This is a genomic window from Solibacillus daqui (assembly GCF_028747805.1).
GTDB classification, from domain to species: domain Bacteria; phylum Bacillota; class Bacilli; order Bacillales_A; family Planococcaceae; genus Solibacillus; species Solibacillus daqui.
On record NZ_CP114887.1, the window covers coordinates 348,187 to 405,857 of the forward strand.

General features: G+C 38.9%; 55 protein-coding genes and 1 pseudogene (2 of these 56 only partly in view). 38 read left to right on the top strand and 18 right to left on the bottom strand.

The window, feature by feature from the left end; translation table 11 throughout:
• On the bottom strand, positions 1-795 hold the beginning of the coding sequence (locus tag O7776_RS01680) for an ABC transporter ATP-binding protein (RefSeq protein ID WP_274308931.1). It extends 909 nt beyond the left edge of the window; the window shows 795 of its 1,704 coding nt (coding positions 1-795); its start codon is at positions 793-795; its stop codon lies beyond the left edge, outside the window.
• Positions 796-1,014: 219 nt separating this feature from the next.
• Here O7776_RS01680 and O7776_RS01685 point away from each other — a divergent pair, with 219 nt between their 5' ends.
• From O7776_RS01685 to O7776_RS01735, 11 genes are all read left to right on the top strand, one after another.
• Entirely contained in the window at positions 1,015-2,397 is a 1,383-nt protein-coding gene (locus O7776_RS01685; protein ID WP_274308932.1) for a sensor histidine kinase, read from the top strand.
• Positions 2,394-3,074, top strand: coding sequence for a response regulator transcription factor (locus O7776_RS01690; protein WP_274308933.1), 681 nt, complete (start codon positions 2,394-2,396; stop codon positions 3,072-3,074). Before O7776_RS01685 ends, O7776_RS01690 begins: the two co-directional genes overlap by 4 nt.
• A 162-nt stretch (positions 3,075-3,236) precedes the next feature.
• Complete coding sequence (locus O7776_RS01695; RefSeq protein ID WP_274308934.1) at positions 3,237-3,800, top strand: YdhK family protein; 564 nt, start codon at positions 3,237-3,239, stop codon at positions 3,798-3,800.
• Positions 3,801-4,107: 307 nt separating this feature from the next.
• Complete coding sequence (locus tag O7776_RS01700) at positions 4,108-5,013, top strand: HNH endonuclease (protein ID WP_274308935.1); 906 nt, start codon at positions 4,108-4,110, stop codon at positions 5,011-5,013.
• A 151-nt stretch (positions 5,014-5,164) separates the two neighbouring features.
• Positions 5,165-6,148 (top strand): DUF4822 domain-containing protein, encoded by a 984-nt coding sequence (locus O7776_RS01705; protein ID WP_274308936.1) that lies wholly within the window; start codon positions 5,165-5,167, stop codon positions 6,146-6,148.
• A 122-nt stretch (positions 6,149-6,270) separates the two neighbouring features.
• Positions 6,271-7,722 carry a sensor histidine kinase gene (locus O7776_RS01710; protein WP_274308937.1) on the top strand — a complete coding sequence of 484 codons (1,452 nt, stop codon included), beginning with the start codon at positions 6,271-6,273 and terminating at the stop codon, positions 7,720-7,722.
• 15 nt (positions 7,723-7,737) lie between these two features.
• On the top strand, positions 7,738-8,433 hold the full coding sequence (locus O7776_RS01715; protein ID WP_274308938.1) for a response regulator transcription factor: 696 nt from the start codon (positions 7,738-7,740) through the stop codon (positions 8,431-8,433).
• A 103-nt stretch (positions 8,434-8,536) separates the two neighbouring features.
• On the top strand, positions 8,537-8,983 hold the full coding sequence (locus O7776_RS01720) for an ankyrin repeat domain-containing protein (RefSeq protein WP_274308939.1): 447 nt from the start codon (positions 8,537-8,539) through the stop codon (positions 8,981-8,983).
• A gap of 415 nt (positions 8,984-9,398) precedes the next feature.
• On the top strand, positions 9,399-9,959 hold the full coding sequence (locus O7776_RS01725) for a helix-turn-helix domain-containing protein (protein WP_274308940.1): 561 nt from the start codon (positions 9,399-9,401) through the stop codon (positions 9,957-9,959).
• Positions 9,960-9,993: 34 nt separating this feature from the next.
• A complete protein-coding gene (gene eutH, locus O7776_RS01730) occupies positions 9,994-11,073 on the top strand; it encodes an ethanolamine utilization protein EutH (RefSeq protein ID WP_274308941.1) in 1,080 nt (359 codons plus the stop codon).
• A gap of 25 nt (positions 11,074-11,098) precedes the next feature.
• Positions 11,099-12,877: an aminopeptidase P family protein gene (locus O7776_RS01735; RefSeq protein ID WP_274308942.1), complete on the top strand. Its 1,779-nt coding sequence runs from the start codon at positions 11,099-11,101 to the stop codon at positions 12,875-12,877.
• A 383-nt stretch (positions 12,878-13,260) separates the two neighbouring features.
• Here the strand turns inward: O7776_RS01735 and O7776_RS01740 are convergent, their stop codons facing one another.
• From O7776_RS01740 to O7776_RS01765, 6 genes and pseudogenes are all read right to left on the bottom strand, one after another.
• Positions 13,261-14,031 carry a putative protein N(5)-glutamine methyltransferase gene (locus O7776_RS01740; protein ID WP_274308943.1) on the bottom strand — a complete coding sequence of 257 codons (771 nt, stop codon included), beginning with the start codon at positions 14,029-14,031 and terminating at the stop codon, positions 13,261-13,263.
• 289 nt (positions 14,032-14,320) lie between these two features.
• A pseudogene (locus O7776_RS01745) lies at positions 14,321-14,545 on the bottom strand (DNA cytosine methyltransferase); the annotation flags it as partial.
• A 69-nt stretch (positions 14,546-14,614) separates the two neighbouring features.
• Positions 14,615-17,488: a DEAD/DEAH box helicase gene (locus O7776_RS01750; RefSeq protein ID WP_274308944.1), complete on the bottom strand. Its 2,874-nt coding sequence runs from the start codon at positions 17,486-17,488 to the stop codon at positions 14,615-14,617.
• Between the two features lie 22 nt (positions 17,489-17,510).
• A complete protein-coding gene (locus O7776_RS01755) occupies positions 17,511-17,900 on the bottom strand; it encodes a (deoxy)nucleoside triphosphate pyrophosphohydrolase (RefSeq protein WP_274308945.1) in 390 nt (129 codons plus the stop codon).
• Positions 17,901-18,024: 124 nt separating this feature from the next.
• Complete coding sequence (locus O7776_RS01760; protein WP_274308946.1) at positions 18,025-19,737, bottom strand: replicative DNA helicase; 1,713 nt, start codon at positions 19,735-19,737, stop codon at positions 18,025-18,027.
• Entirely contained in the window at positions 19,737-20,501 is a 765-nt protein-coding gene (locus tag O7776_RS01765) for a conserved phage C-terminal domain-containing protein (RefSeq protein ID WP_274308947.1), read from the bottom strand. The genes O7776_RS01760 and O7776_RS01765 overlap by 1 nt, the downstream gene beginning before the upstream one ends.
• 611 nt (positions 20,502-21,112) lie before the next feature.
• Here O7776_RS01765 and O7776_RS01770 point away from each other — a divergent pair.
• From O7776_RS01770 to O7776_RS01845, 16 genes are all read left to right on the top strand, one after another.
• On the top strand, positions 21,113-21,592 hold the full coding sequence (locus tag O7776_RS01770; protein WP_274308948.1) for a flavin reductase family protein: 480 nt from the start codon (positions 21,113-21,115) through the stop codon (positions 21,590-21,592).
• A 19-nt stretch (positions 21,593-21,611) separates the two neighbouring features.
• On the top strand, positions 21,612-23,090 hold the full coding sequence (locus O7776_RS01775) for a 4-hydroxyphenylacetate 3-hydroxylase family protein (RefSeq protein WP_274308949.1): 1,479 nt from the start codon (positions 21,612-21,614) through the stop codon (positions 23,088-23,090).
• Positions 23,091-23,105: 15 nt separating this feature from the next.
• On the top strand, positions 23,106-23,855 hold the full coding sequence (locus O7776_RS01780) for an IclR family transcriptional regulator (protein WP_274308950.1): 750 nt from the start codon (positions 23,106-23,108) through the stop codon (positions 23,853-23,855).
• A gap of 86 nt (positions 23,856-23,941) precedes the next feature.
• Positions 23,942-24,499, top strand: coding sequence for a 3-hydroxyanthranilate 3,4-dioxygenase (locus O7776_RS01785; protein ID WP_274308951.1), 558 nt, complete (start codon positions 23,942-23,944; stop codon positions 24,497-24,499).
• On the top strand, positions 24,496-25,500 hold the full coding sequence (locus tag O7776_RS01790) for an amidohydrolase family protein (RefSeq protein WP_274310429.1): 1,005 nt from the start codon (positions 24,496-24,498) through the stop codon (positions 25,498-25,500). The genes O7776_RS01785 and O7776_RS01790 overlap by 4 nt, the downstream gene beginning before the upstream one ends.
• Complete coding sequence (locus O7776_RS01795) at positions 25,500-25,961, top strand: RidA family protein (RefSeq protein ID WP_274308952.1); 462 nt, start codon at positions 25,500-25,502, stop codon at positions 25,959-25,961. Before O7776_RS01790 ends, O7776_RS01795 begins: the two co-directional genes overlap by 1 nt.
• 110 nt (positions 25,962-26,071) lie before the next feature.
• Positions 26,072-27,532 carry an aldehyde dehydrogenase gene (locus O7776_RS01800; RefSeq protein ID WP_274308953.1) on the top strand — a complete coding sequence of 487 codons (1,461 nt, stop codon included), beginning with the start codon at positions 26,072-26,074 and terminating at the stop codon, positions 27,530-27,532.
• A 16-nt stretch (positions 27,533-27,548) separates the two neighbouring features.
• Entirely contained in the window at positions 27,549-28,328 is a 780-nt protein-coding gene (locus tag O7776_RS01805) for a 2-keto-4-pentenoate hydratase (protein ID WP_274308954.1), read from the top strand.
• Between the two features lie 11 nt (positions 28,329-28,339).
• Positions 28,340-29,230 carry an acetaldehyde dehydrogenase (acetylating) gene (locus O7776_RS01810; RefSeq protein WP_274308955.1) on the top strand — a complete coding sequence of 297 codons (891 nt, stop codon included), beginning with the start codon at positions 28,340-28,342 and terminating at the stop codon, positions 29,228-29,230.
• Entirely contained in the window at positions 29,227-30,240 is a 1,014-nt protein-coding gene (gene dmpG / locus O7776_RS01815) for a 4-hydroxy-2-oxovalerate aldolase (protein WP_274308956.1), read from the top strand. Before O7776_RS01810 ends, dmpG begins: the two co-directional genes overlap by 4 nt.
• Positions 30,237-31,010, top strand: coding sequence for a 2-keto-4-pentenoate hydratase (locus O7776_RS01820; RefSeq protein ID WP_274308957.1), 774 nt, complete (start codon positions 30,237-30,239; stop codon positions 31,008-31,010). Before dmpG ends, O7776_RS01820 begins: the two co-directional genes overlap by 4 nt.
• A 13-nt stretch (positions 31,011-31,023) precedes the next feature.
• On the top strand, positions 31,024-31,224 hold the full coding sequence (locus O7776_RS01825; RefSeq protein WP_241367428.1) for a 4-oxalocrotonate tautomerase: 201 nt from the start codon (positions 31,024-31,026) through the stop codon (positions 31,222-31,224).
• A 15-nt stretch (positions 31,225-31,239) separates the two neighbouring features.
• On the top strand, positions 31,240-32,256 hold the full coding sequence (locus tag O7776_RS01830) for a TRAP transporter substrate-binding protein (protein WP_274308958.1): 1,017 nt from the start codon (positions 31,240-31,242) through the stop codon (positions 32,254-32,256).
• A gap of 39 nt (positions 32,257-32,295) precedes the next feature.
• A complete protein-coding gene (locus O7776_RS01835; protein ID WP_274308959.1) occupies positions 32,296-32,805 on the top strand; it encodes a TRAP transporter small permease in 510 nt (169 codons plus the stop codon).
• Complete coding sequence (locus tag O7776_RS01840) at positions 32,802-34,082, top strand: TRAP transporter large permease (RefSeq protein ID WP_274308960.1); 1,281 nt, start codon at positions 32,802-32,804, stop codon at positions 34,080-34,082. The genes O7776_RS01835 and O7776_RS01840 overlap by 4 nt, the downstream gene beginning before the upstream one ends.
• Before the next feature lies 1 nt (position 34,083).
• Positions 34,084-35,283: an MFS transporter gene (locus O7776_RS01845; protein ID WP_274308961.1), complete on the top strand. Its 1,200-nt coding sequence runs from the start codon at positions 34,084-34,086 to the stop codon at positions 35,281-35,283.
• 131 nt (positions 35,284-35,414) lie between these two features.
• On the opposite strand, the gene O7776_RS01850 is transcribed toward O7776_RS01845, so the two are convergent.
• Entirely contained in the window at positions 35,415-35,741 is a 327-nt protein-coding gene (locus O7776_RS01850) for a DUF779 domain-containing protein (protein ID WP_274308962.1), read from the bottom strand.
• Positions 35,742-35,814: 73 nt separating this feature from the next.
• The gene (gene exaC / locus O7776_RS01855; protein ID WP_274308963.1) at positions 35,815-37,335 is read right to left on the bottom strand and encodes an acetaldehyde dehydrogenase ExaC; all 1,521 of its coding nucleotides are present in this window, start codon (positions 37,333-37,335) and stop codon (positions 35,815-35,817) included.
• 418 nt (positions 37,336-37,753) lie between these two features.
• Between exaC and O7776_RS01860 the strand changes: the two genes are divergently transcribed.
• The 3 genes from O7776_RS01860 (at position 37,754) to O7776_RS01870 (ending at position 40,735) form a co-directional block, all read left to right on the top strand.
• Entirely contained in the window at positions 37,754-38,764 is a 1,011-nt protein-coding gene (locus O7776_RS01860) for an AbrB family transcriptional regulator (protein ID WP_274308964.1), read from the top strand.
• A gap of 126 nt (positions 38,765-38,890) precedes the next feature.
• Complete coding sequence (gene cyoE, locus O7776_RS01865; protein WP_274308965.1) at positions 38,891-39,787, top strand: heme o synthase; 897 nt, start codon at positions 38,891-38,893, stop codon at positions 39,785-39,787.
• Between the two features lie 516 nt (positions 39,788-40,303).
• Complete coding sequence (locus tag O7776_RS01870) at positions 40,304-40,735, top strand: ester cyclase (protein WP_274308966.1); 432 nt, start codon at positions 40,304-40,306, stop codon at positions 40,733-40,735.
• A gap of 238 nt (positions 40,736-40,973) precedes the next feature.
• On the opposite strand, the gene O7776_RS01875 is transcribed toward O7776_RS01870, so the two are convergent.
• Genes O7776_RS01875 through O7776_RS01885 form a run of 3 tightly spaced genes read right to left on the bottom strand, consistent with a single transcriptional unit; the run spans position 40,974 to position 44,197 of the window.
• On the bottom strand, positions 40,974-42,356 hold the full coding sequence (locus tag O7776_RS01875; protein ID WP_274308967.1) for a dipeptidase: 1,383 nt from the start codon (positions 42,354-42,356) through the stop codon (positions 40,974-40,976).
• A gap of 49 nt (positions 42,357-42,405) precedes the next feature.
• Positions 42,406-43,134, bottom strand: coding sequence for a hypothetical protein (locus O7776_RS01880; RefSeq protein ID WP_274308968.1), 729 nt, complete (start codon positions 43,132-43,134; stop codon positions 42,406-42,408).
• A gap of 40 nt (positions 43,135-43,174) precedes the next feature.
• On the bottom strand, positions 43,175-44,197 hold the full coding sequence (locus tag O7776_RS01885; RefSeq protein WP_274308969.1) for an APC family permease: 1,023 nt from the start codon (positions 44,195-44,197) through the stop codon (positions 43,175-43,177).
• Between the two features lie 535 nt (positions 44,198-44,732).
• Here O7776_RS01885 and O7776_RS01890 point away from each other — a divergent pair.
• From O7776_RS01890 to O7776_RS01900, 3 genes are all read left to right on the top strand, one after another.
• Positions 44,733-45,287 carry a glycerol-3-phosphate acyltransferase gene (locus O7776_RS01890; protein ID WP_274308970.1) on the top strand — a complete coding sequence of 185 codons (555 nt, stop codon included), beginning with the start codon at positions 44,733-44,735 and terminating at the stop codon, positions 45,285-45,287.
• Positions 45,274-46,791, top strand: a complete 1,518-nt coding sequence (locus tag O7776_RS01895; RefSeq protein WP_274308971.1) for an aminotransferase class V-fold PLP-dependent enzyme — start codon at positions 45,274-45,276, stop codon at positions 46,789-46,791. Before O7776_RS01890 ends, O7776_RS01895 begins: the two co-directional genes overlap by 14 nt.
• 208 nt (positions 46,792-46,999) lie before the next feature.
• The gene (locus O7776_RS01900) at positions 47,000-47,548 is read left to right on the top strand and encodes an RNA polymerase sigma factor (RefSeq protein ID WP_274308972.1); all 549 of its coding nucleotides are present in this window, start codon (positions 47,000-47,002) and stop codon (positions 47,546-47,548) included.
• A gap of 1,024 nt (positions 47,549-48,572) precedes the next feature.
• Here the strand turns inward: O7776_RS01900 and O7776_RS01905 are convergent.
• The 5 genes from O7776_RS01905 to O7776_RS01925 form a co-directional block, all read right to left on the bottom strand.
• Positions 48,573-48,998, bottom strand: a complete 426-nt coding sequence (locus tag O7776_RS01905) for a MarR family winged helix-turn-helix transcriptional regulator (RefSeq protein ID WP_274308973.1) — start codon at positions 48,996-48,998, stop codon at positions 48,573-48,575.
• 26 nt (positions 48,999-49,024) lie between these two features.
• Entirely contained in the window at positions 49,025-49,426 is a 402-nt protein-coding gene (spx, locus tag O7776_RS01910; RefSeq protein ID WP_241367445.1) for a transcriptional regulator Spx, read from the bottom strand.
• 386 nt (positions 49,427-49,812) lie between these two features.
• On the bottom strand, positions 49,813-51,393 hold the full coding sequence (locus tag O7776_RS01915; protein WP_274308974.1) for an ABC-F family ATP-binding cassette domain-containing protein: 1,581 nt from the start codon (positions 51,391-51,393) through the stop codon (positions 49,813-49,815).
• Between the two features lie 57 nt (positions 51,394-51,450).
• Positions 51,451-51,636, bottom strand: a complete 186-nt coding sequence (locus O7776_RS01920; RefSeq protein ID WP_241367447.1) for an SE1832 family protein — start codon at positions 51,634-51,636, stop codon at positions 51,451-51,453.
• A 70-nt stretch (positions 51,637-51,706) separates the two neighbouring features.
• A complete protein-coding gene (locus O7776_RS01925; RefSeq protein WP_274308975.1) occupies positions 51,707-52,747 on the bottom strand; it encodes a PseG/SpsG family protein in 1,041 nt (346 codons plus the stop codon).
• 92 nt (positions 52,748-52,839) lie between these two features.
• Here O7776_RS01925 and O7776_RS01930 point away from each other — a divergent pair, with 92 nt between their 5' ends.
• A complete protein-coding gene (locus tag O7776_RS01930; protein WP_274308976.1) occupies positions 52,840-53,649 on the top strand; it encodes an NAD(P)H-binding protein in 810 nt (269 codons plus the stop codon).
• Between the two features lie 385 nt (positions 53,650-54,034).
• Positions 54,035-54,589, top strand: coding sequence for an NADPH-dependent FMN reductase (locus tag O7776_RS01935; RefSeq protein WP_241367450.1), 555 nt, complete (start codon positions 54,035-54,037; stop codon positions 54,587-54,589).
• 151 nt (positions 54,590-54,740) lie between these two features.
• Here the strand turns inward: O7776_RS01935 and O7776_RS01940 are convergent, their stop codons facing one another.
• Complete coding sequence (locus tag O7776_RS01940; RefSeq protein ID WP_241367451.1) at positions 54,741-55,112, bottom strand: winged helix-turn-helix transcriptional regulator; 372 nt, start codon at positions 55,110-55,112, stop codon at positions 54,741-54,743.
• A gap of 200 nt (positions 55,113-55,312) precedes the next feature.
• Here O7776_RS01940 and O7776_RS01945 point away from each other — a divergent pair, with 200 nt between their 5' ends.
• The 3 genes from O7776_RS01945 to O7776_RS01955 all read left to right on the top strand — a co-directional run.
• Positions 55,313-56,533, top strand: coding sequence for an MFS transporter (locus tag O7776_RS01945; protein WP_274308977.1), 1,221 nt, complete (start codon positions 55,313-55,315; stop codon positions 56,531-56,533).
• Between the two features lie 40 nt (positions 56,534-56,573).
• A complete protein-coding gene (locus O7776_RS01950; RefSeq protein ID WP_274308978.1) occupies positions 56,574-57,416 on the top strand; it encodes an aldo/keto reductase in 843 nt (280 codons plus the stop codon).
• A gap of 173 nt (positions 57,417-57,589) precedes the next feature.
• A protein-coding gene (locus tag O7776_RS01955; RefSeq protein ID WP_274308979.1) for a VOC family protein crosses the window boundary here: on the top strand, positions 57,590-57,671 show its 5' end (the start). The gene runs 605 nt beyond the window's last position; the window shows 82 of its 687 coding nt (coding positions 1-82); the start codon lies at positions 57,590-57,592; the stop codon falls past the right edge of the window.

The following is a 57,671-nucleotide window of genomic DNA, read 5'->3' on the forward strand; positions in this document are numbered from 1 at the left end:
CGTATATGAGAGCCAAGCCCCGACAACTAACACAACTAATGTTAGGAGGCGCGTTAAAATGTAAATGCTTGAGTGTGTACCCGCCATGACCTTATATGCATAGATTTTTGCTTTGCGGAATAAAGCATTTTGTTCCTTGAAGCGCTTCTTCTCAAATTCCTCATTCGTAAAGGATTTAACAACGCGAATTCCTGAAAAGCTGTCCTCCACGCGGCCGTTGACATTGGCAATTTCACTATACATCACCGTCCAGCCCTTTTTCATGCGCTGATTACTTAAATACATTACAGCAATTAAAAATGGAACAAATACTAAAATAAGCGTCGCCATTGTTGCGTTAATGTTATACATAATCGAAAATGCTCCGATAAAGGTCATAATCGCAATAAAGAAATCCTCAGGACCATGGTGCGCAAATTCGCCGATATCAAATAAATCATTCGTAATACGGCTCATTAAATGGCCAGTTTTCATATTATCGAAAAACGTATAAGGCTGACGCTGCACATGATTGAACAGCTGCTGACGCATATCGGTTTCGATATTAACGCCAAGCTTATGCCCTAAATAGTTGACGATAAAGTTCATGACCGTGCTTAAAAGGTACGTGAAGAGTAGTAATGCACTAATTTTGGTAATCATGCCCCAATCATTCGTCGGCAGTAAATCATCGATAAATCGTTGTACCGCAACTGGGAACAGTAGCTCTAAAATGGCGACGAATACCGCACTTGAAAAGTCGATGATAAATAAGCGTTTGTGTGGCTTATAGTATGTAAAAAATCTTTTTAGCATAGGTTGTCCTTTCTGTTAAGCAATGTTAACGGGGTGTCATTATTAGTGAAAATGATTCTTAATATGGATTATAGCATTTTTTCGAGGGGCGAAGGAATAGGGAGCGAAACCCTAGCTTCCGTGCATAACACACAGAGCGGACATTTTGGATGGATAGCTGCATAGTTTTTTCATAATTTTACTCTATACTAGAGGTTGAAGAGAGGTGTATGATCTCCGATGAAGCGAATTTCAACAAAATTAGCCGTCTATTTTTTTCTAACGGTGTTCGTCATGCAATTATTGTTAATGTATTATCTCCATCACAGTATGATTACATCAAAGGTAAATGAAGAATATGAACGACTTTTAGCCAATGGCTCTAATCATCGCGATGTTCTTGTTGAGAATTATTCAGAGTCCACGGTGCATCATATTGTTTTGATGGAAATGGATAGTAACCGACAAGTGATCATTACCGATCGTGATGGTAAGGTCATAAAAAGCTCAGAAAACGATGCTCAAAAATTAAGCAATTTTATGCCCGTCTTACCAACAACATTTTTAAAACAGGATACCTTACTCGTTTCAGATTGGAAGAATGCCCCTTACATCATTAGTGTGCATCCGTTTCACATACAAACGAATGACGAAAAGGGCTATGTTGTAATGCTTCAAAGCACACGCCCAATCGAACAATTAGTAAATCAACTCAATTTTCATTTTGGTATTGCCGGTATCACTAGCGTACTCGTTTTACTGATTGCCTACTTCGTGTTATCCAAAATTTTAACGCGACCATTAATTCGGATGAAAGAAGCTACAGAAAAGATAAACGCTGGAGACTTTCAAGTAGAGCTACCAAAATTGAAACAGGATGAGCTTGGTGAACTATCACAAGCAATCCAAATGTTAGCTCGTGATTTAGAGCGACTAAAAAAAGAAAGAAATGAATTTCTTGCTGCTATTGCACATGAATTAAGCACCCCGTTAACCTATTTAATTGGTTATACAAAAGTCGCGATGAGACCTGAAATCCGAGAAGATGAAAGAAATCAATATTTACGTATTCTAGTTGAGGAGTCTGAGCGTATGAAGGAGCTCGTAAAAAATTTAGTAGATTTAGCGAAAATGGATGAAAACTCATTTACCATTTCAAAAGAAAATTTTGGAGCAAAGGCATACTTTCAACAGTTAATAAACCTTGTCCATCCTTCGTTTACATTAAAGGATTTAGAATTAACATTCATTTGTAATAAGGATGTTCAAATCTACGCAGACCCTTTGCGATTAGAGCAAATTATTTTAAATTTACTAGACAATGCGAAGAAATATTCACCTTCGTACACACAGGTTACATTGTCTGTTTCAACAGAGCACAATAAAACGATTATTTCTATTACTGATCAAGGCATCGGAATTCCTCCGGTTGAAATCGGCTATATTTTTGAAAAATTATATCGTGTAGAGAAATCGCGTTCTCGCTCACTCGGTGGATCAGGAATTGGACTAGCCGTAGTAAAAGAATTAGTCGAGGCACATGGAGGTACAATCGATGTGAAAAGTACTTTAGGAAAAGGAAGTACCTTCACAATCACCCTAAAAGGCGAGGTGGCGGAATGACGAAAACAATTTTATTAGTAGATGATGAACAGCGAATGCTCGATTTAATTGAACTGTTCCTCATGCCAGCTGGATTTAGATGTATAAAAAATATCAATGGACAGGATGCGATTCACACTTTACAAAAGGAAAATATCGACCTTGTCATTCTTGATGTGATGATGCCACTAATGGATGGTTGGGAACTGTGCACAAAAATACGGATGTTTTCAAATGTGCCCATCATGATGCTGACAGCGAGGTCTGAAAAGCTAGACTTGGTGAAGGGGTTAAATACAGGGGCTGATGATTATATAACAAAGCCCTTCGATGAGCAGGAACTAATAGCAAGAGTGAATGCTTTGTTAAGACGGAGTAATCATGAACATACACCACAAAATATAGTTGTACATGGGAACTTTGAATTAAATAAAGAAACGTTTTCGCTTCATTATGAGGCTTGCACGATTCGGCTAACATTGAAGGAATTTCTAATCATTGAAGCGCTTTTATCGCGTCCGCAAAAAACATTTACACGCGAGGAACTAATGACGATTGCGTGGGAGTTCGATGCGTTCATTGATCAGCGCACGGTCGATTCACATATAAGAAATCTACGCGAAAAATTAAGGACAGCCGGTTTTCCAATCGAGCAAATCATTAAAACTGTGTGGGGAATTGGTTATAAATGGGTATAGATGGTACCGTACCCTAGTAGCGAATTGGATGAACAAAAATTCATCACCTTGTTATTTCTTCTAAATGGATTCCCAAACTAATAATAATGATGTCTGCACAGTATTTGCAAAATTAATGGTTACAATAAAAATAGCCATTATAAGATTACGAGGAGGACATTTATGAAGAAGAAACTAACGCTGGGATTCTTGACCATTGCTTTATCATTTACATTAGCCGCATGTGCCGAAGAAAAGAAAGAGCAGGGTACAGATAATACAGACAATGAACATGCAACTATGGACCATTCAACGATGAATCATTCAAGTGATGGGGAACTACCTGAAGGCTTAGCAGAAGCTACGAACCCAACTTTCCCTGTCGGCACTACTGCGATGATGCATGCAGATCATATGGATGGTATGAATGGGGTTAAAGCTACTGTGGTGGGCGCTTATGATACAACGGTTTATGCAGTTACGTACACGTCTACAACTACTGGAGAACTTGTAAAAAATCATAAATGGGTCATTCACGAAGAGCTTGAAAATCCAGGTGCAGCCTCTCTTGAACCAGGCACAGAAGTAACGTTACGCGCGGATCATATGGAAGGGATGGACGGTGCAACGGCAGTTATTGACTCCGCCGAAAAAACAACGGTCTATATGGTTGACTACACTTCATCTAAAGGAGAAAAAGTGACAAATCACAAATGGGTAACAGAAAGCGAGTTAGCGGCTGAATAGAGCTACAAACGAAGGAACGAACAGTGAGTACAGTAGCAACGTGAAAATCATCACAACTCGTTCATGTATCGCATGCGTAAGGAACCGATGAAGGTGAGAAAATAGAATATCAGGAACCATTAAAAATTCAGGCAAATGACGTCGATTGAGACCGTTTGGCTGAATTTTTTTATGGGTTGGGGATTGGTGATCCATAAAGGCGTGGCATTGTTTTGTGCGAAAGGTGTCTTTCTATAAGCACATTTTTATTTTTGAGGGAATAATAGTGGTAAGCTATATGAAACGATGAAGATAAGGGTGTACGGACATGAATTTTTATATAGTAATGCAAGGGAAAACATACGAACAGGCAAAGGACGCGAATGTTGTTTGGTGCTCCATTTACGATAATAGCGGGCAGACACCGCATTCTTGGGAGCGCATGAACGAGGTGAAACAGGGCGATGCCATTTTCCATTGTGTAAAAGGCGAAATTGTCGCAATTAGTATTGCGCAGGAAGATTGCCGTAAAGGTGAAAATCCGTTCGATGAAGCTAAACACATTGGCAATCTATTCATTTCTGCCTATGAGCCACTTCAAATCCCGATAGCAATTAAAGCAAACTTTGAGCATATCCAGCAGCTCTTACCAGTGAAATACTCCCCATTCCAACAAAATGGCGATGGTAACCAAGGCTTCTTATATCCTTGTAATGAAATGCTCGCGATTAAATTGTTAGAGCTTATTAGTGATGCGAATATTTATGAGGAAAATGAAGAACAGCTAGAATTTGCGATCGGATTAATTGCACAAAAAGAACGCAATACATTAGCGCCGATTTTAATTGAAACCGAAGCAGAGGCCAAGGTGAAAATTCGCAGGGGTCAGCAAAAATTCAAAAAGCAACTGACTCCTTTATGGGACCATCATTGCGCGTTATGCGGCATCGAATTACCAGAGCTTTTAAAAGCAAGCCACTCCAAACCGTGGAAAGATTCGACGGATGAAGAACGACTCGATCCGTATAATGGCATTTTACTATGCAGCAACCATGATACATTATACGACCGCGGCTATATTGCCTTTGATGGTACTGGAAAAATTCACATTTCACCGGAGCTTGCGAAAGCGGATTATAGTAAGTACGGCATTCATGAAAAGATGCGTGTAAACCGTGTGGAGGAGAATAAGAAGTATTTTAAGTGGCATAAGCGGGAGATTTTTAGAGGATGAGGCAGAACGTTTTTCGCCAATCATTATCTATCGCTAAGGAGATCGGAATTAACAAAGCTTCGAATTTATAATTTGTTTATATTTGCGATATAAGGAGTTTAGAACTGCCTTTCATAATGAAGTATAAGAAAATGAAAGGGAGAGAACAAATATGAATAAAAAATTAAAATTTGCATCATTGGTAGTATTTAGCTCATTAACAATTTTAGCTGCATGTAACGACGAGACAGTAACGGAGAAAACGAATTCAACGGAACCAGTTGAGCAACAAGAGAAACAGGAGCAAACATCACAAGTTGAAACGGAAAACCAGCTTACAAAAGGTCAGGAAATGGTTAATCTTTTAGGGAGTACAGATTGGCAAGGAACAAAGGTTTACGATAAAGATAATAATGACTTAACAAAGGAAAATGCAAACTTTATTGGTTTGGCGAAGTATGATGCTGAAACAGGTCGCTATGAATTTTTTGATGCAGCGACAAAGGAAACACGAGGAGATGAAGGGACATTCTTTGTGACAAATGATGGGAAGAAACGAATTTTAATTTCTAATACGAAGCAGTATCAAGCTGTTGTGGAGATGACGGAACTGAGCGAAGATATTTTCACATACAAGCGCATGGGCAAAGATGCAGCTGGCAATGATGTAGAAGTTTATGTTGAACATATTCCGTACGAAGAATCAAAATTAGCATTTACAAATCCAGGACAAAATTTAGTGGCAACGACAGGCACGATTTTGACGGACGTAGATGGTGATAAAATTTTAAGTGAAACATTATGGCAAGGAACAAAAGTACTGGATGAGCAGGGGAATGATGTGACAGAGCAAAATGCGAACTTTATTAGCATCGCTAAATTTGACCTAACAACAAATCAATATGAATTTTTCAATGTTGAAACAGGGGAGAGCCGTGGGGACTTTGGTTACTTTGATGTGATTAATAGTAATAAAGTGCGCGCACATGTATCGCTAGGTGAAAAAAAATATGGGGCTGCTCTTGAGCTGACAGAATTAAACGATAGCAAGTTCACATATAAGCGAATGGGTAAAGATGCAGCAGGCAATGAAGTGACTATTTTTGTTGAGCATGAGCCATATAAGGGAGAATTCAATCCAAATTTCAGCTTTTAACTTTTATTAGCAATTTCTTTTGTACCCTAAGTGAACAGAGGCAATTACGCCGAGGCATAAATGATTAAATAATAGTTAACTATACAATAGTTTTATATAGAGGTTAGAGAAAGGAGATTACTATGACAATAAAAAATCGATTTCTCATTTCATATATTGGGGGTATTTTTATTGCGAGCGTCTCCATTCTTCTAATTTTATGTATTGCTTTTTATGTAACGACAGGATCGATACCGACGCCGAAAACATTGTATCAATCTTTTACGAAGCAGCGTTCCTTGAGCCCAGAAGAGGAGCTTGCTTATGTGGAGTTACGAAATATAGCGAAAAGTACGCCGGACCAACTAATAGGAGAGGCTATGCTAAATAAATTACAACAATTAGAGCAGCTATCTCTTGGTCTCGTGATTCGTAAGGATGAGGACATTTTATATTATTCGGAGGAGCTAGTTGAAAGGTCGCTTATTGTGCATTTCCCTGATTTTGATACAAACAATATTGAAACAAAGGGTACCATAGATAATGCAGGGAGAATGTACCGTTACATTAAATATGATTTTTATTACAGCGATCAGACTAAAGGTAGTGTTCTTGTATTAAAAAAGGAAAATAGCTTATTAGAATTTCTGACAAGATGGGGATTGCTTATTAGTATGCTCATTTTGTTCGTTTCAGTTGCAGCTATGCTTTTTTTGAATCATCAAATACGCAAATCAATTATTCAGCCCATTGAAAAATTAGGTCAAACAATGTCCGGTATTCGAAATGGGGACATGATGATGAAGACATCTATTTTGCCGGAAAATACTGCAAAAGAAGTGCAGCAGTTGATGGCAAATTTTGAACAAATGCGAGAAGCATTACTTGCATCGATTGAGGAGCAGCAAAATCTTGAAAATAACCGAAAAGAATTAGTGGCAAGTATTTCACATGATTTAAAAACGCCGATTACCTCTATTATTGGTTATGTAGAAGGATTGAGGGAAGGTGTTGCTGAAACACCTGAAAAGCGGGAAAAGTATTTAAAAACAATCCATTCTAAATCACTTGCCTTAAATCATTTAATAGAGGAGCTTTTTCTCTATTCAAAGCTTGATGCAGAAGCAGTACAATTCCATTTTGAACGTACTTCATTGCCAGATTTTCTAGCGCATGTTGTAGAGGAGTTTCAATTATCTAATCGACAGGTACACATTGACTTGCAAGTTTCTGGTAAAGTGTATGTGCAGATTGACCGTATGCATATGAATCGTGCAATTAATAATCTAATTGAAAATAGTATAAAGTTTCAAAAGGCGACGGGGCCATTAATGATTATTGTTGAAGTAATTGCTGTGTCTCGCTTTGTACAATTAATTGTTAAAGATAACGGGCAAGGGATTTCGGAGGAAAAATTGCCCTATGTATTTGATCATTTTTATCGCGGGGAGGAAGCTCGAACATCAGCAACAGGTGGCAGTGGCTTAGGGCTTGCGATTGTGAAGCAAATTGTTGAAAAGCATAAAGGTCAGGTAAAAGTTCAAAGTACGTTACATGAAGGCACATCTGTAATCATTGTTTTGGAAAAGGCTTAAAGGAAGTGTTGAAAAATGGTAGCATCACGAATTTTAATTATTGAAGATGATCTAAGCATTGCGGAATTGCAGCGAGATTATTTAGAAATTCATTCAATAGAAGCGGATATTGTAACAGATGGTTTTGAAGGGATGAATTGTGCAATTAATGAAGCATATGACTTAGTTGTGATAGATCTAATGCTTCCTTCAATGAATGGATTTGAAATTTGTCGCCGTATTCGCGAGGTGAAAAATATTCCACTCATGGTTGTGTCAGCAAAAAAGGAAGATGTTGATAAAGTTCGTGCCCTTGGTTTAGGTGCGGATGATTATATGACAAAACCATTTAGTCCTAGTGAATTGGTTGCACGTGTCCAAGCGCATATAAAACGCTACAAACAGTTAACAGGCGTAGGGCAAGCAGTAGAGTATATCGAAATGAATAATATTGTTGTAGATAAGGCAGCGCGTAAGGTTTTTGTGCTCGGCAAAGAAATTACATTTACAACTAAGGAGTTTGATTTACTCGTCTTTTTTATGGAACATCCGAATCGTGTATGGACGAAGGAACAGCTTTTTCGCCAATTATGGTATATGGATGATCTGGATGGGGATGTATTCACTGTTGTGGTACATGTCGGGCGCATTCGTGACAAATTAAAAAAGGGGAAGTTGTCAGAGCTACCGATTGAAACCATTTGGGGCAGCGGTTATCGTTTTAACTATTGAAACATTCCTTGTAAAGGGTGATTTAAATTTGAGATTACTTAAAGGATTTATTATTAGCTTTTTATTTATAATAGTAGGCTGTAATGATGAGGAGGAAAGGGAAATGGCACATCAATCAGGTGAATTGCTTCAAGCGGTTGAAGCGAACAATCTTGAAAAAGTACAGGACATTTTAAAAGATTCATCTTATCCAATTAATGAAACGAATAAAAATGATGAAACACCGTTGTTAATTGCTACACATAAAAATTATATTGAAATTGCAAAAGCTCTAATTAATGCAGGGGCAGATGTTAACCAACAAGACAGGATTCAAGATAGCCCTTATTTATATGCAGGTGCACAAGGTAAAACAGAGATCTTAGCTTATATACTTGAAAATGCAACACCCGATCACCAGGTGTACAATCGATATGGTGGCAATGCATTAATCCCAGCTGCTGAAAAGGGCCATTTAGCTAATGTAAAGTTACTTTTAGCGGATGGAAAAATGGATATCAATCATCAAAATAGCTTTGGCTATACAGCTTTAATTGAAGCAGCGCATTAACAGATGGTTCAAAAGTATATCAGCAAATTGTACAGGAGTTGCTAGCTTACAATGCAAACAAAGAGCTTCGTGATGACAATGGTCTGAAAGCATTGGACTATGCTAAAGATAGAGGATACACAGAGATGATTGAGTTGTTGGAGCAGTAAAACTTTCCTTAGCCCTATTGGTACTTTATTTGAATGTGGCAATTAAGATAACTCTTTTTCGTATATTATTAGTTAACAATTTAGACGCATTGATCTACTAGATCAATGCGTTTTTTTTTATTGTGTGTTTTTGCGGTCTTTCTTGAGAAAATATAGGATAATGTTAATTGATAAATTCATATGTATGAATTTATTTCATAACATATTGTATTTTAGTTTGGGATATACTATATTATTCACAATAATGAAATTTAGGGGGTGAAATGATGAATATAGGAATGGAAATAAAGAAATTGAGAACTGAAAAAGGAATTACGTTGAAAGAGTTAAGTGAAAAAAGCGAATTATCTGTTGGATTTCTATCTCAATTAGAAAGAGGGCTTACTACCATAGCAGTTGACTCACTTGAAAAACTAGCTGCTATTTTGGAGGTACATTTAACACACTTTTTTGATTATCCACTCAAAAAGAAAGAGTTGGTTTTAAGAAGTTATGAACAAGAAATAATGGATTCCGTAGAAGGCGGCTTTATTAAGTATAGTTTAAGTTCAAATATGGAAAATAAACAGCTTGTTCCAAGGCTTATTGAAATTCTTCCTCAAAAGAAGGATGAAGAAATCGTATCCTATACGCATGAGGGGGAAGAGTTCGTTTATGTTTTAGAAGGAATCTTAACCGTTTACATCAATGGTATAAGGCATGAAGTATATCCAGGTGATAGTGTTCATATGGACTCAACTATTTCCCACAATTGGGCTAATTATACGAATAAAAACGTAAAGCTAATAGCGATTAATACGCCTAATTATATGTATAACAGAGGCTGATTTAGCAAGGACATTATAGAAAGTGATACTAACAATGGATAAATTCATATTATTTGTAATTGGTTCTTTTTTTGTCATCGGTGCGATTGATTATATTACGGGAACTCATTTGAAGCTGGGTGGGAAATTTGAGGAAGGTATAAAGACCATGGGAGCTTTAGGGCTTGGCATGATCGGTATAATTTCTTTAGTACCTATTTTTACCGACTTTTTATCTGCTGTGATTATTCCAATCTGTCGCGTTTTTGGTTTAGACCCTTCTATTGTTCCGGCAGCATTTTTAGCTGTAGATATGGGCGGCTATCAGATGGCTAGTCAGTTAGCATCGACAGAGGAAATGGGTGCATTTTCAGGGATTATCATTGCCTCTACTTTAGGAGCCACAATTAGTTTTTCAATACCAGTCGCGTTAGGGATGCTTTCTAAAGAGGATGAAGGCTATTTTTCTAAAGGTGTGCTAGTTGGAATTATTACTATCCCAATAGGATGTCTTGCAGCGGGCTTATGGCAAAAAATAGATATCAATCTATTAGTGTTAAATCTGATACCTATCTTTGTTTTTGCCATTATTTTAGGGGTAGGGTTATTAAAAATTCCACATGTTTTTATAAAAGTTTTTAATGGATTTGGAAAGCTTATCGTATGTCTGAGTATTATTGGGTTACTTTTACAAGGAATAGATGTGATATTTGGTGTAAGGCTTGTATCAGGATTAGCACCACTAGCTGAATCTACAGTGATAGTGGCCAAGATTGCCATTGTTTTAGGTGGCGCATATCCGATGCTAGCATTTATTAATCGAATTTTTAAAAATAGTTTTGAGAAAATAGGGAAAAGATTTGGGATTAATTCTGTATCAGTAGCAGGCATTCTAGGAAGTTTAGCTAGTAATTTATTAATATTTGGAACTTTTAAGGAAATGAATCCTAAAGGAAAAGTAGTAGCTACTGCCTTTGGGGTGAGTGGCGCATTTGTATTTGGTGGACAACTTGGGTTTGTGTCTGGAGTAGCACCAGACATGATAGGCGCATTTATCATATCAAAGCTTACAGCCGGAATCATAAGTATTGTGCTAGCTATCTGGTTGTATGACCGTGAACATAAACAAATTTGACTTAAGGAAAATGGGGGAATTCGTAATGAATAGTAGAGATAGAGTCGAAAAGTTAAGACAGCTAATGAAAGAAAATCAAATGGATGCCTATATCATTCCTAGTTTTGATGCACATCAGAGTGAATATGTAGCAGAACATTGGAAAGGCAGACAATGGCTATCAGGATTTACAGGGTCTGCAGGTACGGTAGTTATTACATTAGAGGATGCTGGGCTATGGACAGATGGTAGATACTATATTCAAGCAGAAAAGCAGCTTGAAGGCTCAGGAATCAAATTATTCAGAATGATGGATCCAGGGGTGCCATTTTATTCAGAATGGCTTGCAAATGTTCTGAATGAAGGGAATATTGTAGGCTTTGATGGAAATGTTTTTTCAACTACTATGGTTAAAAGAATGGAAGCCGATCTAAAAGCCAAGCAAATCACATTAAAAATAGATCAAGATTTAATTGGTGAACTGTGGGAAGACAGACCGGAGATTCCGAAAGAACCATTATTCACGCATGACGTAAACTATGCGGGCAAATCACGCGTAGAAAAATTAAATGAAGTAAGACAAGAAATGAAAAATAAGGGAGCCAATTATTATATTTTAACTTCCCTTGATGACATTGCATGGCTGTTGAATATAAGAGGAAACGATGTGCCGAACAGTCCAGTTGTAATAGCGAATGTAATCGTAGCCGAACATACATGTTATTTATTTATTGATTCTTACAAGGTTCCGGCTTCAGTGAAAGAAGAGTTAGAGGCTGAAGGGATCGAGTTAAAAGCGAATCATGAAATACAACCGTTCTTGGAAAGTCTTTCAGGCAATGATGCTGTGATGTTAGATTCTACAAGAACGAATATCCGTCTATACAATGGCATTAACAGTGAGGCAAAGAAAATTGAAAGTCCTAACATCACGACGGATTTAAAGGCTATTAAAAATGACGTGGAGATAAAAAATTTAAAAGCGTGTGAAATTAAAGATGGATTGGCCATGGTGAAATTTATAAAATGGCTAAAGGGCTCTGTAGCGAAAGAAGAAATTACAGAGATTGCTGCAGAAGAAAAATTAGAACATTTCAGAAATGAGCAGGAAGGATTTGTTGGACCTAGCTTTGATACAATAGCAGGCTATAAAGAACATGCTGCGATGATGCATTATAAAGCCAATAAAGAAACCCAACATACGCTTAAGGATGAAGGTCTGTTTTTAATTGATTCAGGTGGCCAGTATTATGATGGAACAACAGATATTACAAGAACGCTTGTTTTAGGAAAGCTTACCGATGAACAAAAAAGAGATTACACTTTGGTGTTAAAAGGATTTATTGCATTAAGCGCAGTAAAATTTTTATACGGAGCAACCGGTTCTCATTTAGATATTCTAGCAAGACAACCGATTTGGCAGTACGGCATTGACTATAAATGCGGGACAGGACATGGGGTAGGTTTCTTCTTGAATGTTCATGAAGGACCACAAAGCATAAGAAATGATTCGAATAATGTTACCTTAGAAAAAGGCATGATCATTACGAATGAACCGGGAATCTACCTAGAAGGTAAGCATGGAATTAGAATTGAAAATATGATGCTGGTAGTTGAAGATGAAAAAACTGAGTTCGGTCAATTTATGAAGTTTGAAGCAATCACATATTGCCCAATTGATTTAGCTGGCATAGATAAAGAGATGTTAACAAAGAGTGAAAAGGAATGGTTAAACAATTATCATCAAGAGGTATACACAAAGCTAGCTCCTCATTTAAATGAAGAGGAACGCGTGTGGCTAAGAGAAGAAACTAAGGAAATCTAAATAGGTATTGCTGAATATAAATGGTATCACCTTATATCATGGATGGCATTGGAGATACTAAATCTATTAAACAACAAAAAGTGCTTCTACTATGGAAATTCCATCGTAGAAGCGCTTTTTTATTCGTTCAGATTCTGGCATGTAAACACCGCTTTTATTAACATACTATTAAATAAATATGCTGCTTTATCTTAGCGTTTTTACTGATATTGACATGTATCTTTAAAATAAAGTTTGATCAAAAATACCTCTTAAATCTTAATTTTTGTAACTAAAAAAGAACCGGTTTTGAAAAAAGATTAATCAAAATGGGCTCTTTGTTTATAGTATTGTGATAACTAATTATCATTTCATTTGTGATTAAGGCTAAGTACTTATTTACTCTAAAAACCAGAATTCGATCCGATAACGACAGTAGCGTCCAGTTCATCGTCTCTAGCCACTTTCGTGGTAAGCCCAGCGCTAGCGAAGATTTCAATGGTCTCAGGTGCCTGCTTTTCGCTCGTCTCTATCAAAAGATGGCCTCCCGGTGCTAGCCAAAGAAATGCTTCTTCTGCTACTCTTCGCTGAATGTCAAGTCCATCCTCTCCACCGTCAAGCGCCACCTTCGGTTCATGTAGGCGAGCCTCCTGTGGGAGCAGCTTGATTGCCTTTGTAGGTACGTAAGGTACATTCGCAACTAGGATGTTCACATGGCCTTTAAGTGAGATAGGCAGAGCTTTATACAAGTCACCTTCAAAAACATGGCCACCGAAATCCGTAACGTTGCGGCCAGCGCATCGTACTGCGACAGGGTCAATGTCAACAGAATACAATTCAACTCGTCCTAAAGCTGCTGCCAGTGCTACACCCACAGCACCTGACCCACAACATAGGTCAACGACGATATCACCAGAACAAGACAGGGCTTCTGCCTGGTGAACAAGAAATTCGGTACGTTGGCGAGGCACGAAAACGCCTCGATCCACTTCTATCCGCAAACTACAGAACTCTGCGTATCCAACAACATATTCAAGAGGTAAACCATCGGCTCGCATTTCCACCATTTTCTTGAGATCCTCTGGAGTTTGTGCCTCCAGGATAAGTAACCTGGTCTCATCTTCTGCGAAAACACAACCCGCGCTCCGAAGCCTGTTAATTATACATTTTTCCATTTTATTGTCCAAAAATAAATTAAATTTTTTTCCTATTTATCTCACCACTTTTGCTTATCTATAACCATGTATTCGTTAAAAATTAGAGATATCCTTCTTCAACAAAATGGCCCTATTGTGGAATAAAAAAATCCTGCATATCATCACAGAATTTTTATCAATCTTTATTTTAAATAATCGAATTTTGTTTCAAATGTTTAATCTTTTTTATAAAACTACATGGACATGACAGTCAATAATCGAGGTCAGCTAAACAAATTAAAAAAACGAACTAGAAGAAACTAGTCCGCTAAAACAGCATTAACTGCTGTGTATGTTGCTGCTCGCGCTCTCGTAAATAGTGCACAACCCATTCGGCAATCGGCATTGCAACAGCTTTGGCAAGGTGTACGGGTATGGCATTCCCAATTTGTTTGTATTGTTTATCCAAACGGTTGTTTTCAGATGCTGTCATATTGCCGCCATTTCTAAACTGATACCAATAAGGGAACGTTTGAATACGGGCGATTTCTTTGACAGATAGACGGCTCTGATGAAGAACGACTCGATCCGTACAATGGCATTTTCTTGTAGAAGCTTATTTTTATTCTTCAACTAGATAATGATAAATATCGTATTGAATCGGCTGTTCTAACACCATTTCCATTGTAACAACAGGATAATAGGAACCTTTATCTAAAATTTGATCCGGTTTAGCTGAAGCTGGATTTACATCACAACGACCTAAATAATAGAAGTCTTTACCTTCGCCATTGTCTTTTTTTACAAACAGGTAAACATTTGTTCCATTAGCTACTGAGTTAATAAGAATCTGCATTTCCTTTGATTTATCGATGTATCGATTTTTAGTTGAGCACCATTTAAACGTGTCGTTTGATAAGAACTCATCCATGTAATTTGTTTCAGAATCATTTTCATCATTTTTATGATAATTTACGAAAATCGGGAAATCTCCGTTCTTGGGACGACCACCGTTAAGTGTACCTTCTTCATTTTTCTCCCAATCTAATAAACGGCATACCTCACGACGAGAATATTTTTCATAAAGCTTAAACGGTTCATCATTTAGAAATTGCTCGTTTTTAATAAAGGCACAGTCTAGTAGATCGACAAAGTATTGCTTAAAGTTCGCATCCTGAAGTGATAGCTGCAATTCTTCATTGAACATGTAGTTTGAGTTCGACTTAATGATTACAGGTTTTTGGCCGAATTTCTTTTTATCAACTTCTACGAAAAAGTTTAAAGAAAATACATTTTCTATCCCTAGTAGGGTGTCTTCGTTAAGATAGGCATTATGATCGTGAAGTACCGAAATAAATTGTTGTTCTGAAAGGGTTTCTTGTTCAGCTAAAAGTTTTAATAGCAGTAGTTCATGAATTCTTTTACCAGGTAAAAAATCTTTACCGATTAATGCCAGAATGGATTTTTCATAGTCGGTAATCGGTGCAATATCTTCTTTCAATTTTAATAAGAAGTCATAATAGTTTGGACTATAATTAATAATTACCTCGGGATCGAGTGAGTTTTGCTGAATAAAATCTATTAGTAATGGGATACGTCCAATCCGATTTTTCACTTCAAAATAACTATCCTTTAGCATTTTTAATGTAGAGAGATTTGTATTATTAATCGCATCAAAAATTTGTTTCTTCGCAATCTCCTCAAAATTAATTGTAGAAACCCCTTGAATGTAATCTGTGTTAACGGTATTACGTCGCACATTGTCTTTATTCATTGTTTTGTCGCCTGAAAGGGCAATCGGAATTAAATAGTTATTTTTATAATTTCCGATAAAATCAATAATTGTAACGTAATCTTTGTCATTATGTTTTCGTAAACCTCGTCCAAGTTGTTGAATGAAAATGATGCTTGATTGCGTTTGGCGTAGCATAACAATCTGATTTAAAAATGGAATATCAATGCCTTCATTGAAAATATCTACAGTTAAAATATATTCTAATTCGCCAATTCTAAGTTGTTCAATTGCTTGTTCACGTGCATCTTGAGAGTCGTCCCCCGTTAGCACGCAAGTTTTTAAGCCACGTTGATTCAATATATTTGAAAGTTCACGCGCTTCCTCTTTTTTACTGCAAAACATTAATCCTTTAACGCGATTTCCAGAGAAGCCGTAGTATGAAATTTTTTCGATAATATGATCGACACGTTCTTTCACTAGGAGCTTTTGTAAATCAGCTGTCTCATCAATTAACTCATCGCCTTTTATATAATCGGTAACACCGAAATAATGAAACGGACAAAGCATTTCTTCCGCTAACGCTTCTTGAAGGCGGATTTCATATGCAATATTGTAATCGAATAGCTCATAAATATTGAAATTGTCAGTACGTTCAGGGGTTGCTGTCATGCCTAATAAAAACTGAGGCGTAAAATAATTAATAATTTTTAAATAGGATTCCGCACCTGCACGATGAACTTCATCAATTAATATGTAATCAAAGTGGTCTTTAGCAAATTGCTGTAAGTATGGGTCACGAGACATTGTTTGAACGGTAGCAAATAAATAACGTGCATTGGTATTCTTAGAAGTTCCTGATAAAATACCATATTCGGATTCGTCGCCAAGTAAAATTTTTCGATAATCAGCCATGGCTTTATTTAAAATTTGTTCACGGTGAACGATAAATAGCAATCGCTTTGGTGCAGCATTTCGAACATCAAATGCTGAAAGATACGTTTTACCCGTTCCGGTAGCAGAAATAATCAGCCCTTTTTGAGCTCCTGATTCCCGTAATAATTTTAATTGTTCTAAGGCAGCTGTTTGCATTTTGTTTGGCAGTATTAATAGGCTTTCCTTTAAAGGGTTTGTTACATACAGTGGTGGTGAAGCAACTTTTGAAGTCTGTTGCATGTTTTCAAGATAGAGTGGTTGGTATGATTCAATCCATTCAATCGTTAAAGGTGCAGCTTGATTCCACGTATGTTCAAATTGATTTTTAAAATGCTGAATAATTTCTCCATTTTCAAGTGAGTTTAAATAAACATTCCATTCATAATTTGCTTTTAATGCACTGTCCGTTAAATTTGAACTTCCTACAATTAGTGAATAGTAATCGGTATGTTCAAAAATATATCCTTTTGAATGGAATCCTTTAATATCAGTAATTCGGACTTCAACATTTGTTAATTTAAGAAGCTCTTTAAACATTTTCGGCTGATTAAATTGTAGAAAAGTAGAAGTTAAAATACGTCCGAAAATCCCTTTTTTCTGTAAATCATAGAGCATCGTTTTTAAAGTGGCTAGTCCACCTTCTGTAATGAATGCAACAGAAAATGTAAATGAATTACAAGTTTTCAGTTCTTGAAGCAGGGTAGTTAAAACATTTTCATGCGCTTTATTTGATAATAATTTCGGTTTAAATTGTGAAGAAACAGCTCTATTTTGATCGATGAATCCTTTATATAAAGAGTTTTCAAGCTTTTTTATAATCTGTTCCATATAGTAAGCCACCTAAAATAAATTATTTTAATAATTTTTCAACTGCAGGTATATCTGCTGGTGCAAATTCTAATTGTTTAAGTAAATCACGTTTAACCCATTTTGCTTCTGCATGTTCAAGTGCTACAGGTATCCCGTCAATGATTTTTGCCATATACGTTTCTAAACGTACAACGAATTTTCCGTAATCATATGTAGTATCTTCTACTTTATTTCCCACAGCAATATCACATGCAAATTCTTCTGATATTTCTCTACGTAAAGCTTCTTGAGGTGTTTCACCAACCTCAATTTTTCCACCTGGAAATTCCCATAAGTTAGGTAAAGACATTTTAGGACTACGAAGGGCACAGTATATTTCATGCTGTTCATTTTCTATAATTGCTCCAACTACATGTACTTGTTTTTTCAAAATAATCCATCCAATCGTTCGATAGTACCTTAATTATATCCGATAAGCTAAATGATTTGTGGGGGAAATCTTAGAAGACCCGAACCCACCCAGGCTCGGGGTTCTCCCATTCCAACTAGCTCCTTTAATCTCCAACCCTCCAAACCCCAACAAACGCAGGAAATACCTTGAACCGTTCCTTCAATTCAAATAGATAAATCCATTCCTCGGTATGTGGTAGGCGCACAGATTCGTGTTGAAATTGCCTGTAAACACTATGCCATTTCACCGCATATGCCTTAAATTGCTGCTGGTGCAAGCGCTGGGCATCTACGGGATTTTCGGCGAAGTAAAAGGCATAGTGCTTGTCTTTAAGTTCTGTCGCGTAAAGCTTGATGCGATTGATACCGAGTACATCTTGAGCGTTCATGTGCTGGAGTTCTTTGATTTCTTCTTCGGTGAAGGGCACATCGTATATGCGTTCGGGTCGGTCATGCTTTTGCAGGTAGCCCTTTTTTAGTGCGAGATAAATCCAGTAGGCGCCGAAGTTTTGTTCGTACTTGACCATATCCAAAAGTAGCTGATAGACATTTGTTGTTTTCATGGCATTATTCCCGTGATACGACATGGCCAGTATTACGATTGTAAAAGGCGTAGGCAGTACCGGTCGGACCGTTACGATTTTTGCAACGATGAGTTCAAGTAAATCGCCGCTGTCTTGTAAATCGTTATTGTAATACGAGTCGCGGTAGAGAAAGACAATTAAATCGGCATCTTGTTCAATCGAGCCCGAGTCGCGTAAATCGCTCATCATTGGTCGTTTTTTGCCACGAGATTCCACGTTGCGATTAAGCTGTGATAGGCAAATGACGGGGCAATTGAATTCCTTGGCCATTTGTTTTAGGCCACGGCTTATTTTTGTCGTTGCAATGTTAGATAAATCCTGGTCGTTTTCGGATTGAATAATTTGCAAATAATCGATGAAAATAATTGGCGCAAGCTCTGGGTGCTGACGAATAATCCGTCTTGCTTGTGCGCGGATTTGGGCAATGGATAAATGGCTTCGGTCATCAATATGAATTTTTGTTTTAAGCACACGATTGAGTACGTTCAGCCAGTTTTTAGCTTGCTCCTCTGAAAAATACCGCTTGGGATTGCGTAGCTTCAGTCGAGAATAGTTACCGGCTGTTGCAATCATACGGTCGAGTAGCGTACGTGTGCTCATTTCGAGTGAAAAGATGATGGGCAAATGACCATTCCACCCAGCATAAAGTGCTAAATTATTCATCACATCGGTTTTGCCCATTGACGGTCGCGCGGCTAAAATCGTTACCTCACCTGGTCGGAAACCGTCGATTAATTGGGCGAGCGCTTGAATATGTGGAACGATAAGACCTGGTGTTGTCGTTTCTTCAAATGGACGGTTCTCCATATCGATTAACCTTTGGGCAATTGTTGTATCGATTATTTCCCCTTGAAGTTGTGTTTGATCGAGCGCATGAATAATTTGCGGTATTGCCCAATCGCCTTCTGTTGCTTGAAACAAAATTTGTCCTTTTTGCTTTTCGCACCAAATTTCGCGCTGTAGCTGCACATAAGCATCGAATTTTTCAGGATTTGAAAAATGAATGAGCTCTGTTACATAGGGAAGTCCTATTTGCGTGATTTGCTCAAAGCGCGCACTGAGAGTCATGAAATCCACGGGATGGTTTTCAAGTGCAAGTTCGCGCATCATTGCAAACAGCATGCGATGGTGTTGGCCATAAAACATTTCTGGTGTAAGCCCACTATCTAAAATTAAATAATTTTCCTCTAGCATCGTTGCTAAAATACTCTGTTCCAAAAATTCTCTTTTCATCACCAGTCCTCCCCGGCATTAAAATCGAGAACAACAGCTTTAGGCATACACGTTCGTGTGTCCTTCTTCGACAGGGCGTTATTTAAATAACTTTCAAAGTTAGATGGACGAAACAGCGTCATTGGTCGCAAATATTTTTCCATTTCGTGATCATCTAGCCAGCACAATACTTGCTCATCAATGACCAAGCAGCAATCCTCAACACTGTAGCCCTCCTTCAAGCGAGCGCTAATAAAATTGCGATTTGCCTGCGATTTTAGACTAAATCTTTTAGAAGCCTTGTCGTTTAAATATGTCAGTACCGAATCAATTTTTTCGGTCAGCTTTTCGTTTTGAACTGTCTTTTTGTTGCGCTTTGGCGCGTTTTGATTATCTTTTGAAATTGTTGTCATTTGTGCGAATGCATCGTCGTCAATGCTGTGCTGCTCCTTGTAGTCAGCAAGCATGCTTTGTAATTTGTCGTAATCGATTTTGTACCATTTCGTGCGATCTACATAAAATTGGTTGAACTTGTCTGTTGAGTGCACCAACTCTAATTGTTCAAGCTGTAGGATAATGCGCTTAATTTTGGGTTCATTCCAAAACGGCAGCTGCTTTCTCCAATTCGCGTGGGATTGGCAATACCAAGCCTCTCCATTTTGCAAGACGGTTTGCTGCTGTAGGCGGTAGTGAAGCTGTTGTAGCAAAATGGCTTCATCCACACCAATAACAGTAGCAACATTTGGTAAGACAATGAGTGGTTTTTCGTTTGTTAATAAGTTCATTTTTCGCTCCTCCTTGTAATGGTTCTTACTTACTAAATAACAAGAGGGATCAAAAAAAGGGACGCTCGATGAAAATTTTTATTATTTATTAAAATAATCCAAGGTCGTATCGCTTTTGATACGACAATATATATCTTTTAAAAATCTTTAATACTCTAATTATTTTGAGTACCACAAACAAAGATATTGTGAAAGTACAAGGTTTTCCCGTCAGTATGGATGCTAATCGATCTTGAGAAAGGAACAGTGTGGATTGTGTGAGGAGAATGACAACAGCGATGTGCCAGTGAAGCATAATACTTATAATGATCTTGCTTTTTTCATAGATAAGTAAGTTTTAAATTTTACCATTTTAATAGTGTCGAAGTTAAAGCCCCAGCTCATGGAACTATTTTTAAACTATCGGGAAATACGAGGTGACTTATAGATGAAGGTAGGGAGTGAGATAGTATTGATAGATTTTAATTAATTATGAATATATTGAATCAAATAGAAATAAATATATTAATAACAAAAAATTTAGAAAATTTCATATTGTGAAATTTTTCTATGTAAGCGCTTTATTCCCTTTTGATATTATCATATTAATAATTTGAAAGGGGATTTTTACAATGGACTTTAAGTTATTAAGACAGGCTTTTGGAAAGTTTCCCACAGGTGTAACCGTTGTGACTTGGTTTGATGATGTGGGGATTAATGGCATTACGGTAAATTCCTTTACATCGGTGTCGTTAGAGCCACCACTTGCGCTTATATCGATTGATAAAAAAGCAAATTCATATGAGCAGTTACAAAATAAACCTTTCACTATTAATGTGCTAGCAGATGATCAAGAGGCGATTGCCTGGCAGTTTGCGGGACGACCTCAAGAGGAGTTGGATATTTCCTGGAATAAAGAGGGGGATTCGCCAAGAATAGAAGGTGCGACAGGCTACTTTAAATGCAAGCATTGGCAGCAATATGATGCAGGGGATCATGTGCTGTTTGTTGGAGAAATTACAGAATTTGATCGTAGAAGCGGCGATTCATTAACATTTTTTGAAGGCAAGATGGGATCAACGGAGATGTATAAAAGCCAAGAAGTGCAATAAATTTAAAGGGGTGTAGATGATGGGAATTCGTACTGGAGCACAGTATCTCGAAGCATTGAAGTTGCGTAAGCCGGAAGTTTGGTTAAACGGGAAAATCGTAGAAAGCATTTTGGATGAGCCATATTTTAATCAGCCTGCATTAGAAATTGCGAAGTTATATGATATGCAGCATGAGCCAGCGTATCAGGAAGATTTAACGGTTATGTGCGAAGAAACGGGCGAGCGGATGGCGACATCGTTTTTAATGCCACACAATTATGAGGATATTATGAAGCGTAGTAAGGCGTTTGAAGTTGTTGCACGCCAAACATTTGGATTAATGGGACGTACGCCAGATTTCTTAAATACAGTCGTTACATCATTAGCGCAAAATTCTTGGTTTTTACGTAAATACAATGAAGACTGGGCGACGAATATTGAAAACTACTATAAGCATTTACGTGATAACGATATTTTCTTAACGCATGCGATTGTTAATCCACAAAATGACCGTAGTAAAAATTCGCATGAGCAGGCCGATCAGTATACGCATCTTGGTGTTGTAGAGGAGCGTGCTGAAGGGATTATTGTACGCGGAGCAAAAATGTTAGCTACGTTAGCAGCATTAACGGATGAAGTGATTATTTATTCGTTCCCAGGTTTTGCACCTGGCGATGAGCGATATGCGCTAGCGTTTGCCGTACCGATTGATGTAAAAGGGTTAAAAATTATTTGTCGAGAGCCAGTGCAAGATGGTACACGGTCGACATTTGATCATCCACTTGCATCGCGCTATGAAGAGATGGACGCGCTGCTAGTTTTCGAGGATGTACTTGTTCCTTGGGATAAAGTATTCCTATACAACAACGTAGAGGCAGCAAACCTGCTGTATCCGATGACAGGTATAGCAGAGCAGCCAGCGCATCAATCGGGTGTGCGCGGCTATATTAAGCTGAAATTTGCGGTAGAGGTTGCATGTAAAGTGGCGGATTCAATTGGAGCAGACCAATATTTACACGTGCAACGGGATTTAGGTGAGTTAATTCAAAATACAGAGGTTATTCGTTCGCTACTACGCACAGCAGAGCGTGAATATACGATTACAGAGCAGGGAGAGGCACGTTTGAACCCAGTCGTATTAGAAACAATTCGCGGCATGATGCCGGGTATGTATCCACGCACCATTGAAGTAATGCAGGCGATTGGCGCAGGGGGCTTACTTATGATGCCAACAGAGGCGGACTTCTTAAGTGAGGAGCTACGTCCAACCATCGATCGTCATTACGGTGGTCGTGCCGGTATAGATGCAGAGGCACGCATGAAAATCTTTAAGTTAGCTTGGGATTTATGTGGCGAGGCATTCGGTATGCGTGCGTTACAGTATGAGCGCTACTATACGGGGGATCCAGTTCGTAAGCGCGCAATTTTCTACAATAAGTACAAAAAGGATCATGCACTTGATTTAGCCAATGCAATTTTAGCGAAGGAAAATACGGTAAAAGAGCCACAAACAAACTAATCGGGGGTAATGGGAATGATCGCTTCTGTAAGTAAAATGGCACAAATTATTGATTTATTTTTTGAAAGTGAATTAGCTTTGTCCAACAAACAAATTGCAGAAATGCTAGATCTTCCTGTTAGCTCTGTACATCATTTTTTAAAGACGATGTGCGAGGAAAATATTTTAATGCAGGACAAAAACCGTAAATACCGCCTTGGCTGGCGCATTTTAGAATGGAGCAACAAAGTAATGTACCAGCAAGAGATGAATGAAAAGGTCGCACCAATTGCGGCAAGTCTAGTGAATCGTTTTAAAGGCAGCGTGCATGTGGGAATGTTTGATAACGGTCAAGTGCGCTTCATCTTTAAAAATGTTTCGCCTCATTCAGATGTACTGCCCACCTATATCGGCGTAACGCGCTTCCCAGCTCATGCGACCAGCATAGGAAAAGTGTTGCTTGCCTATAATCCCTCTTTTGTGAAGGCGGTTGAGCAACGTGGGATGCAAAAGTTTACGAAAAATACGATTTCGGATATAGGCGATTTGAAGAAGGAGCTACAGGTGATTCATAAACAAGGCTTTGCTGTGAGCAATGGTGAAAACGAGACCGGTACATTCGGAATCGCTGCACCCATTAAAAGCTATAGTGGGCAAGTGATTGCGGCGTTCAACTTCGTATGCGATATCGATTACATTCAGGAACATAATTATCAACTTATTTTAAAAGAGGTTATTCGCTCAGCGCAGACTATATCGCGCGAGATTGGCTATATAACAATTTAAAAATGCTAATGTAATTGGCTTATTCTTTTCCTCCATGAAGCGAAGTAAGTCGGGCACATAGCATATAAAAATTAGGAGGTTTTACAATGAACAATTCTACTGAAGTAAGCACAATGCAAGCACGGTCTCAAAACATTTGGAAAATCATCGAGGATAATAAGGATTTATTAAAGCCACCAGTAAATAATACAGTGCTTTGGAATGATTCTCAGTTTTTAGTGATGTTAGTTGGCGGTCCAAACGCGCGTCGTGAATTCCATGTGAGCCCTTCAGATGAAATTTTCTACCAAGTAAAAGGCTCTTGCTATGTTGAAATTATTAACGACGAAAACAAACGTGAAGTAATCGAAGTAAAAGAAGGCGAAATGTTTGTTTTACCAGGGAACGTACCGCATTCTCCGCACCGCGTAGCTGACACATACGGCATTGTTATTGAATATAAACGCAAAGAAGGCGAACTAGAAGATTTAGTATGGTTATGTGAAAAATGCGATCACGAAGTTCACCGCGTAACGTTACAAGTAACAAATATCGGACAACAAATTGCAGAGGGTATTGCGCATTTCAACGCTTCAGAAGAATTGCGTACATGTGAAAAATGCAATCACGTAATGTCCGAAAAAGTTGAGGAATGGCAAGTATGAGAATCGACTTCCACACGCACATTTATCCGTTAAATTTACCAAATTTTGCGGAGAAATTTGGCAATGATAAATGGCCGGTACTGGAGCAAAAATGCTCTTGTGGCGCGGATATTATGGTAAGTGGCAATTTGTTTCGCGAAGTAACAGACCAAGTGTGGGACCCGAAAAAGCGCATTGAGGATATGGAAAAAGAAGGCGTTGATATGCAAGTGATTTCGCCTGTTCCCGTAACATTTTCATATTGGGCACCGGTAGAGCAAGCGCTTGAAATGGCACAATTCCAAAATGATTTTATCGCCGAGACAGTAAAGGAATATCCAGCGTATTTTTTTGGGTTAGGCACAGTGCCCATGCAAGATGCAGAGGTAGCGATTGCAGAAATGCGTCGTTGCAAGGAGCTTGGTTTAGTGGGTATTGAAATTGGTACAAACGTAAATGGCGAAAACTTAGATGCAGACTATTTGCTACCGTTTTTCCAAGCGGCAGAGGAACTAGAAATGCCACTCTTTATCCACCCATGGGAAACGATGGCGAAAGAGCGCACACCACGCCACAACTTTATGTACACAGTTGGTATGCCGAGTGAGACAGCTCTTGCTGCTGCTAGCTTAATTTGGAGTGGTGTGATGGAAAAGTATCCGAATCTCAAAGTATGCTTTGCGCATGGTGGGGGTTCATTTGCCTATATTTTACCGCGCTTAGATCAAGGCTGGGAAGTATGGCCACATTTACGTCTGACAGAGCATCCACCAAGCTATTATGCGAAAAAGTTTTACTTCGATTCGCTCGTATATGACAAAGACAATTTTGCCTTTTTATTAGAGCGCTTTGGCCATGACAAAATTATTATGGGTTCGGATTATCCATTTTTACTACGTGAGATTAATCCAGGGAAAGTCGTAGATGAGTCGCTACAACTTTCAGATGAAGTGAAGAAGGCTGTGCTTGGTGAAAATGCGCGCCAGTTTTTAAATTTAACAAAGAGTGGTGTGAGTAAATGATGACGAACGAAACACAAACGCCAGAATCGCAATTAGAGAAGCTCGGCATTACGCTGGGTACGCCACGTTCGGCAGTTGGAAATTATGTAGGCTGTGTGCGCACGGGTAATTTAATTTTCACATCGGGGCAGGGGGTTGACCAATATCACGGTCAGCTAGGTGCTGATTTAACAGTAGAGGATGGCTATGCGGCATCACGCCAATCGATGATCAATTTACTTTCGGTGTTAAAGCATGAGCTAGGTGATCTATCGAAGGTCAAGCGCATTGTGAAAATTTTAGGAATGGTCAATTCTACTTCCGATTTCACGCAGCAGCCAAAGGTTATGGATGGTGCATCGGATTTACTTGTTGAAGTGTTCGGCGAAAAAGGAAAGCATGCACGCTCAGCGGTAGGAATGGCGCAATTACCAAATAATACAGCAATCGAAATCGAAATGATTGTTGAGATAGAAGAATAACAGTACGTACGGCAGCTTTAAGGAAGTAATCGCTTCATCTTCTTTGAGGCTGCCTTATTAATTACATCGATGTAAAGTGAGGTGAAACCTGCACAAAGGTGTAGGAAGATATGCAACAAGTACAGATAAAAGGAATCGATTGCCGTAATTTCATTAACGGTCAATATGTAGAGGCTGCTGAAGATCGAAAGTTTTTCAATATAAATCCAGCAACAGAAGAAGTAATCGGGTGGGTGTCAGAGGCAACACAATATGAGGTTGATCTTGCGGTGAAAGCAGCAAAAGCAGCAGCAAAAGGCGAATGGTCTACATACACAGTGAAGCAACGTTCGCAAATCATTCGCAAAATTGGTGATTTAATTTTAGAAAATGTTGAGGAGTTCGCAATGCTTGAGGCACTTGATACAGGCAAGCCTTATGCATTAGCAATGGAAATGGACATTAAACGAGCGGCGCATAACTTCCACTTTTTTGCGGATTATGTTACGTCGTTAGGTAATGAGGCATATAACCAGGATAATATCGCGCTCCATTACACAGTAACGCGTCCAGTAGGGGTTGTGGCCATGATTAACCCATGGAATTTACCGCTTTTATTATTAACATGGAAGCTTGCACCGTGTTTAGCGGCGGGCAGTACAGCTGTTATGAAACCGGCGGAGTTAACACCGATGACAGCAACGAAGCTAGCAGAAATTTGTAAGGAAGCGGGCGTACCAGATGGCGTTGTCAATGTTGTCCACGGTTTCGGTAAAGATTCAGCAGGGGCGTTTTTATCAGAGCACCCACTTGTTGATGCGATTACATTTACTGGTGAAACGCGTACAGGAACGACCATTATGAAAGCGGCAGCACCAACGTTAAAGAAAGTGTCCTTTGAGCTAGGCGGCAAAAACCCTGCCATTATTTTTGCGGATTCAGATATCGATGAAGTAGTAGAAACAACCCTGCATTCAAGCTTCCGCAATCAAGGGCAAGTTTGCTTATGTGCGTCACGCATTTATGTTGAGCGTTCGATCATGGATGCATTTTTAGAAAAGTTTGTAGCGCGCACGAAAGAGCTTATTGTCGGAGATCCGTTCGATGCTAATACGAATATTGGCTCCGTTGTAGGGAAGGAGCATTACGAAAAAGTAATGCGCTATATCGATATTGCGAAAGAAGAGGGCGGTACGATTTTAACGGGTGGTAAACGTCCAGCTCATATGGAAAAAGGCTACTTTATTGAGCCAACAATAATTATAGGTCTAGATGAAAATTCACGCTGTGTGAGAGAAGAAATTTTTGGTCCTGTCGTTACGGTTTTGCCATTTGATTCAGAAGACGAAGTGATTGGTTATGCGAATGATACAACGTATGGCTTAGGGGCGACAATTTGGACAAATGATTTACGTCGTGCGCATCGTGTAGCAGGGCAAATCGAATCGGGCATCGTTTGGGTGAATACATGGTATTTACGCGACTTACGTACACCATTTGGCGGCATGAAGCAAAGTGGCATCGGGCGTGAAGGCGGCGCACATAGCTTCGAGTTTTATTGTGAACAATCGAACGTAACAATCAAATTATAAAAGTGGGTGACGCACGATGAGTGTAAATTTAATTGAATGGTCTAGTAGAATTTCGCAAGCAGAAAAGACGCGTCAAGGCATCGCGCCGTTGACGGAGCAAATCGAAAGCTTAAGTATGAAGGATGCTTACTGGATTCAGCTCGAGCAAGTACACCGTAAAGTAAATGCAGGCGATCGCATTACGGGCAAAAAAATTGGTTTAACATCACTTGCGATGCAGCAGCTGCTAAATGTAGATGAACCAGACTATGGGCATTTACTAGAATCAATGGCGATTACAAACAATGTGCTCGACTGCAGTGAGTGCATTAAGCCACGTGTAGAGGCAGAAATTGCGTTCGTGATGAAAGAAGACTTAATCGGCCCGAATGTCACATTAGATCAAGTACTTGCCGCAACGGATTATGTTGTTGCGAGTCTTGAAGTTGTGGATAGCCGAATTAAAGATTGGAAAATCAAACTGCTTGATACGATTGCGGACAATGCCTCGTCAGCTAAATATGTGTTAGGTGATGTCAAGAAGCCGATTGATGCGATTGATTTACCAGCAGTGGAAATGAATTTTTATAAAAATGGAGAGCTAATTAATAGCGGCAAAGGGACAGATGTATTAGGAAACCCGGCAGCTTGTGTTGTATGGCTGATTAACCGGTTAGCTGATTTCAACATTGGGGTGAAAAAGGGCGAAGTGATTTTATCAGGCGCTCTATCTGCCGCACTTGATGCAAGCCCAGGGGACGAATTTGTAGCAGACTTTGGTGAAACGCTCGGAAAAATTCAGCTAAGCTGTCGCTAATAGGAGGTTCTATGAAAAAGGTGAAGGTTGGAATTATCGGGTCGGGCAACATCGGTACCGATCTTATGAAAAAAGTAATGCGCTCTAACGAATTAGAAATGTCCGTGTTAATCGGAATTGATCCAGCATCAGATGGATTAAAACTTGCACAGGATGCGGGTATTTACACAATTTCAAACGGTATCGAAGGATTTTTACAGCAACCTGAGCTAGCAGATATTTTATTTGATGCGACATCAGCAAAAGCGCATCAAGCACATGTGAATGCATTGGTGCCACTAGGAAAGCGTGTCATTGATTTGACACCTGCAGCAATCGGTCCTTTTGTTGCACCGGCTGTTAATTTGCAAAAGCATATCGAGCAGCCTGTTGTCAATATGATTACATGCGGTGGGCAAGCAACGATTCCGATTGTCTATGCGATTCAGCGCGTACAAAGTGTCGCCTATGCCGAAATCGTTGCAACGATCGCTTCTAAAAGCGCTGGTCCGGGAACGCGTGCGAACATTGATGAATTTACAGAAACTACGGCGCGTGCGATTGAGCAAGTAGGCGGTGCCAAGCAAGGAAAAGCCATTATTATTTTAAATCCAGCAGAGCCACCGATGCTTATGCGTGATACCGTTTCGTGTTTATTGGAGGAAGAAGCAAAAGACCCTGTGCAAATTAAGCAAGCAATTGAGGAAATGGTACAGGCAGTCAACACATATGTGCCAGGCTACCGTTTAAAAATCGAGCCATTAATCGATGGACGCGAAGTAAAAGTGTTTTTGGAAGTAGAAGGGCTTGGCGATTATTTACCGGTGTATGCCGGCAACCTAGATATTATGACGGCTGCAGGCTTGAAAGTCGCAGAATTGATTGCACAGCAGCTCCAGCAAAAAGGGGTGCAAATTTCATGAAAAAGTTGTTAGTAACAGAAGTAGCTTTACGCGATGGAAGCCATGTAGTCGGTCACCAGTTTACAAAAGAACAAGTGCACAATGTAACGAAGCAACTAAGCGCTGCGGGTGTGCCTTATATCGAAGTGACGCACGGAGACGGTTTAGGTGGGTCATCTTTACAGTATGGTTTTTCAAAGGAATATGATATCGAGCTTGTAAAAGAAGCGGTGAAAGTAGCCGGTAATTCAACGATTGCGGTTTTGTTGTTACCAGGTATTGGTACGATTGAAGATTTAAAAAAGGCATATGATGCCGGCGCTCGCATGGTACGTGTAGCAACACATGTTACAGAAGCAGATGTTTCAAAGCAGCATATTGAAACAGCAAAAGCGATGGGAATGGAGACAGTCGGCTTCTTAATGATGGCGCACAGTGCTCCACCAGAAGTTGTTTTGGAACAGGCGAAGCTAATGGAATCTTACGGGGCAGATGTTGTTTACGTGACGGATTCTGCAGGTGCAATGCTACCGAGTGATGTAACGGCACGTATTCGTTTGTTAAAAGAGCATTTGTCAGTAGATATCGGTTTCCATGCGCACAATAACTTATCTTTGGCGGTTGCAAACAGCCTTGTCGCTATTGAGGCAGGCGCCAACCGTATTGATGGGAGTGTGTGCTGTTTAGGGGCAGGTGCCGGAAATACACAAACAGAAGTATTGGTTGGTGTATTAGATCGCTTAGGCTATGAAACGGGTATTGATCTTTACAAAATGCTCGACTTGGCAGATGATGTACGCGCGAATCTTTTACCAGCTCCGCAAGATATTACGAGCGGTAGCTTCATTATGGGCTATGCCGGTGTCTATTCAAGCTTTTTACGTCACGCCGTCCTTGCGTCAGAAAAATTCGGTGTCGATGCACGCGATATTTTAGTTGAGCTTGGTAAGCGTAAAGTAGTTGGTGGACAAGAAGATATGATTATTGAAGTAGCACAACAAATGGCAGAAAAAAAGGTGAGTGTATCGTGAGTACAATTTATGAATTTGTAGAGCGCGTAGCAACAGCACAATCAGAAAAAACAGCAATCGAAAAAATTACGAATAGTAACCCAACGTTAACGCTTGAAGAGGCATACGAAATTCAACGTCTTAGCATCGAAAAATCGATTTCAGCAAGCAATGCATTTATCGGATGGAAGATGGGTTTAACGAGTAAAGCGAAGCAACTTCAAGTAGGTGTGGAGTCAACAATTTACGGTCGCTTAACAAATAATATGTTAATGAATCACAACGAAATTACAGCAGCAGATCATATTCATCCGCGTATCGAGCCGGAAGTCGCTTTTACATTCAAAAGTGCGATTGCTGGTGAAAATTTAACGCCGTATGAAGTATGGTCAGCAGTTGAATACGTTTATTTAGCACTAGAAGTAATTGATAGTCGATATGAGAACTTTGCTTTTTCGTTAATGGATGTTATTGCAGACAATGCTTCTTCCACAAAATTCTTAATGGGAAGCCAGCCATATGCGCCGACAACAACCGATTGGGCACAAATTAAAGTAGATGTGTATCACAATGGTGAGCGAAAGTATGAAGGTGTCGGTGCAGCAATTTTAGATCATCCGATTCATTCGGTAATTGAACTGCTCAATATGCTAAGCAAAGAAGGGCGCGGCATTCTACCAGGCCAGCTTGTATTAGCAGGTGCCATGACGGACGCAGTAGCTGTAAAAGCAGGCGATACAGTGACAGCGGATTATGGTGTATTAGGTAGCCTAACAATAAATGTGAAGTAATGGTGAGAATTCTATGCCAATTGTACAAATTCAATTATTAGAAGGTCGCAGTGCGGAACAAAAACGACAGATTATTTATGAAATGACGGAGATGCTAGCAAGAGTTGCTGACGCTCCGAAAGAAAGCATTCGCATCATTATTCAAGAAATTCCATTAGATCATTGGGGTATCGCGGGTGAAACGATGACCGAGTATCGAAAAAACAAGGAATAGAGGGGATTCAATTTCATGAAAAAGTTTTTAAGTTTTGCAGCAATGCTTATGTTACTTCTAGTTTTAGCGGCATGTAATAATGATGAAAAAACAGTCACTACGAGCACTTCAGCAGGATCAGGTGATTATCCAGAAGTAACATTTAAGTTAGCGCATATTACACCTACTGATCACATGTGGCACAAGGCTTCTGAAAAATTCAAAGAAGAACTTGAATCGATTACTGGCGGTAAAATGTCAGTTGAAATTTACCCAGCGAGTCAATTAGGCTCTGAAGCCGATATGGTACAGCAAGTAGAAGCGGGTTCAGTAGATATGGCGATGATTACAGCGGCCTATTTAACATCCCGTACACCAGAGATGGCTGCATGGTTTGCGCCATATTTATTCGACACGTTAGAAGAGGCAAATACAGTAGCACAATCAGATTTAGGTCAGCAATTGCTAAAAAAAGTAGAAGGAACAGGTCTTAAAGGCTTAACGTACCTATTTGCAGGTCAACGTACGATGGTAACAAAGGACGTTAAAATTAACTCTACAGATGATTTAGATGGCTTAAAATTACGTGTAACACCAAGTCCAGCACTACAGTCATTCTACCGTAACGCAGGTGCAGCGCCAGAGTCTCTATCATTAACGGAAGTATATTCGGCGTTACAAACGGGTGTTATTGATGGAATGGACATGGACTTAGACGCAACGATTACAAATAAATATGCTGAAATTGCAAAATATGTAGCGGTAACAAACCATATGGTATGGCCGTCAACAATTTTAACAAATGAGAAAAAATTCAATGCCCTTTCAAAAGATGCACAAGATGCCGTAACACAAGCTTGGAAAGTAGCAAGTGAATTCGCTGTAACAACACGTGCTGGTCAAGAAGAAGAATTCCGCAAAGAGTTAGAAAGTCAAGGCATGGAAGTATATGACCTAGATGCAAGCGTGTTCGAAAAGCAAATTGAAGCATTCGACAGTGAGTACGGTGGTCAGTCAGATTTAATTAAGCAATTCATTGAAGCGAACCGTTAATCAAATGAAGTAATCGAACAGTGATTTGGAGGGTGTAGGATGACAAAGCTCAGCAATGTTATTACAAGAGTAGAGGAAGTTATTATGGGCGTTTTAATGGCGATTTTAACGATTATCATGGTAACAGCTGTATTTTTTCGCTATGTATTATCTGATCCACTCCCTTGGGCAACGGAAGTTTCGATTTACTTATTCATTTGGTTTTCATTCATAGGAGGTAGCTGGGGCTTGAAGTATGGTACGCAAGCCGCAGTTACTTTTTTACTTGATGCTTTATCAGAGAATAAGCAACGAATGTTAAAAATTGTCCAAGATGTAATTATGTTAGCTTTTCTAATCATTATTTTAGTATATTCCGTGAAATGGCTTATGCTGCCTTCAACGATGCTCCAAAAATCTACGTCTCTTGGCATGCCGATGTGGATTCCATATAGCGCTGTGCCAACGGGGATTTTATTTGCGGCAATTCATATTGTTGCACGTCTAATTCGTCTATTAAAAAATGAAGAAAAACTACAAGAAAAAGAGATTGGAGATGAATTAGTATGACATTTATTACAATCGCTGTATTTGTCATTTTATTAATTTTAGGTATTCCAATTTCTTTAGTATTGGGGATTACGACAGTTGTTTACTTTTTAATTAATGGGCAAGCGATACTGCTAGATTCTACGCCGTTACGCATGTTTTCAGGGCTCGAAAATTTTGGTTTATTAGCGATTCCGCTATTCATGTTAATGGGTGAAATTATGAATGAAGGCGGTATTACGACACGTCTTGTAAACTTTGCAAAGCTAATTTTAGGTCATTTTCGTGGCGGTTTGGCGTATGTAACCGTCGTAGCAAATATGTTTTTAGCGTCTATTTTAGGCTCTGCAAACGCACAAGCGGCGATGATGAGTAAAGTGATGGTGCCGCAAATGGAAAAAGAGGGCTATAAGCGTGAGTTTGCAGGGGCAATTACGCTTGCCTCATCAATTATTGCCCCAATTATTCCACCAAGTATGATTTTCATTATATATGGAACGTTGTCGAGCACATCGATTGGTGCGATGTTCATGGCTGGGATTTTACCGGGGATTTTATATGGACTTGTCTTTATGGGAATGATTGCATATTTGGGCTACAAAAATAATTTTCCAAAAAGTAAACGCCATTCTTTTAAGGAGATTTTGCAAGGGACAGTAAAAACGTTACCTGCATTATTAATTCCATTAGTAGTCGTTGTCGGAATTTTACGTGGCGTTTTTACTGCAACAGAGTCAGCGGCAGTTGCCTGCTTTTTAGCCGTTATTATTGGTTTATTTGTTTACCGTGAATTGGATTTTAAAAAATTTCCAAAGATGCTTGTAAATACTGTAACGAATACAGCAACGGTTACTTATTTAATTATTATGGCCAACATTTTTGGTTGGATGATTGCGTTTGAGCAAATTCCACAATTAATGGCCGACTTAATTTTAAGCTTCACAGAAAGTCCATGGGTGTTCTTACTATTAGTTAACGTTTTGTTATTAATTGTTGGTATGTTAATCGATGGTATTGCAGCGCTTGTTATTTTAGTACCAGTATTAATGCCTCTTGTACACGCGCTTCAAATCGATCCGGTACATTTCGGGGTGATTATTTGTATTAACTTAACGCTTGGTTTATTAACACCACCAGTAGGTACAGGGCTATTCATCGTATCATCGATGGCAGATATTAAGTTTGAGCGACTAGTAAAGGCGGTTTTCCCGTTCATTATCGTATCGGTTGTCGTATTATTTATTATTACCTATATTCCAGATTTAGTATTGGTCATTCCTAGAATGCTAGGATTCTAATATGAAGCAGTTAAGATGGCTCGTTTTGCTCATCGTTATTGCTCAGCTATTAACTGCGTTTGTTGGAAGAAGCCTAAATCCATTTGCAGCGTATATTGGAGAAAGCCTAGCGCTGACCAATTTTCAAATTGGCTTTTTACCCACGGCATTATTCGTTGGGCAATTTTTAGCAACATTACCAATTGGGTTTATAGCAGATTATATGGCGACTCACCGGCTGATGCTAATATTAATGTCAATTGTAGGGGGCGGATTTTTGTTGCTTTCTACAATTGATGAAAGTTATTTTTTAGCACTTCTTTTTATTATGTTAGCGGGGCTTGGATATGGTGGCATGCATCCTGTAACGAATAAAATGCTTGTACAGCTTTATCCGATTGAAAAAATTTCCTTACCAATGGGCGTAAAGCAAATGTCGATTACGCTGGGCTCCGCTTTGTCGAGTATTGTGTTGCTCGCCATTGCAGAGCAGATCGGCTGGCAACCAACAATTGCGATGGCATCACTTTTATTATTGGGCATGGGTGTATTTGTTTATTTGCTATTGAAGCCGCATGATGAAACATTTCGTTCGCATCGGGCGTCAGAGGTTTCGCTCATTGCACAGCTAGAAAAATTAATGCGTTCAGTACCGCTGTTTTTTACTACAATAATTGCGCTCATTTTAATGGGGATGCAAATTACCTTTAATACGTATCTTCTATTGTATTTAGTAGAGGTGAAAGTATGGGCCATTTATTTAGCAGGTTTGGCGCTTGCTTGCTCCGAAATTTTTGGTGCGCTTGGTCGTGTTTTATGGGGTGTCATTAGCGACAAATTTCTACGTAGCAATCACTGGTTAGCGCTGCTGATAATTGCTCTTTGGCTACCGTTCGCTTTATATGGGTTACATATCGTGCAAGATCATCTGCTATTGCTCCTTGTTATTGCCACGATTGGCTTTTCGCTTTCGGGGTTTAATGGTGTTTGGATGAACTTAGCTGTTGAAAGTGTCCCAAAAACATTAAGTGGTTCGGCAAGTGGCTATAGTGTGACATTTGCGTCGGTAGGGGTCTTTATTATCCCACCGATTTTTGGACTTATTTTAGATAAAGCTAGTTATATACAAGCAGGGGCTTTCTTAGCATGTGTAAGTAGTTTATGTGCACTGATTATTGTAGGGATGCTTTTTAGTAAAAAGAAGAGCAGTGGCATAATTTAGAACCATACTTGATTGTATCGAAGTAGCTGTAAAACTAATAAATCTTTGGAATTTTTAAAAAGTCGATTCATACTAGGGCTTCTAGTGTGAATCGGCTTTTTCAATGTGCATAAATATGAGTGATCATTTAATTATTTCATTACTTTCGAGTGCATCAAAAACGCATAGCCTTCAGCGCTTTCAAGTGAAAACGAAGCACCCATACCTTCCATGACATCGACAATAATTTGCATATGTTTTAAATACGTATCCTGTGTTTTATCAATATAATAAGGCACACCTGCAATTTCACCAATAAGTACATTTTGACTGCTTATATAATGGCCGTCCGCCTGAAAGCACATCGGCACCGTGCCATCACAGCAGCCAGATGATTGCTGAAACAACAAATTACCGTGCTTTTTCTTTAACAGTTCGATTACTTCAATAGCCTTGTCTGTTGCGATTAATTTTTCCATTAAGTTAAACCTCCTTTTCGCATGAAAAAAGGGATGCGCTAAATTAGCACATCCCGGTATGAGCTTTATCGACTTAGAAGAAGCCCATTGGAGCTTGGTTATAGCTTACTAACATACATTTCGTTTGTTGGTAGTGATCTAACATCATTAAGTGGTTTTCGCGACCAATACCTGATTGTTTGTAACCGCCGAATGCAGCGTGAGCAGGGTATTGGTGGTATGTGTTTGTCCAAACGCGACCAGCTTGGATACCACGAACTGCGCGGTAAGCTGTATCCATGTTACGAGACCATACACCAGCACCTAGACCGAAGTCTGTGTCGTTAGCAATTTCCATCGCTTCTTCAAACGTTTTGAACGTTGTTACAGAAAGTACTGGACCAAAGATTTCTTCTTGGAAGATACGCATGTTGTTTGTACCTTTGAATACTGTAGGCGCTACATAGTAACCGCCCTCTAATTCGCCTTCAAGAACGTTTTGGTGACCGCCGATAAGTAGCTCAGCGCCTTCTTCTTGACCAATTGTCATGTAAGACATGATTTTTTCTAATTGTTGTTGTGAAGCTTGTGCACCCATCATTGTTTCAGTATCTAATGGGTTACCGATTTTGATTGCTTTAATGCGTTCTAATGCACGTTTCATAAATTCTTCATAAATGTCTTCGTGTACTAATGCACGTGATGGACAAGTACAAATTTCACCTGAGTTTAGTGCGAATAATACTAAACCTTCGATTGCTTTATCTAAGAACTCATCATCTTTATCCATTACGTCTGGGAAGAAGATGTTCGGTGATTTACCACCAAGCTCTAATGTTACAGGGATGATGTTCTCTGTAGCATATTGCATAATTAAACGACCAACGCCAGTTGAACCAGTGAAGGCAACTTTGTTGATACGTGGGTTTGTTGCAAGTGGTTTACCTGTTTCAACCCCAAGGCCGTTGACTACGTTGAATACGCCTTTTGGTAATAAGTCTTGGATTAATTCGATTAATACCATCATTGAAGCAGGCGTTTGCTCAGCAGGCTTCATTACGATTACGTTACCAGCAGCTAATGCAGGAGCGATTTTCCAAGCGGCCATAAGTAACGGGAAGTTCCAAGGAATAATTTGACCTACAACCCCGATTGGCTCGTGGAAGTGGTATGCTACTGTATCGTTGTCGATTTCAGAAATACCACCTTGTTGTGCACGAATAGCACCAGCGAAGTAGCGGAAGTGATCTACAACTAATGGAATATCAGCATTTAATGTTTCGCGAACTGCTTTACCATTGTCCCAAGTTTCAGCAACAGCAATCATTTCTAAGTTTGCTTCGATACGGTCAGCAATTTTGTTTAAAATGTTGGCACGGTAAGCAACAGATGTATGAGCCCAAGCGTCTTTTGCAGCATGTGCAGCATCTAAAGCTAACTCGATATCTTCTTCAGTTGAACGAGCAACAGATGTGAATACTTTACCTGTCACTGGAGATTTTACGTCTAAGTATTGACCTTTAACAGGAGCTACCCATTGGCCACCGATAAAGTTCTCATATTTTTCTTTGAAATTAACTACTGCACCAGTAGTATTAGGATTTGCATAAATCATGTTATATCGCCCCTAAATGCTAGATTTAAAGTTTGGTAACTTTATGCCTCGATTATGCATCTGCATATTCGAATAAGCAAACGAAAAAATTATTTTATTATTCAGAATAGTATCTTTTTCTGTAGAAAATGAATAGAGTATTCATCAAGAAATATTCGTTATTGTACTTATACAGATAGATTTAGAATAATGATATTGGAAAAATTGGATATAAATATATTATTTTGATATAAAAATGTATTATATAACAAGTTGAATTAATCAATATTAATTCGATTAATTGCATAAAAATTCTTGATAAAAATTCTCGATTAATCAAATGAATATTAAATGTAAACATTAAAAAAAAGATGATATAGTTGTCTTACTTGAAAGGATTGTAAAAGAATTTCCACTAACCTGAACGGAGAAGATGTACATGATACTTGTATTCATCATCGCACTAATCGGTGCACTCATTTTTTCTGCGTTATCCTTACCGATTCCGTGGTTACTCGGACCGATTTTTTCAGTATTAATCGCTCAGTTTTTCATTAAAGACCGTTTGCGCTGGCCAGCTGTGTTGCGCAATACTGGATTAATAATCGTTGGTGTGGCGATTGGGCAGCAATTTGATTTGGCATTATTTAGTGATTTTAAATCGCTGTTATTTTTTATGGTCATTGTCAATTTGATTTTGTTTGGCTTTTGTTTAGGAATTGCGTGGGTTATTTCCAAAACGACCGGGCTTTCATTTAAAACATCAGTGGCTGCCAATGTACCAGGGGGATTATCACAGTTGGTGCTTTTTGCAGAAGAAGAAGGGGACGTCAATTTAACGGCGGTCACTTATTTTCACATTATCCGCGTGTTAGGGGTCGTGCTGTTCATTCCGTTTTTAGTGTCAGGGCATGTTGTGAGTGGGGGAGCGATTCCAGTTTCGGTTGATGCTTGGCAAGTCGTGCTGCTGATTTTAGTAGCTGCTGCACTTGTTCCGCTTGGAAAGAAAATTAAATTGCCAGTTGCACATTTTTTAACGCCGATTTTAGTTATCATAGTTTTAAAATTGTTTTCAATTGAAGCAGCCCCAATGCCGAGTGATGTCTTGCATGTTGCGCAGATATTAATCGGGGCATATATTGGGCTCTTATTAAAACCAGAAACGTTGCGCTTACCTGTAAAGGTGTTAGTTGGGGGCATTGCTAGTACGATTTCGATGATTGCGCTCACTTATGGAACGAGTATTCTCATTGCCAATTATTTAGATTTAAGCTTTGCGACGAGCTTTTTAAGTACAGCGCCAGGAGGTCTCGATCAAATGGGCCTACTTGCCGCTGCTGTACATGCGGATATTTCAGTTGTGACGGTGTTTCAGCTGTTTCGTTTATTATTCATCTTCCTTTGTATCCTGCCACTTATTAAATGGATTTACAGTGAAAAAAATACTTAATTGTGTCCGTGATTTTACAGGGTTTCGCGTGAAATTATTTGAAAAGGAGCTTGGAAGCTAACCCTTTGCGAGTGGTTTAGGTTATACTAGAGAAAGTGATTAATTGAGGGAGTAGGATTAGGAAACATGCAAACGCAATCAAATCGACAGTTGTGGGCGCAAGCTGTGAAAACCGGCATTATCAAATCAAACTTGATTCCGATGATTGCTGCACTGATGCTCGCACTATACACATATAAACTAGACTTTATTGAACAGATTCCAGCTATTATTTTTGCGACGCTTGGCTCTGCAGCTGTTATTGCCGCAGCAGGAGCATTTAACAACATCTATGACCGAGACATCGACCAAATTATGCCGCGTACGAAAACACGTCCGACGGTAACAGGTGAGCTATCAGCAAAACGGGTGCTTATTGCAGCGACACTGTTACTTATTATTGGCTGTGTCTTGTTATACCTGGCATCACCACTTGCTGCCTTACTTGGTTTTTTAGGTGTATTTTTCTACGTTGTTCCTTACACTATGTGGACAAAACGCCGTACAATTTGGAACACAGAGGTCGGCAGTATTTCAGGCGCAATGCCACCACTAATTGGTTGGGCTGCTGTTGCACCAGACATTTGGCACCCCGCTGCATGGGCATTATTTTTAATTATGGTCATTTGGCAAATGCCGCACTTTTACGCTATTGCCATCCGTAAAAAAGAAGACTATGCCGCAGCAAATATTCCGATGCTACCGGTAGTAAAAGGGGAACACCGCACATATATTCAATCGAATGTGTACTTAGTGTTACTATGTTTATCCAGCTTTTTATTTTTACCACTTAGCTTAGGCTTAACGATTGTATCGTTTATTTTAGGGATCATTTGGCTGTGGATGAGTATTACCGCGTCAAAGAAAAAAGAACAGAAAAAATGGGCCAACAAAATGTTTGCTTACTCGTTATTCCATATGATGGCGGTTTTCGGAACTGTGTTCATCTATGCGTCAGTCGGCATGATTTTAAATGCGCTCTAATTAGAGATACCGTAGTAGCTATGATTTCAATAGCGGCTACGGTTTTTTTATGGATAGGAATGCCGTCAATTTAAAAGAAGTTAATATTTTGTGAACAGAAGATGTGATCATACTATGACAATCAAATAAGAGATATTTTGAAGTTGGCAGGCAAATGCTATGATAAATACATCAAGCGAAGCCAATTGCTTGAAAATAAGTTTCGCACTCAAAATGATATGCTTAATTTTACTCATAATTCGTATATGACTTCGACAACATATAAAACCCCCTATTTTTATATGGTCAAGTACGGAAAAGAAAACTCCAACGTGCAGTTGGAGTTTTTTATTGTTAGTGACAATGAAGCAATTCAACAATTAACAGATACTTCATTTGAGGAAATTGAAGCATTACGCCAACGCTATTAAATAACGAAAACACCGCTACATTTTCTTTTAAATAGACTATACTAATAAGAGGATAATATGTTCAATATATGAGCATATATCCTCTTATCCATAAGGGGGTTTTTAAATGACACCAGAACAAATTGTTAGAGAATTTTTTGAAAAAGTACGTTCAGGTAATGATCCTGAATACTCCAATCAATTAATGGCAGAACAAGTAGTGGCACATCAAACTGTATCTGAAGTAGAACAAACAGTGGTGAGGACACCTAAGGATTATGCTGAACACGTAAGAGAAATGATTGAAGCATATGGTAATTTTTCTTTAGAAATTCAAGAATTATTAGTAGGCGGAAATAAAGTATATGTACGGTGGAAACAAAAAGGTACGCACGTAGGAGAAATTGATGGATACCAACCTACAGGGCTTCCAATAATACAAATGGCAAGTGCGGTATATAAAATAGAAAATGAAAAAATTTCAGAGTATTGGATTCAGATTGATAGGTTAGGTATTCAAGTACAATTGGAGAGTAATAAAAATATTAAAAGTTTATAAATTTCAATGTTTTAATATTTAATAAAAATTATCGAACTTTGATGTAAATTACTAATCTAATTAAAAGGGTGCTAAAATCTTGTTTCATTAACGGGTGCTTTAGTAAAAGAAGAAAGGGTTCTACATATTAGATATGACTAATATGTAGAACCCTTTAATTTATCTATCTTTTTTAAAATTAGGTCTTGATAATATCAAGCGTAGCGGTGTTTCTATTAAATCCTAGTAACGATGCTTTCTATAGCTTAATATTCGCAACTTCATGCATATAATCACCAAGTACACGTAAGCCTTGGTCGAAGTTTTCTAAATGGAAGTGTTCGTTTGGTGCGTGGAAGTTTTCGCTTGAAAGTCCGAAGCCCATTAGCACAACCGGTAAGTTTAAGATTTCATCAAATGCGGCTACGATTGGAATCGAACCACCGCCGCGCGTATAAGCAGTTGGCACATTGTATACTTTTTCGTATGAACGACCCGCTGCTTGAATTAATGGATGATCGAATGGTGTGATGTAAGGTTTCCCTTTATCAAACTCAGAAATAACAACCTCAACACCAGCAGGCTTGTGCTTTTCAATATGTGCTTTAAGTAGCGCTACGATTTCATCTGGATCTTGGTTTGGTACTAAGCGGCACGTAATTTTTGCGCCTGCTTCAGCTGGTAACACCGTTTTAATGCCTTCACCTGAGAAGCCACCAAACACGCCGTTAATTTCTAGCGTTGGACGAGCCCATGTTTGTTCTAAATAAGAGTAACCGGCTTCACCGAATAATTCTTTAACGCCCACTTCTTCTTTTAATGCATCTTCGTCAAAGTTTAGGTCGCGGTATGCTTGGCGCTCTTCTTCTGATAATGGCAATACATTGTCATAGAAGCCTTCAACTTGGATTGTGCCATGCTCATCACGGAATGACGCTAAAATGTCAGCTAATGCGTGAATGGCATTTTGTACACCGCCACCGTAAAGGCCTGAATGTAAATCACCTTTCGCACCTCGCACATCAATTTGTACACCTGTTAAGCCACGTAAGCCGTAGCATACTGCTGGCTTTCCTTTTGCATAAAGACCAGTATCCGAAATAACGATTAAGTCTGCTGCTAATTTTTCTTTATTGTCTTCCGTATATTGAGGAAGTGACGGACTACCGATTTCTTCTTCGCCTTCATAAATAAATTTCACGTTTACAGGCAATGTTCCTTCCATAGCAAACAGTGCTTCAATCATTTTTAAGTGCATGAACACTTGGCCTTTGTCATCAGAAGACCCACGTGCAAACAGCTTGTTGTCACGAATTGATGGCTCAAACGGCGGTGTCTCCCATAAATGTAATGGATCAACTGGCTGTACATCATAGTGACCATAGAATAGAATCGTTGGTTTTCCTTCTGCATATAACCATTCACCATACACAACAGGGTGGCCAGCTGTTTGTTCAACTGCAACGTTTTCGATATTTAATGATTTTAAGTGATCTGCTAACCAGTTCGCAGCAGTCGCCATATCTGCTTTGTGCTCGGATAGGGCAGAAATACTTGGAATGCGTAAAAATTCGTTTAATTCGGCTAAATGGCGCTCGCGATGTTCTGTAAAGTAAGCATCTAATGTTTGTAAATGATTCATAAATGGGCCTCCTATTATTTCGATTATAGAAATAAGTATAGCATACGCTTTAGCCTTTATCATGATTTGGCTGCACGGAATAGGGTACATTCATAATAGAAATTCCAGGCTGTGCTAAAAGGGCTTGCTTCAATGCAAAGGCATGATGGTTATGCAACGCGGCATGCCGTTTTTTTTGTGTCACGAGCTGCGGTACAGCAACCATTACATGATAATTTTGTTTGTCTGCCCTAGCTTTTATTTTCAAAATCGTACGCATGAGCGGCTTTAACAAATACTGATTACTAGAGACAAATGTGATGAGACGGATGTTTGGTGCAAATGTAGCCCATTCCTCCTTCATATGTGCCACATCCTCCGTGGAGTGTCCAATATAAAGTGCATACATATTCGAGCAATGCTGTAATTCTAATATCGCAAGTGCTTTTTTCGTTGTTTGATAAATACCGCTAATCGGAACAATCATGATTTGCCCATTATAGTTAGGGAAAACCGTCTCATTTGTTAAAGATTGTGCCACTTCATCATAGTGGTGGCGAATACGCAAACAGCCATAGACAATGATTGGCACAAAAATAACAACAGGCCAAACGACCATCCATTTTGTCACAATCAGCGCAATCACAACCGTAGCAGTTAAGAGCATCGCCAGTAGAGGAACAATCATCTGAGCCGTTTTCCAATAGCAAATGACAAGCCCCAGTAATGCACACGTAAATGGTACAAACACACCGACTGCATATAAAGGAATCAGTTGCTCGGTATTACCTTGAAACACCACAATACACAGAATAGCAGCGATACTAAGCGCAATCATACTATTGGAGTAGCCTAAGACGATCTCCACGATTTAAAAAGATGCGCGGTGCATAGCCGTCCTTCGCGAGATTCGCTAATAGTTGCGGAAACGCTGCAAAGGAGGTGTTTGCTGCAAGTAATAAAATACTAATCGTTACAGCCTGAATGAAAAAATAAAAGCCATTTCGTCCAACAATTTGAGACGCAAGCTGAGATAAAATCGTCTCATTCATGGATGGTGTAATTTGAAAATGCGTTGTAAAAATTAGGACTCCACTAAAGAGCAACGTTAAGACACCCGCTAATACTAGCATCGTTTTTTGTGCATTGACGGCAGCTGGCTTTTTGAAATTGGGAACCGCGTTACTAATCGCTTCTACACCTGTAAGCGCAGAACAGCCAACCGCAAAAGCTTTAATGAGCAACATCCATGAAAAAGCTTCTATTGTAGCCGGGGAAACGATCACAGCATCATTCCATTTAAAAAGTGCCATGATGAAAACGAGAAACATCGCCACAATAAAGCCGTACACAGGAAACATCAATACGCGTGCGGTTTCTGTTACACCACGTAAGTTAAGTAATAGTAACCCACCGATAAAAAGCACGCTAATTATAATTCGAGACGCATGTAAACTTGGAAAGGCACTAGTTAAAGCATCTACACCGGCAGATACGCTTACGGCAATCGTTAAAATGTAATCGACTAAAAGAAGCCCGGCTGTACAAAGCGCTACATAGTTATTCATATATTTTTGTGTGACTTTATAGGCACCGCCACCCTCTGGAAACTGGGTAATGACCGAACGATAAGCAATAACAAGTAAAAACAGCAACGCTAATATGAGCCCAGCAACGGGTAATGTATAGAGCGAATGTAAGGCAGTTGCCGCCGAAAGTACGATGATGATTTGCTCTGGTCCATAGGCAACCGAAGATAATGCATCCGAAGACAGGAGAGCTAGCGCCTCTTTTTTCGATACCGCTTGCTGCTTTTCACTGTTTAATTTTAAAGGCTTTCCGATGAAAATTTGTTTCCACATTACGCACCACACCTTTTCCGTAAATTTCTTCTTCATGTATTGAATATTTTGATTGAATGCATTATGCGCTCGAAAATGCTAGATAACAAGTTACTATTGATTCATTTATTTTCCAGTTTCGTTACGCATCACCAAAATGAGAGGTGGCTTTCTACTATGGAGGAAAAGCAAAGCATATAAAAAAGAAGTGTAGGAAATTTAGAAAAACACAAATCGAAACCAAATAGCGCGATTTTATGTCTTTATTCATGTAGATTTCATTTGGAAAATTCTACGTTTCTATCCATAAAAAAATACGCTACGATAGAATTAACAGATTAACTTGTTTCAGCGGAAGTCCCAATTTCTATAAGAGGGGGATGAATGCCTAAAAATGCAACTCGTTTCAGTGGAAATTCAAACTCTAGCTGAATCAAGTTATGCCCCGGCGGATGTCACAGATTTTTAAGAGGAGTTTTTCGAGCACGCTCGAAAAAATCTGGACGCAATTACGCCGAGGCGTAATTGAGAAAAAGCAATAAAGGAGATGCAGGCAATGCTATATATTTTTCTAAGTTATTTGGTCGGCAACATTTTATTTGCGGTTCTAGTGGGTAAAGTAAGGGGCATTGATTTGCAACAAGCCAATAGTGGCAATTTAGGCGCCCGTAATGCAGGACGAACACTTGGTAAAGGTGCCTTTGTTATTGTGGCGATTGGAGATGGCTTGAAAGGGCTCCTAGTTGTTTTAGCGGGACGGTTACTGGACTATTCTGAAATAACGATTGCTCTTGCGGTTATTGCCGTTATTCTCGGTCACCTTTATCCATTTTGGAACAAGGGGAAGGGGGGCAAGGGCGTTGCAACAATCATCGGGGCAATGGTATTGTTTGCACCACTGTCTTTCCTTGTATTTTTAGGGGGATTTGGATTAAGCGTCATTCTTACAAAAAGTGCAACAATTAGCATGGTTGTAGGATTTGTTGCTTATGGATTGCTACTTGTCGTACAACAACCCGCGGGAAGCCTATTTTGTATTGCCTTACTGCTCGTTATTTGGAAGCAACGAAAAAGCATAATAGAAAGAGTGAAACCAAATGTATTGGAGTAAAATTGCTACAACAGAAAAAGAATTCGATGCGATTGCGGCCTTAAACTATGAGACTTTTGTTGAAGAAATTCCGCAGCATACATCAAATAACCAAAAGCGATTAGTCGATAAATTTCATACTGAAAATACATATATCGTCGTCTATAAAGGCATAGAAATCGTTGGAATGGCTGCGTTTCGCGATAAGCGACCCTTTTCAATCGATCAAAAAATTGGCATCGTTGAAAAGCATTTAGCGCCAGAAGATTGTGCTTATTTATGTGAAATCCGATTATTAGCGGTGAAAAAAGCACATCGTAATGGGCGTGTATTTTCTAAGCTAGCTACGGCCATTTATCGCTACTATTATGACAAGGGCTATACGGCATGCGTCATTTCAGGTACGGTGCGCGAGGAAAAGCTGTATAGCGAGATGGGCTTTAAACAGTTTGCGCCAGCAGTAGGGACAGAAGAAGCACGTTTTTTACCAATGGTGCTGACACGTAAAGATAGCGCAGTATTTCGTGAGCGCTTACGTGAAAATAATGCTGTATTTTACCCTGGCCCTGTCGCATTGGAATTTTCGATTGAGCAATCGGTTTTATCGCATCGCTCGTTTCAATTTGAGCAGGAGCTTGCACAGATGAAAGAAACACTGTGTCAGCTAACGAGTGCAAAGTTTGTCATTCCGATGGTGGGCAGTGGCACATTAGCGAATGATGCGATGTTAGGACAGCTAAAAAGTGATTTTAACGATGGACGAGGCTTATTTTTAACGAACGGGGAGTTTGGCAATCGGTTGATTCATCAGGCGCAGCAATGGGATTTATCGTTTGATTGGTTAGATTTTGGTTGGGGGCAGCCATTTTCAATCGAACGGATCGAGCAGCAACTGCAAACCGATACGTATCGATATATTGTCTTCGTTCATAGTGAAACGTCCAATAGTACAATGAATCCATTAGAGGACTTGAAGCATTTAGCAGCGCGTTATGATATCGCTTTATGTGCGGATTGTGTGAGTTCGTTTGGGGCTACACCGTTTTCGATGGCGCATGTACATTATGCAACGGCGAGTAGTGGCAAAGCGCTTGGGACAATTGCAGGGGTAGCTTTCGTCTTTTGTAAGGAAGCGCCACAAGTAAGCGTCGCACCACTGTATATGAATTTACCTTATTATATGGAAAAAACGATTCCATTTACGCTGCCACATTTCTTAGTTCAGTCAGTTAACACCGCTCTAAAGGCATATCCAGTACGCTTTGAAATCTTACAAAACCGGTTGGAGCTTGTAAGAAAAGCCGCGTTACCGATTCAGGCAGTGAACCCGATTATAGCGACGTTGCAGCATGATGAAATGCCAAAAATTATGGAAACCTGTGCGTTAAATGGCTTTTTGTTGCATGGGGATAGTGGCTATTTGAAAGAGCGACATAGCGCACAAATTAGTATGATTCAGCCGAAATTTGAACGGGATTTTAAAAAGGTAGCAGAACTTATTGAAAATATCATGAAAACGTTGTAAGGAAGGGAAAGTGTAGTTGTTGCAAAAGACCATAAATCTTTGGATATTACAAATAATTACGACGTACCTTACATCATTGTAAGTTAATTGAAAGCCAATCCGATAGAGTGTAAGTATAAATTTTGGCAAAATAAAGTTAGAAAGTAACTACATGCATTTAAACATACATTGACTTTTATATAAATAAAATCTATCGGAGGGTTTACAAATGAACGAATTATTATCAACAATTTATGATGAATACAACCGCTACATTTACCACCTATGCTTAAAATTAACACGCAATCAAACTGAAGCGGAAGACTTAATGCAAGAAGTTTGGGTAAAAGTTGTGCGCTACGAAGAATCAGTAGCTGGAGTTGACCATGTAAAAGCTTGGCTTACAACAATTACAATGAATACATTCCGCGATCGTTACCGCAAAAATGTGCGTCGTAGCAAATACATGATGAGCCAACCTGAACAATTAGACGTACCTATTTTAGATTTGGTTCCCAATAATGAGGCTTCAACAGAGGAACTTGTAGAAAAAACAGAAATCACAAAAATTGTTCAAGAAAAAATGAGCCAATTAGAAGGCATTTATCAAAAAACATTATGGTATTTCTATGTAGATCAATTTTCATTAGCAGAAATTTCAGAGCTTATGAAAGTATCCATCGGCACAGTAAAATCTCGTTTATTCCGCGCAAAAGCTCGTTTAAAGGAAATTTTATTGGCAGACAATCATGTAGCCGATGCGATTTTACCAGCTTAATTCTTAGGACGAAAACAACAGTAAAAAGGTTCAATAAATCAATGAAAAGAAGGCGCTTTTATATACGAAAAGCGCCTTCTTTTTATATTGTTAAAGGAATATGAGCATATTTGTAGAATTAACGGCTATAATCATTGATTTGAATAAACTGTTAATGAAGGTGAGAAGGTTGAATAAAAAAGATTTATTCTTCTACTAACATTGAGCAAATATACTAACAAAAATGGATCAAGTGCAATCTACTTATTTTCGGCGGGCAACGGCATGACAGCATATTTAAAGTCAGCACCGGATTGGCTGACTTTAAATACTGCGACGAAAGCAGAGCGACAGGAGCATTACTGCTTCTGCGGGTAGTAAAATCGCGATTTTACTATCCTCGGCGCAAAGAAAAAGTCTAAAAAGGGTTTTAGACTTTTTCTTTACTGTCTTTAATGCCGCATGCAAGGCCCGCCAAATTAAAATGTTACTTTTCCCTATATAGTTAAGAGCTTAAAATGCTGCCGCTTGCTCTATCGCGAGGCGGCGGTGATGGATAAAATGTTATGCTGTTTACAATATTATATTTTTGATTAAAAGTTAGCTAAAGCAATAAAATTAGCTACTTTAATTGAGTCAAAATAATATCATTTTTGAATAGAAGTTGACATCATTCCAATAACAAAGTAAGTTTCTGTACACTTCATTAAAAAACCTTTGTAATAAAAATCAACCTTATGTTTTATAGTAGAGTGGCGCGAAGTGAAGGGGGCGACTTCTAGGGGATCAAGCGTGTGCGGAAAATCCACTCATTTGTGCCACCTTTAGAGGCACAAATGAGTTAGTTGTAGCCACGCCCCCAGAAAAGCGTCCCCCGTAACGAAGCAGAACGGACTATATTAGATACATGCACTTTATTCCAAATTTTGTATTAAATACTCATTATGAGTCCCTCTTACTTCTAATAGCTGCTTGTAGCGTATTTGTTCTATTTATTCCCTATTACGACACAAAAAAGTACGCCAGCATAGTAGCTAGCGTACTTTTATAATTTCGCGCATTTTGCAAAGATTTGTGTGAGTGTTTTAAGCTCGTCTTCGTCTAACATTCCAAACAAACTTTCAAACACCACATCGACTTGTTTTTTAGATTGAGCAAGCATTTCGACGCCAGCCTGGGTAATATGAATTTGAGAGGCGCGGCGGTCAGTTTCATTTTGCGTTTTTTCGATTAAGCCCGCTTTAAGGAGCTTCGATGTTAATACGGTAACGCCACCCGTTGTCACCTTTAACTTTTCAGCAATGGCAGAAGGTCGTTTTGGCCCCTCTGTATGAAGAAAAGCTAAAATTAAAATATGTGACTTTGAAAAACCTAATAGGTCATGGCTGTTCCATTGGTTTGCGATTTTACGTTCCAATGAGGTCAAAGTTTCAAAAAGAGCCGATATTTGATCTCGTTTTTGCTCATTCATTAGTGGTCAACTCCAAAAAGTTTTCGCTATTCTACAGCTAGCTTTTGAAGGGCATTCAGTTCAAATGCACGCACCTTACGTGGAATGAAGCGACGGATGTCCATTTCGTTATAGCCGATTTGAATGCGTTTTTTATCAAGTAAAATAGGGCTACGCAACATACGTGGATGCTGCTGAATTAAATTGTATAGTTCTTGAATTGATAATTGATCGATATCAATGTCTAAGTTTTTAAAATCGTTTGAGTTTGTTGCGATAATTTCGTCAGTTCCATCTTCTGTCATGCTTAAAATATGTTTGAACTCGGCTAATGTTAAAGGCTGAGATGTTGTACGTTTTTCAGTGTAAGCGATATGGTTTTCGTTTAACCATTTTAATGCTTTTCGTGATGAAGAACAGCTTGATTGTGTATAAATTGTAACTGGCATAATGAATTTCCTCGCTTCCCATAATTAAATATTTAGGTGATAGCTTAGCGGTAAGATATATGTTTATATTTATATCTTACTACTAAGCTATTTATATTGCAACATTTTTTTGTTGGTTTACTTTTCCATTATTGTTTACCCATTCTTTTAATAAAATATACGTTTGTGCGAATAAAAAGTTTCAAATTTAACATTACAGTTTTGTAAAGTTGGAGATAAAAGAGGGGAAACTTCAAAAAAAGATTCCGCCGCAACGTTGTGTAGCGAGCAAGGTTGTAACCAAATTTTCGGCATGGCGTTCATCGCTCATAACGTATCAGAACCACCTTACTGAAAAAATGAAAAACGCTATTTCCCTGTTACAGAAAATAGCGTTTTGTTTCATTTTATTTAAATTCGTTTAATTCTTTCGTTTCGCGTGAAGTGAACCAATCTTGTACGTTCCAGACTTTTGTTGCTAGACCATCATAGAATTCAGGCTCGTGTGATACGAGAACGATTGTGCCTTTGAATTCCTTCATAGCGCGTTTTAATTCTTCTTTTGCGTCCACGTCTAAGTGGTTTGTTGGTTCGTCAAAAATTAACCAGTTTGTTTGATCCATCATTAATTTACATAGACGGACTTTCGCTTGCTCACCACCAGACAGTGAGTTTAGTGGACGTGTAATATGGTCTGTTTTAAGACCAGCACGTGCTAATGCGGCACGAACTTGGGCTTGCTCCATAGAAGGGAACGCATTCCACACATCATCGATTGGTGTAATTTTGTCCGCTTTTACTTCTTGTTCGAAGTACGATGGCTCTAAATAGTCACCTAAAATAACTTTCCCGTCTAACGGCTGCACTTTGCCAAGCATTGTTTTTAGTAATGTCGATTTACCAACACCGTTCATCCCTACAAGGGCGATCTTTTCACCGCGCTCGATTTGGAAGGTAAGTGGCGGCAATAATGGTTTTTCTTTGTCATACCCGATGACTAAGTTTTCTGCTTCTACCACATAGCGACCTGGTGTACGTGCTTCTTTAAAACTGAATTCTGGTTTTACAGCTGTTTCAGGGCGGTCAATACGCTCCATACGGTCTAATTGCTTCGCACGTGATTTTGCACGGCCGCTTGTCGAATAACGAGCCTTGTTACGAGCGATGAAATCCTCTTGCTGTTTAATAAATTCCTGTTGTTTTTCATACGCATCGATATGTTGACGCTTGTTAATTTCCGCAAGCTCGGTGAATTTTTCATAAGTTGCCGTGTAACGCGTCATTTTTGTGAATTCTAAATGTAAGATGACATCCACAACATCATTCATGAATTCCGTGTCATGCGAAATTAATAGGAATGCGTATGGATAGTTCTTTAAATAGTTTTTTAACCAAGTTACGTGCTCTTCGTCCAGATAGTTCGTAGGCTCGTCTAGTAATAAAACTTTTGGTTTTTCTAATAAAAGCTTGGCAAGTAAAACTTTTGTACGTTGCCCACCTGAAAGAGCCGCTACGTCACGTTCTAAACCAATTGCATCTAAGCCTAAACCACGTGCAACCTCATCAATTTTCATATCTAAGCTGTAGAAATCGCCTGCGTCTAGTGCATCTTGAATTTCAGCCATTTCTTCTAATAGCTTATCGTAATCTGCATCTGGCTCAGCAAGTTCTGTAGAGATTTCATTTAAACGCTCTTCTTTTTTGTAAAGAGGTAAAAACGCGTCACGTAATGCATCACGCATTGAACGGCCTGCTGTTAATACAGTGTGCTGGTCTAAGTAACCATAGTGCGTACCCGGTAGCCATTCCACTTTACCTTCGTCGTGAATTGCTTGTCCTGTAATGATGCTCATTAATGTTGATTTTCCAACCCCGTTAGCACCAACTAAACCGATGTGATCGCCTTCAACTAAACGGAATGAAACATCTTTAAATAATGTACGGTCACCGAATGAATGACCTAAGTTTTCAACTGTTAATATTGCCATATACTAATCCTCCGAATGTTTGTAGTTTAATTTTATCCATCAAAAAACTCGCAGGCATTAAAGTGCTGCGAGCTGTTTATTTAGTTCTGCGAGCCTTGCTTCCATATTTTCTAGACGTGTTAATGCCTGTTTCACTGAATCTGCATGGCCAAGTGATTCTAATTTTTCCATATCGCCTTGAAGATTGATGTAATCCATCTTCAATTCGGCAATTTGCTGCTGTAATTGGTCCTTTGTTAGCATTGATATTTGCTCCTTTAACTAACGAAAATTCATCTTTTTTTATTGTAACATAATGCGTCTAAATTTTTCACTACATGTGCGCAAGATTATGACGAGAATATGCTAAATCGAGTAGTAAATTTTTTAAAATATCATTGTTCGTTAAAATTTCTAAAGCCCGCTGTTTGCGTACAGCACGTTCACGACGGGATTCGTGAAGTAATAGCTCCATGACAGCGTTTTGTAAAATGGACTGCTTCATTTTTCGACCTAAGCCAATGTGAATGAAGCCGTTCATTTCGCGGGCAAATGTATAGTTTAATTCCTGCTCGTGCTGGGCAGTTGTAATGCAAGGGATTCCGGCAGCAGCCACTTTGTAAGGTGTATAGTTAGCATTACAAATAATTAAATCGGCTTTCGGCATTAGGTGGAGTAGGGCATCTGGACGTTGCACGAGTTCTATATTGCGTCGGCTTAATGCCATCATTTTAAGGCTATCAATATCGTGCTTGTAATCATCATCAATGGCGATTGAAATTTTGAGTGGGATATGTAGCTGCGTTAAGTGGCGTAATGTGCGGTACGTTAAATTATTGGCATCACCGTCTTCATAAGCAATAACGATGTGAGGAAGTTCTCCTTTAATATTGCAATCTGCTGCATCATAAATTTCCTGGGCTGTTTGTTGTAAATTTGGTGGCACAGCAAATGCATAGCTACCAGCAAGCTCTTGTGGAATCGAATCCTCGTGCGGCTCACCAAATAGCGCAATAATATGGCAGTCGACAAGCTGTGCACCCACTCCAAAATCATCGAAATGGACAATTGTCGAGCAATATGGACGAATCATTTCAACTTGTTCAAGCTGTGTATCCTTGCCGTCATGGACGATCAAATCTGGCTCAAGCTCACGAATTTTATTTTTCAATTCTATGAAACGATCGAATAATACAATCGTTAAACCCGTCGTAGCTAGCTTATCAATGAGCGCTTGGTTTTCCGTTTTTACAAATAAAAAAACACTTTCATCGCGTAGGAAATTTGCGAGGGTAACGGCGCGCTCAAATGGATACATGCCTTTCGTATCACAATGTTCGATAATCCAAATAATTCTTTTCTTAGGCAATTTCATCCCATCCTTTCCACTATCTCTATAAAATATGGCGGAATATCCGAAATTATGAATATATACATTTTATACACTACGAAAAATGAGGGATAGAAATGAAGGAGATGCGTTCAGCTTTAGTAGTTGGTGCGACAGGTTTAGTCGGCTCAGCTTTAGTTAAATTATTGTGCAATAGTGACGAGTACGTTTCTGTCAATGTTATTTCGAGAAGACCACTTGATTATTTTCACCCAAAATTAGTCGTCACATTGCGTGAATTTGATCAAATTGCAGAGAGTGATATTGAGTTTGCCCACGAAGTATATTGCTGCTTAGGAACAACGATGAAAAAAGCGGGTTCAAAGGAACAGTTTGAAAAGGTAGATTTCGAATACCCATTAACAATTGCGGCGTTGGCAAAAAATCGAGGGATCGGGCATTTTATTGTCATTTCGGCAATGGGTGCAAATGAAAAGGCATTTGCGTATTATAGTCGTGTAAAGGGTAAGTTAGAAAATGCGCTCATTACGATGGACTTCCCGCAACTATCCATTGTGCGGCCATCACTCATTATAGGAGAGCGTGGGGAATTTCGTTTTGGAGAGTCTATCGGTGCAATAGCGCTAAAAATGGTGAATCCGCTGTTAGTTGGACCGTTGAAACAGGTGCGCTCAATTCCAGCCGAGCAAATTGCACGTGCGATGAAAATGATTGCACTACAAGGGGAAAAGCAAAAGGTAACGATTTATAAATCTGACGAGCTATTATCGATGGATATTCCGCCTGTAGAGAAAGTTGAGGCCGAACTAGCAGAAAAAGAGATTTCATTCAATTGGAGTAAGCTAAAAAAAGATGAGTTGCCACCGATTGACAAAGAGGTTGTATTTGATCGAAGCAAAAAAAAAGAAGCGGATAAGCGTGACTAATTTTAACTTGCTTCAGCAAAAGTCGCCTACTTCTGTAAGTGAGGGTTCAAACCCTGGCTGAATCAGGTTAAGCCCCGGCGGATGTCACAGATTTTTTAGGGGATTTTTTCAAGCGAGCTTGAAAAAATCTGGACGCAATTACGCCGAGGCGTAATTGATCTTGCTTCAGCAAATTCTTATTGTACTATAAGCAAAAAAATAGGTACAGAAGTCACAGGTTTTTAGAGATGTTTTAAAAGCAAATGTTTAAAAAAATCTGCATGGAATTGCGCAAAAATGAGTTACGACAAAAGACTGAAATTGAACATTTAGAAGCAACTCCCTATTATATTAAATCATTATTCTGATACAATAAGGGTACAATGAGTTACATGGAGGAACAAAAATGAAGATTTTACTTGTCGATGGGACGATTTTTGGTCGCAAAACCGGTGTTCTTTTAGAACAGGTTCAACAATATATCACAGCTTTAAACCCTGAGTTAGAGCTTGAAATTTTATATTTTTCAAAGCTTCAGCATCAAATTTTAGACGGCAGCCCGCTAAATGATGATATGAAAAAGATGATTCAAAAATTTGAAGAGGCGGACGCATACATTTTTGCGTCACCCATTTTCCAAGCATCGATTCCAGGTGTACTAAAAAATGCCTTTGACATGATTCCACCAAAAGCAATGCGTTACAAGCCAGCTGCAATCGTTGGTAATGGTGGGACGTACCAGCATCATTTAGTATTAGAAAATCAATTACGCCCAATTTTAGATTACTTCCGCTGCCTAGTCACACCAAACTACGTGTACACGCACGCGGATCATTTCGATAAAGACAATAATATTACTAGTGAAGATGTACACAACCGTCTACGCGAACTAGCGCGCGTGTTCGTGCAATACTGCGAAATGACAAAAACATTATCAAAACAAGCTGTGGACATTCAATAATCACCCAAATTAAAACCAGCCCCGAAACTATGATTGCGTAAATTTCGGGGCTGGTTTTGTTATGTGAATAAATGATACTTACTTATTAAACGGTTCCGCGTAACAAGCCTCTCACCATTACGAATCAATATAAAGTTTCTCAAACATAAGATTACTTCAAATGTTCATTTAAAACGTTCTCTTCTAAAACCGTAAATTTATCACCATATACTTTCGTAATGTGTTTTTCTCCCCAATCGCATAATAAGTTTAAAATACCACTCAGGCTCGATCCATACTCACTAAGCTCATACTCCACTTTCGGAGGAACTTGATTATATACGATTCTATTAATGATTCCATCTTCCTCTAATTCACGTAATTGTTGAGTGAGCATCTTTTGCGTGATATTCGGCATCAAACGCTTCAATTCACTTGTTCGTTTTTTGCCGTGTGTCAGGTGGCATAAAATTACGCATTTCCACTTCCCTCCAATCACTTCCAAGGTGGCTTCAACTGTTATATTGTATTTCTTTTTCTTCATAACTAAGTCCTCCTAAATCTATAGGCACTAAAAAGTATCTATGTTACTTTCAGGTTCCTATATCACTTTAAAGTGCGTACTTCCCATTCATTACAATATATTCGATAATAACACTTGCCCGCTGAAATGGGTAGTCCACTTATATCATGACCTTTAAGAAGGTTCATTCATACAATTTTACAATATTTGGGAGGGAACATATGTCTATCGAAAAAAAACGAAGCACATTTGCGCTTCTTGCCTTGGCCATAAGTGCATTCGCCATAGGAACTACAGAATTTATTAGCGTAGGGTTATTACCGTTAATAGCCGAAGATTTAAAAGTACCTATTACAACAGCTGGTCTCACTGTTTCACTATATGCTTTAGGAGTAACCTTCGGGGCACCTGTCTTAACATCACTCACTGCCAGGATGTCACGCAAAACTTTATTAATATCTATAATGATCATTTTTATTGTCGGTAATAGTATAGCGGCAAGTGCTACAAGTATTGGTGTATTACTAATTGCTCGCGTAATTTCTGCCTTTTCACATGGGGTTTTTATGTCGATTGGTTCAACAATTGCGGCAGATTTAGTACCTGAAAATCGACGAGCAAGTGCCATATCCATCATGTTCTCTGGGCTTACGGTAGCGACTGTTACAGGTGTTCCATTAGGGACATTCATTGGACAAAATTTCGGCTGGAGAGCAGCGTTCATTCTTATTGTTGTAGTTGGGATTATTGCTCTAATTGCAAACAGTCTTCTCGTTCCATCTAACTTAAAACGAGGGACGCGCACTGCACTACGCGATCAATTTAAATTAGTAACAAATGGTCGTTTATTACTTTTATTTATCATTACTGCCTTAGGATATGGAGGAACATTTGTAGTCTTTACTTATTTATCCCCAATACTACAGGATATAACCGGATTTAAGGAAGGAACAGTGGCTATCATTCTTCTGCTATATGGGCTAGCTATTGCTATCGGAAATATGATAGGAGGAAAGTTATCCAATCAAAATCCGCTTAAAGCATTATTTTATATGTTTATCTTTCAAGCAGTAGTTCTATTAATCTTCATGTTTACAGCACCATTTAAACTTGTTGGCTTGATTACCGTTTTCTTTATGGGCCTACTTGCTTTTATGAATGTTCCGGGATTACAAGTATATGTAGTCATGTTAGCAGAACGGTTTGTTCCGACTGCAGTTGATGTAGCTTCTGCGATCAATATAGCTGCTTTTAACATTGGCATTGCTTTTGGATCCTATATGGGAGGTGTTATTACAGATTCAATCGGATTGATTCATACCACTTGGATCGGTTCATTAATGGTTTTAGCAGCCGTTTTCTTGACTGGCTGGAGCCGAAATCTTGAAAAAAAAGATCAAAAAGTGGCTAGATTGAATAGTGAAGAGCATGAGCACTCTTAAAATACATTGTGCTCAAAAAAACATTACGGAGGAATAGATTATGTTAAACAATTTACAAGCGACAACAACATTAAATAATGGAGTCAAAATGCCTTGGTTTGGTATTGGGGTATTTAAAGTAGAGAATGGACCTGAATTAGTAAATGCCGTTAAATTTGCAATTAAACATGGTTACCGAAGCATTGATACTGCTGCAATTTATGATAATGAAGAAAGTGTTGGACAAGCCATCCATGCTGGCTTAAAGGAAACAGGAATTTCTAGAGAAGAACTTTTTATCACTTCAAAAGTATGGAATGCTGACTTAGGTTACGAATCTACCATCGACGCCTATGAAACAAGTCTAAAAAAACTTGGACTTGATTACTTGGACTTATATTTGATTCACTGGCCAGTAGAAGGGAAATACAAAGAGGCATGGCGTGCATTAGAAACACTTTATAAACAAGGAAAAGTAAAGGCAATTGGAGTGAGCAACTTCCAAATTCATCATCTTGAAGAATTAATGAAGGATGCAGAAATTAAGCCAATGGTGAACCAAGTAGAATATCATCCACGCTTAACACAAAAAAGCTTACAGTCTTATTGTAAAAAACAAGGAATCCAGTTGGAAGCTTGGTCGCCGTTAATGCAAGGTCAGCTATTGGATAACTCGGTTCTCTTGGAAATTGCGAATCAGTATAATAAGTCGATTGCACAAATTATCTTAAGATGGGATTTACAAAATGGTGTGGTAACTATTCCAAAGTCCACGAAGGAACATCGTATCGTTGAAAACTCAGATATATTTGATTTCGAGCTTTCCAAAGAGGACATGGAAAGAATTGACCAGCTAAATCAAGACCACCGAGTGGGACCTGATCCTGATAACTTTGACTTCTAATTAGAGTAAAATAAATTACCAAAGGCGCTTCCTTAAAATAGGAAGCGCCTTTGATCGTTAATAAATTATACATAAAATAATACTTTTATACCTGAAAATTCAGACTTTTGAACGGCGGTTTTATCATAAAAAAATGGTAATTTTAACGTATCAAAAGAGAAGAGGTAGATATTATGAATATTGACCACGTTACAATGTATGCTTCTAACTATGAAGCAACAAAACAATTTTATGAAACTACACTCAATTTCCCTA

What these genes read in the sequence shown, in the direction of transcription:
- O7776_RS01945 (WP_274308977.1), top strand. Translation starts at nt 55,313, where the DNA reads ATGTCTATCGAAAAAAAACGAAGCACATTTGCGCTTCTTGCCTTGGCC.
- O7776_RS01925 (WP_274308975.1), bottom strand. Translation starts at nt 52,747, where the DNA reads ATGAAATTGCCTAAGAAAAGAATTATTTGGATTATCGAACATTGTGAT.
- eutH (WP_274308941.1), top strand. Translation starts at nt 9,994, where the DNA reads ATGGATAAATTCATATTATTTGTAATTGGTTCTTTTTTTGTCATCGGT.
- O7776_RS01710 (WP_274308937.1), top strand. Translation starts at nt 6,271, where the DNA reads ATGACAATAAAAAATCGATTTCTCATTTCATATATTGGGGGTATTTTT.
- O7776_RS01905 (WP_274308973.1), bottom strand. Translation starts at nt 48,998, where the DNA reads ATGAATGAGCAAAAACGAGATCAAATATCGGCTCTTTTTGAAACTTTG.
- O7776_RS01830 (WP_274308958.1), top strand. Translation starts at nt 31,240, where the DNA reads ATGAAAAAGTTTTTAAGTTTTGCAGCAATGCTTATGTTACTTCTAGTT.
- O7776_RS01800 (WP_274308953.1), top strand. Translation starts at nt 26,072, where the DNA reads ATGCAACAAGTACAGATAAAAGGAATCGATTGCCGTAATTTCATTAAC.
- O7776_RS01920 (WP_241367447.1), bottom strand. Translation starts at nt 51,636, where the DNA reads ATGCTAACAAAGGACCAATTACAGCAGCAAATTGCCGAATTGAAGATG.
- O7776_RS01870 (WP_274308966.1), top strand. Translation starts at nt 40,304, where the DNA reads ATGACACCAGAACAAATTGTTAGAGAATTTTTTGAAAAAGTACGTTCA.
- O7776_RS01805 (WP_274308954.1), top strand. Translation starts at nt 27,549, where the DNA reads ATGAGTGTAAATTTAATTGAATGGTCTAGTAGAATTTCGCAAGCAGAA.
- cyoE (WP_274308965.1), top strand. Translation starts at nt 38,891, where the DNA reads ATGCAAACGCAATCAAATCGACAGTTGTGGGCGCAAGCTGTGAAAACC.
- O7776_RS01935 (WP_241367450.1), top strand. Translation starts at nt 54,035, where the DNA reads ATGAAGATTTTACTTGTCGATGGGACGATTTTTGGTCGCAAAACCGGT.
- O7776_RS01725 (WP_274308940.1), top strand. Translation starts at nt 9,399, where the DNA reads ATGAATATAGGAATGGAAATAAAGAAATTGAGAACTGAAAAAGGAATT.
- exaC (WP_274308963.1), bottom strand. Translation starts at nt 37,335, where the DNA reads ATGATTTATGCAAATCCTAATACTACTGGTGCAGTAGTTAATTTCAAA.
- O7776_RS01690 (WP_274308933.1), top strand. Translation starts at nt 2,394, where the DNA reads ATGACGAAAACAATTTTATTAGTAGATGATGAACAGCGAATGCTCGAT.
- O7776_RS01750 (WP_274308944.1), bottom strand. Translation starts at nt 17,488, where the DNA reads ATGGAACAGATTATAAAAAAGCTTGAAAACTCTTTATATAAAGGATTC.
- O7776_RS01765 (WP_274308947.1), bottom strand. Translation starts at nt 20,501, where the DNA reads ATGAACTTATTAACAAACGAAAAACCACTCATTGTCTTACCAAATGTT.
- O7776_RS01785 (WP_274308951.1), top strand. Translation starts at nt 23,942, where the DNA reads ATGAACAATTCTACTGAAGTAAGCACAATGCAAGCACGGTCTCAAAAC.
- O7776_RS01915 (WP_274308974.1), bottom strand. Translation starts at nt 51,393, where the DNA reads ATGGCAATATTAACAGTTGAAAACTTAGGTCATTCATTCGGTGACCGT.
- O7776_RS01780 (WP_274308950.1), top strand. Translation starts at nt 23,106, where the DNA reads ATGATCGCTTCTGTAAGTAAAATGGCACAAATTATTGATTTATTTTTT.
- O7776_RS01850 (WP_274308962.1), bottom strand. Translation starts at nt 35,741, where the DNA reads ATGGAAAAATTAATCGCAACAGACAAGGCTATTGAAGTAATCGAACTG.
- O7776_RS01720 (WP_274308939.1), top strand. Translation starts at nt 8,537, where the DNA reads ATGGCACATCAATCAGGTGAATTGCTTCAAGCGGTTGAAGCGAACAAT.
- O7776_RS01770 (WP_274308948.1), top strand. Translation starts at nt 21,113, where the DNA reads ATGGACTTTAAGTTATTAAGACAGGCTTTTGGAAAGTTTCCCACAGGT.
- O7776_RS01735 (WP_274308942.1), top strand. Translation starts at nt 11,099, where the DNA reads ATGAATAGTAGAGATAGAGTCGAAAAGTTAAGACAGCTAATGAAAGAA.
- O7776_RS01695 (WP_274308934.1), top strand. Translation starts at nt 3,237, where the DNA reads ATGAAGAAGAAACTAACGCTGGGATTCTTGACCATTGCTTTATCATTT.
- O7776_RS01930 (WP_274308976.1), top strand. Translation starts at nt 52,840, where the DNA reads ATGAAGGAGATGCGTTCAGCTTTAGTAGTTGGTGCGACAGGTTTAGTC.
- O7776_RS01940 (WP_241367451.1), bottom strand. Translation starts at nt 55,112, where the DNA reads ATGAAGAAAAAGAAATACAATATAACAGTTGAAGCCACCTTGGAAGTG.
- O7776_RS01685 (WP_274308932.1), top strand. Translation starts at nt 1,015, where the DNA reads ATGAAGCGAATTTCAACAAAATTAGCCGTCTATTTTTTTCTAACGGTG.
- O7776_RS01840 (WP_274308960.1), top strand. Translation starts at nt 32,802, where the DNA reads ATGACATTTATTACAATCGCTGTATTTGTCATTTTATTAATTTTAGGT.
- O7776_RS01885 (WP_274308969.1), bottom strand. Translation starts at nt 44,197, where the DNA reads ATGTGGAAACAAATTTTCATCGGAAAGCCTTTAAAATTAAACAGTGAA.
- O7776_RS01760 (WP_274308946.1), bottom strand. Translation starts at nt 19,737, where the DNA reads ATGAAAAGAGAATTTTTGGAACAGAGTATTTTAGCAACGATGCTAGAG.
- O7776_RS01835 (WP_274308959.1), top strand. Translation starts at nt 32,296, where the DNA reads ATGACAAAGCTCAGCAATGTTATTACAAGAGTAGAGGAAGTTATTATG.
- O7776_RS01860 (WP_274308964.1), top strand. Translation starts at nt 37,754, where the DNA reads ATGATACTTGTATTCATCATCGCACTAATCGGTGCACTCATTTTTTCT.
- O7776_RS01700 (WP_274308935.1), top strand. Translation starts at nt 4,108, where the DNA reads ATGAATTTTTATATAGTAATGCAAGGGAAAACATACGAACAGGCAAAG.
- O7776_RS01845 (WP_274308961.1), top strand. Translation starts at nt 34,084, where the DNA reads ATGAAGCAGTTAAGATGGCTCGTTTTGCTCATCGTTATTGCTCAGCTA.
- O7776_RS01740 (WP_274308943.1), bottom strand. Translation starts at nt 14,031, where the DNA reads ATGGAAAAATGTATAATTAACAGGCTTCGGAGCGCGGGTTGTGTTTTC.
- O7776_RS01775 (WP_274308949.1), top strand. Translation starts at nt 21,612, where the DNA reads ATGGGAATTCGTACTGGAGCACAGTATCTCGAAGCATTGAAGTTGCGT.
- O7776_RS01825 (WP_241367428.1), top strand. Translation starts at nt 31,024, where the DNA reads ATGCCAATTGTACAAATTCAATTATTAGAAGGTCGCAGTGCGGAACAA.
- O7776_RS01900 (WP_274308972.1), top strand. Translation starts at nt 47,000, where the DNA reads ATGAACGAATTATTATCAACAATTTATGATGAATACAACCGCTACATT.
- O7776_RS01810 (WP_274308955.1), top strand. Translation starts at nt 28,340, where the DNA reads ATGAAAAAGGTGAAGGTTGGAATTATCGGGTCGGGCAACATCGGTACC.
- O7776_RS01705 (WP_274308936.1), top strand. Translation starts at nt 5,165, where the DNA reads ATGAATAAAAAATTAAAATTTGCATCATTGGTAGTATTTAGCTCATTA.
- O7776_RS01890 (WP_274308970.1), top strand. Translation starts at nt 44,733, where the DNA reads ATGCTATATATTTTTCTAAGTTATTTGGTCGGCAACATTTTATTTGCG.
- O7776_RS01895 (WP_274308971.1), top strand. Translation starts at nt 45,274, where the DNA reads ATGTATTGGAGTAAAATTGCTACAACAGAAAAAGAATTCGATGCGATT.
- O7776_RS01790 (WP_274310429.1), top strand. Translation starts at nt 24,496, where the DNA reads ATGAGAATCGACTTCCACACGCACATTTATCCGTTAAATTTACCAAAT.
- O7776_RS01795 (WP_274308952.1), top strand. Translation starts at nt 25,500, where the DNA reads ATGACGAACGAAACACAAACGCCAGAATCGCAATTAGAGAAGCTCGGC.
- O7776_RS01715 (WP_274308938.1), top strand. Translation starts at nt 7,738, where the DNA reads ATGGTAGCATCACGAATTTTAATTATTGAAGATGATCTAAGCATTGCG.
- dmpG (WP_274308956.1), top strand. Translation starts at nt 29,227, where the DNA reads ATGAAAAAGTTGTTAGTAACAGAAGTAGCTTTACGCGATGGAAGCCAT.
- O7776_RS01950 (WP_274308978.1), top strand. Translation starts at nt 56,574, where the DNA reads ATGTTAAACAATTTACAAGCGACAACAACATTAAATAATGGAGTCAAA.
- spx (WP_241367445.1), bottom strand. Translation starts at nt 49,426, where the DNA reads ATGCCAGTTACAATTTATACACAATCAAGCTGTTCTTCATCACGAAAA.
- O7776_RS01875 (WP_274308967.1), bottom strand. Translation starts at nt 42,356, where the DNA reads ATGAATCATTTACAAACATTAGATGCTTACTTTACAGAACATCGCGAG.